The 57,671-nt window shown below is 69.4% G+C and carries 42 protein-coding genes (1 of these 42 cut by a window edge); 33 read left to right on the plus strand and 9 right to left on the minus strand.

Annotated elements, in window-relative coordinates; all coding sequences use genetic code 11:
• The 6 genes from BH719_RS10365 to BH719_RS07985 form a co-directional block, all read left to right on the plus strand.
• A partial coding sequence (locus BH719_RS10365) for a CysS/YqeB C-terminal domain-containing protein (RefSeq protein WP_009744316.1) occupies positions 1–130 on the plus strand: 130 nt, incomplete at its 5' end.
• Between the two features lie 41 nt (positions 131–171).
• Entirely contained in the window at positions 172–1,950 is a 1,779-nt protein-coding gene (locus BH719_RS07970; RefSeq protein WP_009744317.1) for a glycoside hydrolase family 13 protein, read from the plus strand.
• Positions 1,951–2,155: 205 nt separating this feature from the next.
• Positions 2,156–2,914, plus strand: coding sequence for a hypothetical protein (locus tag BH719_RS07975; RefSeq protein ID WP_157098217.1), 759 nt, complete (start codon positions 2,156–2,158; stop codon positions 2,912–2,914).
• A 24-nt stretch (positions 2,915–2,938) separates the two neighbouring features.
• Positions 2,939–3,250 carry a hypothetical protein gene (locus BH719_RS09420; protein ID WP_157098218.1) on the plus strand — a complete coding sequence of 104 codons (312 nt, stop codon included), beginning with the start codon at positions 2,939–2,941 and terminating at the stop codon, positions 3,248–3,250.
• Positions 3,251–3,469: 219 nt separating this feature from the next.
• Positions 3,470–4,522, plus strand: coding sequence for a hypothetical protein (locus BH719_RS07980; protein ID WP_157098219.1), 1,053 nt, complete (start codon positions 3,470–3,472; stop codon positions 4,520–4,522).
• Entirely contained in the window at positions 4,512–5,711 is a 1,200-nt protein-coding gene (locus BH719_RS07985) for a hypothetical protein (RefSeq protein WP_009744321.1), read from the plus strand. The genes BH719_RS07980 and BH719_RS07985 overlap by 11 nt, the downstream gene beginning before the upstream one ends.
• A gap of 272 nt (positions 5,712–5,983) precedes the next feature.
• On the opposite strand, the gene BH719_RS07990 is transcribed toward BH719_RS07985, so the two are convergent.
• Positions 5,984–6,526 carry a hypothetical protein gene (locus BH719_RS07990; protein ID WP_009744322.1) on the minus strand — a complete coding sequence of 181 codons (543 nt, stop codon included), beginning with the start codon at positions 6,524–6,526 and terminating at the stop codon, positions 5,984–5,986.
• A gap of 390 nt (positions 6,527–6,916) precedes the next feature.
• Here BH719_RS07990 and BH719_RS07995 point away from each other — a divergent pair, with 390 nt between their 5' ends.
• Entirely contained in the window at positions 6,917–7,459 is a 543-nt protein-coding gene (locus BH719_RS07995) for a DUF1697 domain-containing protein (RefSeq protein ID WP_009744323.1), read from the plus strand.
• Positions 7,460–7,531: 72 nt separating this feature from the next.
• On the opposite strand, the gene BH719_RS08000 is transcribed toward BH719_RS07995, so the two are convergent.
• Positions 7,532–8,095, minus strand: coding sequence for a hypothetical protein (locus tag BH719_RS08000; RefSeq protein ID WP_009744324.1), 564 nt, complete (start codon positions 8,093–8,095; stop codon positions 7,532–7,534).
• A gap of 207 nt (positions 8,096–8,302) precedes the next feature.
• Between BH719_RS08000 and rlmB the strand changes: the two genes are divergently transcribed.
• The gene (gene rlmB, locus BH719_RS08005) at positions 8,303–9,280 is read left to right on the plus strand and encodes a 23S rRNA (guanosine(2251)-2'-O)-methyltransferase RlmB (protein ID WP_009744325.1); all 978 of its coding nucleotides are present in this window, start codon (positions 8,303–8,305) and stop codon (positions 9,278–9,280) included.
• On the opposite strand, the gene BH719_RS08010 is transcribed toward rlmB, so the two are convergent.
• From BH719_RS08010 to BH719_RS08025, 4 genes are all read right to left on the minus strand, one after another.
• Positions 9,277–9,822, minus strand: coding sequence for a hypothetical protein (locus BH719_RS08010; protein WP_009744326.1), 546 nt, complete (start codon positions 9,820–9,822; stop codon positions 9,277–9,279). The genes rlmB and BH719_RS08010 overlap by 4 nt on opposite strands.
• Positions 9,823–9,953: 131 nt before the next feature.
• Positions 9,954–10,250 carry a WXG100 family type VII secretion target gene (locus tag BH719_RS08015; protein WP_009744327.1) on the minus strand — a complete coding sequence of 99 codons (297 nt, stop codon included), beginning with the start codon at positions 10,248–10,250 and terminating at the stop codon, positions 9,954–9,956.
• On the minus strand, positions 10,247–10,675 hold the full coding sequence (locus tag BH719_RS08020; protein ID WP_009744328.1) for a hypothetical protein: 429 nt from the start codon (positions 10,673–10,675) through the stop codon (positions 10,247–10,249). The genes BH719_RS08015 and BH719_RS08020 overlap by 4 nt, the downstream gene beginning before the upstream one ends.
• Entirely contained in the window at positions 10,672–11,994 is a 1,323-nt protein-coding gene (locus BH719_RS08025; protein WP_009744329.1) for a hypothetical protein, read from the minus strand. The genes BH719_RS08020 and BH719_RS08025 overlap by 4 nt, the downstream gene beginning before the upstream one ends.
• A gap of 278 nt (positions 11,995–12,272) precedes the next feature.
• Here BH719_RS08025 and BH719_RS08030 point away from each other — a divergent pair, with 278 nt between their 5' ends.
• From BH719_RS08030 to BH719_RS08055, 6 genes are all read left to right on the plus strand, one after another.
• Positions 12,273–13,556, plus strand: a complete 1,284-nt coding sequence (locus BH719_RS08030; RefSeq protein ID WP_009744330.1) for an adenylosuccinate synthase — start codon at positions 12,273–12,275, stop codon at positions 13,554–13,556.
• A gap of 183 nt (positions 13,557–13,739) precedes the next feature.
• Positions 13,740–14,717 carry a hypothetical protein gene (locus tag BH719_RS08035; protein WP_009744331.1) on the plus strand — a complete coding sequence of 326 codons (978 nt, stop codon included), beginning with the start codon at positions 13,740–13,742 and terminating at the stop codon, positions 14,715–14,717.
• A 543-nt stretch (positions 14,718–15,260) separates the two neighbouring features.
• Positions 15,261–15,935, plus strand: coding sequence for a heme-binding beta-barrel domain-containing protein (locus BH719_RS08040; RefSeq protein WP_009744332.1), 675 nt, complete (start codon positions 15,261–15,263; stop codon positions 15,933–15,935).
• Entirely contained in the window at positions 15,919–17,121 is a 1,203-nt protein-coding gene (gene ygfZ, locus BH719_RS08045; RefSeq protein ID WP_009744333.1) for a CAF17-like 4Fe-4S cluster assembly/insertion protein YgfZ, read from the plus strand. The genes BH719_RS08040 and ygfZ overlap by 17 nt, the downstream gene beginning before the upstream one ends.
• A complete protein-coding gene (gene dtd / locus BH719_RS08050) occupies positions 17,121–17,546 on the plus strand; it encodes a D-aminoacyl-tRNA deacylase (RefSeq protein WP_009744334.1) in 426 nt (141 codons plus the stop codon). The genes ygfZ and dtd overlap by 1 nt, the downstream gene beginning before the upstream one ends.
• A 1,502-nt stretch (positions 17,547–19,048) precedes the next feature.
• Positions 19,049–21,517, plus strand: coding sequence for an ATP-dependent Clp protease ATP-binding subunit (locus BH719_RS08055; protein WP_009744337.1), 2,469 nt, complete (start codon positions 19,049–19,051; stop codon positions 21,515–21,517).
• 165 nt (positions 21,518–21,682) lie between these two features.
• On the opposite strand, the gene BH719_RS08060 is transcribed toward BH719_RS08055, so the two are convergent.
• Complete coding sequence (locus BH719_RS08060; RefSeq protein WP_009744338.1) at positions 21,683–24,397, minus strand: type VII secretion protein EccB; 2,715 nt, start codon at positions 24,395–24,397, stop codon at positions 21,683–21,685.
• A gap of 3 nt (positions 24,398–24,400) precedes the next feature.
• On the minus strand, positions 24,401–25,771 hold the full coding sequence (locus BH719_RS08065; RefSeq protein ID WP_009744339.1) for an EsaB/YukD family protein: 1,371 nt from the start codon (positions 25,769–25,771) through the stop codon (positions 24,401–24,403).
• A 202-nt stretch (positions 25,772–25,973) separates the two neighbouring features.
• Between BH719_RS08065 and BH719_RS08070 the strand changes: the two genes are divergently transcribed.
• From BH719_RS08070 to BH719_RS08105, 8 genes are all read left to right on the plus strand, one after another.
• On the plus strand, positions 25,974–26,288 hold the full coding sequence (locus BH719_RS08070; RefSeq protein ID WP_173647191.1) for a WXG100 family type VII secretion target: 315 nt from the start codon (positions 25,974–25,976) through the stop codon (positions 26,286–26,288).
• A gap of 49 nt (positions 26,289–26,337) precedes the next feature.
• Positions 26,338–26,625: a WXG100 family type VII secretion target gene (locus BH719_RS08075; RefSeq protein ID WP_009744341.1), complete on the plus strand. Its 288-nt coding sequence runs from the start codon at positions 26,338–26,340 to the stop codon at positions 26,623–26,625.
• Between the two features lie 192 nt (positions 26,626–26,817).
• Complete coding sequence (locus BH719_RS08080; protein ID WP_034255388.1) at positions 26,818–27,573, plus strand: hypothetical protein; 756 nt, start codon at positions 26,818–26,820, stop codon at positions 27,571–27,573.
• Between the two features lie 21 nt (positions 27,574–27,594).
• Positions 27,595–27,900, plus strand: coding sequence for a hypothetical protein (locus BH719_RS08085; protein ID WP_009744342.1), 306 nt, complete (start codon positions 27,595–27,597; stop codon positions 27,898–27,900).
• 11 nt (positions 27,901–27,911) lie between these two features.
• Entirely contained in the window at positions 27,912–28,691 is a 780-nt protein-coding gene (locus tag BH719_RS08090) for a hypothetical protein (RefSeq protein ID WP_157098220.1), read from the plus strand.
• A 5-nt stretch (positions 28,692–28,696) separates the two neighbouring features.
• Complete coding sequence (locus BH719_RS08095) at positions 28,697–29,182, plus strand: hypothetical protein (protein ID WP_009744344.1); 486 nt, start codon at positions 28,697–28,699, stop codon at positions 29,180–29,182.
• A gap of 93 nt (positions 29,183–29,275) precedes the next feature.
• Positions 29,276–30,772, plus strand: a complete 1,497-nt coding sequence (locus BH719_RS09425; RefSeq protein WP_009744345.1) for a hypothetical protein — start codon at positions 29,276–29,278, stop codon at positions 30,770–30,772.
• 3 nt (positions 30,773–30,775) lie between these two features.
• On the plus strand, positions 30,776–31,945 hold the full coding sequence (locus BH719_RS08105) for a S8 family peptidase (protein WP_009744346.1): 1,170 nt from the start codon (positions 30,776–30,778) through the stop codon (positions 31,943–31,945).
• A gap of 76 nt (positions 31,946–32,021) precedes the next feature.
• Here BH719_RS08105 and BH719_RS08110 read toward each other — a convergent pair whose 3' ends face one another.
• Positions 32,022–33,437, minus strand: a complete 1,416-nt coding sequence (locus BH719_RS08110; RefSeq protein ID WP_009744347.1) for a ubiquitin family protein — start codon at positions 33,435–33,437, stop codon at positions 32,022–32,024.
• 167 nt (positions 33,438–33,604) lie between these two features.
• Here BH719_RS08110 and BH719_RS08115 point away from each other — a divergent pair, with 167 nt between their 5' ends.
• The 11 genes from BH719_RS08115 to BH719_RS08165 form a co-directional block, all read left to right on the plus strand.
• Entirely contained in the window at positions 33,605–37,879 is a 4,275-nt protein-coding gene (locus BH719_RS08115) for a type VII secretion protein EccC (protein ID WP_009744348.1), read from the plus strand.
• Between the two features lie 78 nt (positions 37,880–37,957).
• A complete protein-coding gene (locus tag BH719_RS08120; protein WP_034255391.1) occupies positions 37,958–38,485 on the plus strand; it encodes a hypothetical protein in 528 nt (175 codons plus the stop codon).
• A 428-nt stretch (positions 38,486–38,913) separates the two neighbouring features.
• Positions 38,914–44,940, plus strand: coding sequence for an Ig-like domain-containing protein (locus tag BH719_RS08125; protein ID WP_245683281.1), 6,027 nt, complete (start codon positions 38,914–38,916; stop codon positions 44,938–44,940).
• 54 nt (positions 44,941–44,994) lie between these two features.
• The gene (locus BH719_RS08130; RefSeq protein WP_009744351.1) at positions 44,995–45,960 is read left to right on the plus strand and encodes an AAA family ATPase; all 966 of its coding nucleotides are present in this window, start codon (positions 44,995–44,997) and stop codon (positions 45,958–45,960) included.
• Between the two features lie 6 nt (positions 45,961–45,966).
• Complete coding sequence (locus BH719_RS08135) at positions 45,967–47,142, plus strand: DUF58 domain-containing protein (RefSeq protein WP_009744352.1); 1,176 nt, start codon at positions 45,967–45,969, stop codon at positions 47,140–47,142.
• Positions 47,139–49,733, plus strand: coding sequence for a transglutaminase-like domain-containing protein (locus tag BH719_RS08140; RefSeq protein ID WP_009744353.1), 2,595 nt, complete (start codon positions 47,139–47,141; stop codon positions 49,731–49,733). Before BH719_RS08135 ends, BH719_RS08140 begins: the two co-directional genes overlap by 4 nt.
• Positions 49,730–51,259, plus strand: a complete 1,530-nt coding sequence (locus BH719_RS08145) for a serine/threonine-protein kinase (RefSeq protein ID WP_009744354.1) — start codon at positions 49,730–49,732, stop codon at positions 51,257–51,259. Before BH719_RS08140 ends, BH719_RS08145 begins: the two co-directional genes overlap by 4 nt.
• A gap of 25 nt (positions 51,260–51,284) precedes the next feature.
• The gene (locus tag BH719_RS08150; RefSeq protein ID WP_009744355.1) at positions 51,285–52,157 is read left to right on the plus strand and encodes a PP2C family protein-serine/threonine phosphatase; all 873 of its coding nucleotides are present in this window, start codon (positions 51,285–51,287) and stop codon (positions 52,155–52,157) included.
• Positions 52,157–53,584: an FHA domain-containing protein gene (locus tag BH719_RS08155; protein WP_009744356.1), complete on the plus strand. Its 1,428-nt coding sequence runs from the start codon at positions 52,157–52,159 to the stop codon at positions 53,582–53,584. Before BH719_RS08150 ends, BH719_RS08155 begins: the two co-directional genes overlap by 1 nt.
• 163 nt (positions 53,585–53,747) lie before the next feature.
• The gene (ppdK, locus tag BH719_RS08160; protein ID WP_034255392.1) at positions 53,748–56,459 is read left to right on the plus strand and encodes a pyruvate, phosphate dikinase; all 2,712 of its coding nucleotides are present in this window, start codon (positions 53,748–53,750) and stop codon (positions 56,457–56,459) included.
• Between the two features lie 376 nt (positions 56,460–56,835).
• Positions 56,836–57,671, plus strand: partial view of an FTR1 family iron permease gene (locus tag BH719_RS08165; protein WP_050790669.1) — the 5' portion only. Its footprint extends 781 nt past the window's final position; 836 of the gene's 1,617 nt are visible here — the first part of the coding sequence; it begins with the start codon at positions 56,836–56,838; the stop codon falls past the right edge of the window.

A 57,671-nucleotide genomic window follows, 5' to 3' on the forward strand; every position in this document is an offset into this window, starting at 1 on the left:
CATCGCCGAACGGGCCGAGGCGCGCGCCGCCAAGGACTGGTCCCGCGCGGACGCCCTGCGCGACCGCCTGGCCGGGGCCGGGGTCGTGGTGGCGGACGGGCGCGACGGCGCCACCTGGTCGCTGTCCTGAGGCCGACCCCCCACCCGAATCCCCGACTTGGCAGGTGCCCCGTGTTGTTCTCCGAAGAGCTCATCTCCTCCCGCGAAGCCGGCCTGGGCCACGACGACTGGTGGAAGGGCGCCGTCGTCTACCAGATCTACCCGCGCTCCTTCCAGGACTCCGACGGCGACGGGGTCGGCGACCTGCGGGGCGTGCGGAGCCGCCTCGACTACCTGGAGGCGCTGGGGGTCGACGTCCTGTGGCTGTCGCCCGTCTACCGCAGTCCGCAGGCGGACAACGGCTACGACATCTCCGACTACTGCAGCATCGACCCCCTATTCGGGACGATGGACGAGTTCGACGCGCTGCTGGGCGACGCGCACGCACGGGGCATGAAAATCGTGATGGACCTGGTGGTGAACCACTCCTCGGACGAGCACCCGTGGTTCGCCGCCTCGCGCTCCTCGAAGGACGACCCGAAGCGCGACTGGTACTACTGGCGGCCGCCCAGGCCCGGGCGCGCTCCCGGAGAGCCCGGCGCGGAGCCGAACAACTGGGGGTCCTTCTTCTCGGGGTCCGCGTGGACCCTAGACGAGGCGACCGGCGAGTACTACCTGCACCTCTTCCACCGCAAACAGCCCGACCTCAACTGGGAGAACCCCCGGGTGCGCGCCGCTGTGCACGCGATGATGAACTGGTGGCTGGACCGGGGCGTCGACGGCTTCCGCATGGACGTCATCAATCTGATCTCCAAGGCCCCCGGCCTGCCCGACGGCGAGGTCCTGCCCGGGCGGGCGTGGGGGGAGGGCTTCCCCCTGGTCAGCGAGGGGCCCCGCCTGCACGAGTTCCTCGCCGAGATGCGCCGGGAGGTCTTCGACGGGCGCGGCGGGGCGGGCGCGGACGCGCCGCTGGCGGTGGGGGAGGCCCCTGGGGTCCGCATCGACAAGGCGCGCCTCTACTCGGGGGCCGCGCGCCGGGAGTTGGACATGGTGTTCCAATTCGACCACGTGGACCTGGGGCTGGAGGCGGGGAAGTTCCGCCCGCGCCCGCTGCGGCCCGGCGAACTGGCCGACTGCTTGAGCGCCTGGCAGGAGGCGCTGGCCGACGACGGGTGGAACTCCCTGTACCTGGACAACCACGACCAGCCGCGCGCGGTCTCGCGTTTCGGCGACGAGGAGCACTGGTACGCCTCGGCGACCGCCCTGGCGACCGCCCTGCACCTGCTGCGGGGCACTCCTTTCATCTACCAGGGCGAGGAGCTGGGGATGACGAACGGGGTCTTCGGGTCCGTGGGGGACTTGCGCGACGTGGAGGCGCTGCGCTACTACGACGGGGCCGTCGCCGCCGGGGAGGACCCGGGCGCCGTCCTGGCGGGGCTGCGGGCGATGGGGCGGGACAACGCGCGCACCCCGGTGCAGTGGGACGGCGGCGAGAACGCGGGATTCACCTCGGGGGCCCCGTGGATCGGCGTCACCCCGAACTACCGGGAGGTCAATGCGGCCGCGCAGGTGGGCGATCCTGGCTCGGTCCACTCCTACTACCGGGCGCTGATCGCGATCCGCCACCGCCTGCGGGTCGTGGCGCTCGGCTCCTTCGAGCGCCTCGACGCCGGCGACCCCCGCGTGTTCGCCTACCGCAGGGCGCTGGGGGAGGACCGGCTGCTCGTCGTCGTCAACCTGTCCAGCGACTCGGTGCGGCCTGCCCTGGCGGACGGCGGGGGCCTGGTCCAACTGCTGGGGAACGCCGACGAGGCGAAGGCGCCTGGTGATGCCCTGGGCCCGTGGGAGGCGCGGGTGTACCTGGGTGGGCGAACGTCAATAGGTATTGCGAAAATATATTGCGAATCCTGATTTGAAGCGGGCCACCTTGCTGCCCAGGGTCTATGCAACCGGGTGCCATCGTGACTAAAATATGCCCATCGGTCTGACAGTGCTGCCGTCAAACGTCGTGAGGAAGGTGGGGAGCGGAACCAGGGGACGGCATTGGACTTGGGCGGATGGCGGTCTTTTGCGCAGTCCATGGGAAATATGACTTTAGGCGGGCAGAATGCAATTCATGCAAACAGCGGAGTTCGGGAGCCTCATAGGGCCACTGGCCAAACTCGGAGCAATCTCAGAGATCATGGCCGCAGCCGTCGCTGAGATCCCTGATTCTGTTGATGTGGTCGACCCCACGGGTAGGATCGGCCTCACCGTGCGCAGTGACGGTGGTATCGAGAACTTTCAAATCATCGGCGGATGGCGGGAAGCGATCGGCCCCGCGCGCCTGGGCGATGCGATCACCGCTCTGATCAACACCGGCCGCACGCGCCTGCTGGAGGCCATGAACTCCAGCATCGACCAGAACTGGGGCGAAGCCATCGACAATGGATGGCTGTCCGGCAGGGGGGTCGGTCCCGAGCAGGACGCGGCCATGAGGGACGCTGTGGAGGACTCCGCGGCCCAGATCATCCAGGCGGCGCACGCCCAGGGCCCGGTCATCCCCGATCAGGCCTTCGAGCGGGCGGCCGATCTGTTCGAACGCATGGATGAGAGCAGGAGGCTTCTCGACGAGGCCGAAGACGCGTCCAGATCGGTGGTCGATGAGGCGGATGTCGAGGACGTCGCGTGCGAATTCTCGAATGGCGCGGTCTCCCGCGTGCTCGTCAATCCCATGTGGGCGCGCAAGACCCCTATCGTGCGTATCCGCCAGAGGGTGATCGAGGAGATCAGCTCCCCCAATGGCGGGCAGGCGAGCATCGGCTTGGGGCAGTCCGAGTCCGCGCAGGTCGTGCTCGATATGATTCAAGTGCTCCACGCAATTTCCTCCAACTGATGAAGGTGGTCAACAGTGACTGATGTGAGTTCCATCGAAGTTGACGTCAGCGCCCTGCGCGATGACGCGAATGAATGGATGCACCAGGGCGACAGGCTCCGATCGCTCGCCGGTGTCCTCTCAGCTGTTCCTGATAGCGGCAGTAACGTGCCTCCGGATGAGAACCTAGTGATCGGCGCGGTCAATGCGGTGACTGCGTTGCTGGATTCCTTGGTCGCGCAGGCCGCTGACGAGTTCGACGAGATGGCGCGGGCCCTGCTGGTATCCGCGCAGTCCTATGAGACTACTGAGGAAGAACTGTCCGACGGGTTCAAGCGCTTCAATGATGCGTTCTGAGGAAGGGAATAGGGGATTATGGAAACCAGCACAGGACCTCGCGATTCGTACCACGATGATGGATTCACCCGCGAGGGGGGCGGCGTCGCGCGATCCGGGGTCGGCCAGTCGCGCTCTGGTGGACTCGGAGGGGACTATGGCGCAGAGAGAGGCATTCGCGCGCGGGACGGCTTGAGCCGCAGCGAGGGCGCGACGGCGGCCCGGGGCAGTGGCTACCCCGTGGAACGCGGTAGTCGCGGATCCGCTGATGACCGCCCCGGTTCGTCGACGGCTGTGTACGACCGCACGGCGGCGGAAGGGCGTTATCCCAACAGGGCCGACGCGGGAACGGCTGGCGGCGCCCCCGTGGAGCAGTCCGGCCAGTTCGACCTTTACACCTCTATTGTGACGGTGTTCCAGGAGATCAGTAAGAACCGGGAGGGGATACGCGCCGCGATCAGCCGCCTGGAGGCGACGTGGACCGCTGTGTCCCCCATGCTCGACGCGGCGGGCCTGACAGCCATGAAAGTGCTGGTGTCGATGTCGATCACGGCGCTGCGCCAGCTCAGTGAGGGGCTGATCGCCATGGCCGACGCGCTCCAGGTCTTCCTGGCCTCCCACCAGGGCGTCGTCGATGTCCTCAAGAGGCTCAGTGAGCAGTTCTCGCCCCAGCTGCAGGCCTTCGTCGAGGACGAGGTCGTCGGCAGCATGCGGACGCGGAAGGCAGGCCTGAAGGGCGCCACAGTCGATCAGTACAACAAGCAGGCCGACACCCAGGCCGACGCGATGGTCACGCTTTCGGAGGCCTCGACCCAGTTGACGCGGGGCCTTTCGAACCTCGCCAAAGCGCACTCTGCCCTGATGGTGGGATTCGGGGCCGCGACCGGGGGCGCTGCCCTTGGCATCGCGGGGGGCACCGCAGTGCTGACCCCCCCGGCGACTCCCGCTGCGCCCGCTGTGTACATGAGCGTCATCGCCGCGACCGTCTCGCAAATCGGGGCACTGGGATCCGCGTACGTTTCCGCTCGTGACGACATCCTCGGCGGAATACAGAAGATCTGCGATGTTCCCACGCTGGCCTCCGGGCAGTGGCCGAAGTCGACTGGCGACTCGGGTGCGGGGGCTTCCGCAACCGCGAGGCGCTCCTCGGGGTCGGTGGAGCGGGCTGCGGGGGCTTCCGCAACCGCGAGGCGCTCCTCGGGGTCGGTGGAGCGGGCTGCGGGGGCTTCCGCAACCGCGAGGCGCTCCTCGGGGTCGGTGAGGCAGACTGCGGGGGCGTCCAATGCTCGATAGTCAAGTGGTGCGCGCCTCCGAGCCGAGTTATTTCGACCGTCTGCGCGCGGTCGCGGATCTGCGGTATGACGACTCCGCAGAAGAGACGGCCTATAACACGGTTATGGAGCAGATCTCCGAGTGCGAGCGTCTGGTGTCCGAGTACGAGCAGACGAACGGGTACCACTCGCAGGAAGTACGGGACGCCGTGAGCGAGTGGGCGGAGGCGTTCCGTTCCGATCTCACGCGCACGCGGGATGAACTCGCGGAGGCGCAAGCGGTCGTCGGCCAAGCGCGGCAAATCATGCGCCAGGCGCGCGACCTCTTCTACCAGAACGTCTCCCCCGAGCTGCTCTCCGACGGTGAGCGCCTGTTCGAGCAGGTGATTTCCGCAGGGACTTCAGTGGCGACTCTGGTGGTCCCCATCGGCGGGTACCTGGCCCATGTCGCCGCCGATACCTTCTTCGACATGCTGAAAGAGCAGAGGGACGGCGAGCGGGAAGCGTACTGCAAGCAGATAGTCGATCAAATGAATGAAAAGCTCCTCACCGGGAGCGAGGCGATGCGGGATGCTATTGACAGGCAGTGCTGCGGGGGACTCGAGACGCCTATGGACGGGCGCGCCAGGAGGCAGGGCGTGTGCGCCGACGCGCCCGGCTCGAAGTGGGGAGCCGAGGGGTTCCAGCAGCCGGGCCTGGCCCAGGAGTCGCCCCAGCGCGTTCCTGTGAAGGACCTGGAGGGGGTCTGTCTACTGGAACGCCCGGTCAACCAGTCGGTGACCCCGAACGGCCTGGTCGGTGGTTACGCTCCGCCCTCGGCTACGGACTTCTCGGACTCGCGTTGGGACGCGTCGTACAGGATTCCCTCCAGCGTCAGCGATGTGTCACGAACTGCGTCAATGGGCGCCTTCGGCTTGGGGGGAGCGAAAGCCGCGCAGGCGCTCAGCGCCCACCAACTGCTGGGAGCAGGGGCGAACCCCTCGGCTGCGCAGGGCGCTCAGGGGATGCTCGGTCCCACTGGCGCGGGCGGCGGCGCAGCTGGTGAAAAGCAGGAGGGCAGGAAGGAGTACACGTTCTCCGGCTTTCAGGGGCTCTTCTTCGACCCTGATGCGGAATCCGATTCCACCCCATGGGATCCCGCCCATGGCCCCGGATCGGGCGACGACGGCACCGAGTTCGAACTCCGCTTGGAGGACTGGGAACTCCCCTAGGCGTTGTGGGGTGTGAGGTCGTCGTCGTGGGATAGCGGCCCCTGGCGGGATGCGGAGTGCCGAAGTCCGTGTCCTAGCCCAGGGGCCGCTGCACTATCCCGCGTCAATGCGCCGTTGACCGCCTGGGGGCGGACCCGGCAGCAGATGAATGGCTTCGGTTGGGTCGTGCGCCCGCCGGGCGGGGCCATGAGCGTTGCTTATACCCTCCGGGCAGAAGCGTTGGGACCCTTTCCGCGTCGTCCACCCCGCGCCACCAAGGGCGTTCACACGGCTCATCGCCACAACAACTTGAAGGCGTCGTAGTCCCGCAGGGGGTGGCCTTTGGGCAGGTCGCGCCTGGTGAGGCGCCGGGGCGCCTCCCGTAGGATCCCTTGGCGCGCGAGTTCCCGGCCGAGTTCGATCATCTGGTGCTCCGTGTGCTCCCGGGGGCTGAATACGCTCTCGCTGTCGTCCTCGTTGGCGTCGAAGCAGAAGAGCGTGGTCCCATTCGTCTCCGGGCCTTCCAGTGAAGCCACGATCCCGATCGTGAAAGGACGGGGGACGGCCCGTCGGGTCGCGGGGACGAGCAGGAGCGGCCATCCGACTACTGAGACGAGCAGGGACAGGTCCTTGAGGATCCCCAGGTCGCTGCCCCCCGACATCTCGGTGCCAGTGTATCCGGCTTTGCGGAGCCGACGGTCTATATCGTCCCCCCCGACCTTGCATTTTTTGCTGCGCCAGAAGTCGACGGCCCGGCGCACGGCCTCCTCGGGGCCGACACGGACCTTGTACTCGTAGTACGAGTTCCCGCCGAACACCGCGCGGAAGTATCCCATTCCTGCCTCCGTTCCTCCAGCGTCCAATGGTCCGACTATTGTACGGGTTCGGGGCCACCGGGCCCTTCCTGTACGGATCGCGCGGCCGAGGCGGTCGGCGGAGCGCCCGCCGACGAAAGCGCACTGGGGCCCGGCGACCTTCTGGACGTCTTCGTGGCCGCCATGGCGCAACCCCAACGCCGTGGTCGGATCCGCGGCGGGCGAGCACAAGGCCCGCCCTGGTGGGGCCGTGCTCTCCGAGCGCACCGAGGTCCGCGCTGCCATAGACTGGGCGCGCTGACGGGCTGTGCGATTGACCGGGCACCGTTGGCGCCTCCGTCGCCGATGGGTGCGGCGGGACGGTTTGGAGCGCCGGATAGACGGGCCGCCGCACAGGAGGAGAGGAACAGCATGGAGTACGTGGCGCTGCTGCGCGGCATCAACGTCGGAGGCAAGAACAAGGTCGTCATGAGCGAGCTGCGCAAGCAGATCGCCGCTGAGGGCTACGGGAACGCGCGCACCTACATCAACAGCGGGAACCTCGTTTTCGAGGCGGATTCCCCGCGTGACGAGGTCGCCCAGACCGTCGAATCCGTCCTGGAGGGGCACTACCCCTTCCCGATCCGCCTGGCGCTCCTGTCCGGGCGGGAGTACCTGGCGGAGCTGTCCGGCCTGCCCGAGTGGTGGCACGGGGATGCCGCGCGGCGCGACGCGCTGTTCTACACGCGGGGCCTTGACCGGGCCCACGTGCGCGAGCGCATCGAGGCGATGCCTCTGGGCGACGAGGCCGTCCACTTCGGCGAGAACGCCGTCTTCTGGGGCAAGTTCAACGAGGCGGAGTTCCTCAAGACCGCATACCACAAGCACCTGCTGCGCGAGGACTTCTACCGCCAGGTGACGATCCGCAGCGGCGCGACTGTTGAGCGGATCGCCTCGATGCTGTCGCGGGACTGACGCGCCTGAGCGCGGTTCCCGCCCCCGCGCCCGGCCTCGTGCGGAGCGGGTCGGCGCATACCCGAGCGGAGCCTAGCTCCCTTCGACTGCGGCGCGGCGGATCCTGTACCAGTTGAACACGCGGAGGGGATTGTCCCTGGGCAGGGTCCTCTGGGTGAAACGATGGGGATTCTCCAGCAGGACGCCTTGGCGCCCCAGTTCCTCTCCGAGTGCGATCATCTGGAGCTCGGTGTACTCCCTCGGACTGATAAACCCTTTTTCGTGGACGATCCAAGTGGCGTGGAAGCAGACGAGCGTGGTTCTATCCGGGTACGGGCCATCCAGTGGGGCGGCGATGCCGACCTGGAAGGGTCCGGGGTTGGAAAGCCGTATTTTGCGGGAGAACAGGAGCACGAGTCCGAGAGGGAGGAGCTCGAGGAGGTCGTTCTGGAACGTCGCTTCGGATCCGCCGCCCCCTAGTACTTCAGTGCCGGTGTATCCGAGTTCCCTGAGGCGGCTGTCCATGTTGTAGTCCGCGACCTCGCAATCCAGGGCGTGCCAGAACGCGGCGGCCCGGCGCACGGCCTCTTCGGGCCCGACGCCCACCTGGTACTCGTAATACCGCGTGCAGCCGAATTCTGCGCGTAAGAACCCCATGCCGTCCTCCTATTCGTCCAGTGCCCCTGCGGCGCTACGACTAGCGTACGGATCCGGGCCAGCCGGATTCGGGGTGGGCTGCTCCACGGGACGCGCCGACGACGCCCGTTCCCGCTGGCGCGCCCCGCCCGGGCTGCGCCGATGCGCTGGGCCCCCTGACGGTAGGCTGGTCCCAGTTCGTCATCGCGACTGGGAAGAGGGATCAGCATGGCCGGAGACAGCGGGCGCCCCGGCGCCATCCGCAAGAAGGGCACGAAGAAGGGCGCTCAGGTCGGCACCGGCGGCCATTCGCGGCGCCGCCTGGAGGGTAAGGGCCCCACCCCCAAGGCCGAGGACCGCCCGTACCATCCCGCCCACAAGCGCAAAGCGCGGCGCGAGGCCCGCCAGGCGCAAGAGGCCGCGATCGCCCGCGCCCGTGCGAAGAGCTCGATCAGGGTCCCCGCGGGCCACGAGCTCATCGCGGGGCGCAACCCGGTGGCCGAGGCTGCCCGCGCGGGCGTGCCCATCGAGCGGGTCTTCGTGCTCGACAACGTGAAGGACGACCGCGTCGAGGAGGTCATCCGCCTCGCCTCGTCAATGGGAGCGCCGGTCTTCGAGGTGACCAGGCGGGATCTGGACGTCGCCACCGATGGCGCCTCCCACCAGGGGGTCGCGATCGAAGTCCGCGGCTACGAGTACACGCCCGTGGACGATCTCATCGCCGGCTCCGTCCAGCAGGTGGGCCATCCGTTGCTGGTGGCCCTCGACCAGGTCACCGACCCCCACAACCTGGGTGCCGTTCTGCGCTCCGCCGGGGCTTTCGGCGGTGACGGCGTCATCATCCCCGAGCGCCGCAGCGCGGGCGTGACCACTGCCGCGTGGAAGGTGTCAGCGGGCGCGGCCGCCCGCGTGCCCGTGGCGCGCGCGACCAACCTGGTGCGGGCCCTGGAGGACTGCAAGCGGGCGGGCTTCTTCGTCGTCGGACTCGACGGGGGAGGGGACGCCCCGCTGCGCGGCCTCCCCTTGGCGGACGGGCCCCTGGTCCTGGTAGCGGGGGCTGAGGGCACGGGCCTGTCGCGCCTGGTGCGCCAGACCTGCGATCAGATCGTGTCCATCCCCATCTCCAGCGCCGTGGAATCCCTCAACGCGGCGGTCGCCACGGGGATCGCCCTGTACGAGGTGGCGTCCGTGCGCGCTGGGGGCTAGCCCTTCCTCAACCAGTTCGCGGGCGCCAACGGGTGCGAGTCCGGCAGGTCCTGCTCGGTGGTGAGCCAGGGGCCGCTCAGCAGGAGCCCGGAGGGGGCGATGCGGTCGCGGAAGAGCTGCATGCGCGCCTTGACGAATCCTTGTGGTCCGTAGAGGGCGCTGTCGTTCAGGCGGTCTGGGCCCGTGCGGAAGAAGACCAGGTCGGTCGCGCCCGCCTGCGAGGAGGAGGGCGATGCGGCGATGTTGATGATGTACGAAGTCCTCAGCAGGCGGGCCGCCAGTAGGAACAGCAGCGCAGCGGGCGGGAATGCCTCCATGCACCCTTCTCCTGCCGCCCCGAAACACCCTCCGGCCCTGGAGCCGCCCCGCATTTCCGCTCCCGTCCAGCCGAGGGGGAGCAGGCGGGCGTTGACATCGCGTTTCGTCGTGCGGCACCCCAGTGAGCGCCAGTAGTCGATCCCCCATTGCAGGGCCTCCTCCGGCGGGCAGGAGAGCGTGTACCAGCAGTAGGCGCAGCGGGTGATGGGGAGCCCTTTTGCCATGGTGTCCTCCCAGGGTGTGTTTCGTCCGCCGTGGACCACGGCCTTGCGGATCCGGTGTCGCGTCCCACTGTGGCAACAGGCACAGGGGCGGCACCACGGTGGTGCCGCCCCGCGGCCGGCAGTGGCGGCTGTTAGAGTGCCCAGAGCTCGCTGATGGTCTCCTCGGCTTTGTTGTAGCCCTCGAGCGCTGCTTCAAGGGCTGCGATGGTGTTCTGCAGAGTTTCGGTCTGCGAGTTCCCCTCGTCTTCCAGGCCGGAGAGCTTGGTGAGCGCGGCGTCGGAGGCCTCGCCCTTCCATGAGGTCCCCAGTTGGGAGTGCCCGTTCCGGATTTCGTCGAAACTATTCTGCATTTCGGTGAGGGACGACTTGAGGGACTCTATTGTTTCCTGGAGCCCCTGCCCGTTCACCTTGAGATCCTCTTCCATCATAGTCCTTTCAACTGCTGAGTGAGACGCTCAATGCGCTCTTGGAGGTCCTGGGCGGCGCCGGAGAGCTCGTCGCGGAGGGAGTCGAGATGCTCTTTCTCTTCGTCGTCTAAGTCGTCCTCGAACCTGGACAGGTTCTCCTCACTGGTCTGCCTGATGCGTATGGCCTCGGGGGATTGGTCCTCGCCCATGAGCACAGCGTCCATGGTCGTTTCCTCCCTATCGATCCGCCGCTGGATGATCCGCCAATCATCGCCGTAGTCGCCGTGGCGCGCCGAGACGGCCCATTCGTCGCGCCAGTCGGTGTCTTCCTCGGAGTCATCGAATTCCTCGTGGAGCGAATCGGTCATCGTCTTCAGCGATTCGATGAGCGAGTAGATCTCCTCCAGCGGGTCGTCCGCTCCTGGTCCAAAACGATCGGTTGTCATACTCGGGCCGCCACTCCCCGGACAGCGGCCTCGGCCAGGTTCGACATGGTGTTCTGGACCTCAAGCATCTGTGCCCTTCCGCGGACGAAACTCTCGATGACGTCAACTATCATATTGACTATCGTGTAGATCTTCCGTATCCGTTTTATGACCATGTCGGCTCTCGCGATAGCGGTCGCTCCCGCAGTGACCCATCCGGCAACCGGGATGGCGCTCTGCGCGACCATCAGCGCGACAGTGTTCGCGATGACTCTGATGGATTCTCCAACTTCCTTCGCCGACTCCTTCAACATGAGTTGGAAACCCGTGAGAAGGAGCGACATGACCCCTGTTGCGCTGCTGAGGCTTGTCGTTGCCTTCGACAGGGCGGCGATGAACAGGTTCGTGACCTCGGATCCCTTCCCGGTCCATTCTGCGAGCGCGGGCAGGACCTCTGAGTCGTTCTGCCCTACCGCGACCAGCGCGTCGCCGATCTCGCCCCAGGCGCTCTTCGCCATGTTGACGAGCCGCCAGTCGCCGACGAAGTACTTGAAGACAACGTCGTTGAGCAGTGATACGCCCGTGAGTTTCTCGATCGCCCAGTCGATGCTTCCGGCGATGGCGCCCGCCGACCAGCGCAGGTTCTCCATCTCGCTGGTCGGGGCCTCGGGGGGGACCAGGTAGGAACTGGCGTCCTGCGACTCGGCGACGGAGCGGTCGGACGAGCGCGCATCCGAGAGCCGCTGGGAGGCGCGGTCCTTGAGGGTGCTGAGGTACTCGCCCGCCTCCTGGGCGTCTTGGCTCAACTGCTGGTCCACTCGGGGGTCCGGCCCGCCGTAGTGGGGCCCGGCCTTCGTGCGCGCGTCGCCCAGCTGGGCCGGGCTGTCCCGCGGATCCTCGAAGGGGGTGGCGGAGCCGCCGAGCGATTGGAGGATGGCCATGAGCGCCTCGTGCGCCGCCTTGTCCGCATCGGCATAGGTGTCAATGGTCTGGTTGAGTTTGTCCGCGGCCCCTTGGTGGCATGTTATCAACAGGTCCATGGCGCCCTCGCCGATGGAGACAATGGCTTCGTTTATCGGGATGAAGAGCATGAAAAGAACGCCCTTGGCGACCGCTTTCCCCGACATGTTGATCACCTTGCCGACGGGGGATCCTCCGAGCTGGGTCCCCTTGAGCCTCTGCGACGCGGCAATCCTTGTTCCGATACCCGCCGCTTGCCCGGGCTCCATGCGGCACCATTCGCCCATGAACGACTGGATGTTGGTCAGGTGGGTGGTCGCTTGGCGTTCGAGCAGCTGCTGGGACAGCTGCAGGGTTTCGTACTTAACGGAAAGGTCCATGGCGCATCCTCGGGTGGGCGGTTGTTGCCCCAAGTCTAGAACTGTGCGGTATTTTTGTAAAGTGGTCAAAATTATGGTACCGGTCGGACTGTGGACAGTTGGGGGTAGAACCGCCGGGCGGATCGTACGGACCCCGGCACCGCCCTGCCGCCGGGCCCCGCTGTGGCGCGAAGGGGCGCGGGCCCCGCGCCCCGCCCGACCGGACGCTCCCCCCGCGCTGCTAGACTCGGGGGTGCTGCGGCCTCCGCCCAGCGCACTCGACCATACTTGGAGAACCTATGCCCGCCGTGATCGTGCTCGGCGCCCAGTGGGGCGACGAGGGCAAAGGCAAGGCGACCGACCAGATCGGTCAGCGCACTGACTACGTCGTCAAGTTCAACGGCGGCAACAACGCCGGCCACACCGTCGTAGTGGACGGCCAGAAGTACACCCTGCACCTGCTGCCCGCGGGCATCCTCTCCCAGGGGGTCACCCCCGTCATCGCCTCGGGGGTCGTCGTCGACCTCGACGTCCTCTTCGGCGAGGTCGAGGAGATGGAGGCGAGGGGCGTCGACTGCTCGCGCCTGCTGCTGTCCGCCAGCGCCCACATCATCCCCCCGTACAACCGCCTCATGGACCAGGCCAACGAGCGGGCGCGCGGCAACAACCTCATCGGCACCACCGGGCGGGGCATCGGCCCCACCTACGCGGACAAGATGAACCGCATCGGTCTGCGCGTCCAGGATCTCTTCCACCCGCAGGAGCTGCGGGCCAAAGTGGAGGCCGCCCTGGCCCCCAAGAACACTGTTCTCAAGGCGGTGGATCTGCCCGCGCTGGACCCCGCGGAGGTCTCCGACCACCTCCTGTCCTTCGCGGACCGCGTCCGCCCGATGGTGTGCGACGCCTCCCTGGTGGTCAACGACGCGCTCGACCGCGGTGGCACGGTGCTCTTCGAGGGCGGTCAGGCCACCATGCTCGACATCGACCACGGCACCTACCCCTACGTCACCTCGTCGAATCCGACGGCGGGCGGGGCGCTGACGGGCACGGGGGTCGGCCCGACGCGGATCGACCGGGTCGTCGGCGTCGCCAAGGCGTACACGACGCGCGTCGGCGAGGGCCCCTTCCCCACCGAGCTCACCGACCAGGTGGGCGAGGACCTGCGCGCCAGGGGCGGCGAGTTCGGCGCGACGACGGGCAGGCCCCGCCGCACGGGCTGGTTCGACGCAGTCGTCACCCGGTACGCGGCGCGCGTCAACGGTTTGACGGACATCTGCCTGACGAAGCTGGACGTGCTCTCCGGATACGACACGGTCCCCGTGTGCGTGGCCTACGAGGTCGACGGCGCCCGCACTGAGGAGATGCCCCTCGACCAGGCGTCCTTCGCGAGCGCGGTCCCGGTCTACGAGGAGCTGCCCGGGTGGAGCGAGGACATCAGCGGCTGCCGTTCCTTCGACGAGTTGCCGGAGGCGGCCAGGGCGTACGTCGACCGCCTCGAGGAGGTCTCGCGCTGCCGCATCCAGTCCATAGGCGTGGGGCCCGGCCGGGAGGCGACGATCGTGCGCTACCCGCTGCTGGGCTGACGGCGGCCCTGCCCGCCCCGGCGGACGCGGGTATGGAAAAGGCACCGGCCCGAATGCGCCTGTCGGCGCGAAGGCCGCTCGTGGCGGCGTGGTTTGGAGCCCGGGGCATACCGGACCGGTGCGCATCACAGCTTACGCGCGCGCGCCGGGGAGCGCATCCGAGGGGCGCGTTGCGTGTGTCTCGTGCGCGGGCGCTCCGATGCGGCGATCAGCGCCCGCGTGTGCCACCATGTCGGTGTGAGCTCTCAGACGCCCCTTTTCCCCCCCGCCCGGCCGCGCGCCCGCGCATCCCGCGAGCGCCAGAGCGACTCCATCGTGGATGTTCCCGTTCCGACGCGGGTCAGCGCCTACGTGGTCAGCGGCCTCGCCCTTGCGGCGCTGGTCGTGTGGACGCTGCCGATGTCGCGGTGGACCATCGGACCTGTGACAGCCGCCGCCTGCGTCCTCCTGGTGGCGGGCTGGCCCAGGCTCTCCCGCGTGGACACGTCCCCCGTGGTGCAGATCGTCGTGGCGGTGGCCGGGTCGACGATCCCCTCGGCGGTCGCGTACTGGCAGAACCTCGATATCGCGGTGGCCCTGATGGGGATCGCGCTGGCCGTGGCGGTGGCCGCAACGGTGCTGACCGCGCCCGCGCCCAGGGACCGGTCGGTGTCGCCCGGCGACTGGTCGGAGTCCGCGTCGGGGGCGGTCGCCAACACTGTGACGCTCCTGCTCTTCATCATGGGCGGCTCCATGTGGGTGTCGCTGACCGTGCTGGAACGGTGGTCGGTGACCGTGCCGGTGGTGGCCTTCGCCGCCCTCGTCGTCGTGTGGGGCAACCAGGTGGGCCGTTCGAAGAGGGTCCAGGCGTGCGCGACGGTCGCCCTGGGCCTCGTGGCGGGCCTGGTCGCAGCCTGGGGCGCGTGGTACCTCGGGCGCACCGCCGGCCTGCTGCCCGCGGTGTTCCCCACCCTGGCCGAGCGCTACAACGAGTTCGACGCCTTCTTGGTCTTCGGCGGCGTGACGGGGACTGGCGTGGGGGGCGCCATCGTCGTCGTCGATGGGCTGCTGGGGACGCGGACCCGCGACCAGGCCCTCATCGCCGTGGCCGCCCGGGGGGCTGCGAAGTTCTTGATCGCCGTCCTGCCCGTCTACGCGATGGTGCGCATCAGCGGCGTCTGAGCGGTGTCCGCCTCGTCGGGAATGGCCGGCGTCCGCCTCGTCGGGAATGGCCGGCGCCCGCCCTGCGATTGCGCTATTTTGCGCTCCGCTACACCACTTAGAGCGTCGCTGTGCCATTTAACGCGCTGCTGCGCCACTTAGCCCGTGGCTGCACCATTTAACGCGCTGCTGCGCCACTTGGGCCCGAGTGGGCCCTGGTTCTTCCGGCGTGTCGGAGGCCTAAGTGGTGCGAGCAATGTCCAAGTGGTGCATGTGCATGTGCAGGTGCTGATCGGCCCGAGGGCCCGGACCGTCATCGGGCGGTCCGTCGTTCCGCCCGGTGCCGGAAGCGCAGTCGACGACCCGCACCCGGCCCCGACGGCACTGGAAACACGGGCACGACCGGCCCCGCCGGGCGCCAGCCAGGCCGTGACGGGCCCGGGCGTCTGCACTCGGCACCCGGGGCATTCGAGGACAGTCACGCGCAGATCTCACACCGTCCGTGATGCCCCGAAGGCCCCACCCACGCCCACCAATAAGGCAACACGCCCTAGGCTTGGGGGCATGATGGTTATTCCTGCGGATCTGCCGCCCCTGGTCGCCCCTGTCGCGTGGATGCTCGGAACATGGCGGGGGTGGGGCACGCGCGCGGCCGACGGCGCCGACGCCCCGGTGGTGGAGGAAGTGCGCGGCGACGTGGTGGGCGACCAGATGCGCCTGGTGACACGGGTGTACGAGGGGACTGCCGACAGGGACGTGGATCCCACGTGGGACGCCGCCTCGGGCCTGTCAGCCATCGCGCGGGGCCCGCTCCTGGTGGAGGAGACCCTCTACGTGTCGGTAGCCCCCTCCGACGCCCCCTTGCCGCCTCCCGGCCAGCACAACCCGCGCGCGTTCACGGCCTCGGGCGCCACCACGGGCGGCCACGCCAGCGCCTGGGACGGGATGAGCATGGGGCCGCGCGTGCGAATGGTGTCGGAGGCCATCGCCCGCGTGGAGGGCTCGGAGCGGGTCGTCCACTACGGGCGCATGTTCGGACTGGTCGCGGGCGAGCTCATGTGGACCCAGGAGCGGACCCTCGAGGGCGCCGACGAGGCGGTGGTCGAGTTCTCGGGCCGCTTGATGCGCGCCGAGCAGGCGGCCGACACTGCGGAGGGGGCGGACTCCCCGGAGCAGCCCGACTTGGCGGAGAGGGCCGCCGCGCGCGGGGAGGAGGGCTCCGATGGCCTCGCCGACTGACCCTCGCACCGCCCCGCTGCCGCCCGCGCACCAGGGCGGGGGCGCACAGGACCCGGTGGACGGCGCCTGGGCCGCTGCGCCCCAGCACTACGGGGATCCTTCGGGTGAGCAGTGGGCACTGGAGGGCGGGCGCGCCCTCGTGGCCCGCCCGGACCTGGCGGTCGTGGACGTGTCCGGGGAGGACCGGCAGACGTGGCTCACCTCGTTGAGCACACAGGTCGTCACCGGCATGGCCCCGGGGGACTCGCGCGAACTACTGGTCCTGTCCCCCGAGGGCCGCATCGAGCACTGGGCGGGCGCGAGCGACGACGGCACGACCACCCACTTGATCGCCGAGGGGATGGACGCCGGGGCGCTGGCCGGGTTCTTGGACTCCATGCGCTTCGCGCTGCGGGTGCGGGTCTCGGTGCGCGACGACCTCGCGGTCTACGCCTCGGTGCGCGCTGGTGGGAACGACGCGGCCGCGGTGGGCTCCCTGCCCGGCGTCGAGTGGACGTGGGAGGACCCGTGGCCGGGCGTCGCGCCCGGCGGGGCGGCCTACTACCAGGGGGCCCGCCACCCCGGCTCCCGCACCCCGATGATGTTCCACGTTGTTCCACGCGCGATGGCCGGCGCTTTCGAGGGGGCGTGGCTGGAGGCCGACGGGCACCGCATGGCGGGGATGCTGGCCTGGGAGGCCATGAGGGTCGCCGCGTGGCGGCCGCGACTGGGGGCCGACACGGACGCGCGTTCGATCCCCCCGGAGGTCGATTGGCTCCGCACGGCGGTGCACACGGACAAGGGCTGCTACCGGGGGCAGGAGACCATCGCCCGGGTCGTCAACCTGGGCAGGCCCCCCAGGCGCCTGGCCTACCTGCAGTTGGACGGGTCGCGCTCGGAGTTGCCCGAGCCCGGAACGAGGATCGAGGTCGGGGGCCGCACGGTCGGCGTCGTCACGTCGGTCGCGCGGCACGCCGACGAGGGGCCGGTCGCCTTGGCGCTGCTGGCCCGTACAGTGGGCCCCGAGCAGGTCTTCGACATCGACGGCGTGGCCGCCGCGCAGGAGGTCATCGTCCCCGTGGACGGCAAGTGCTCGGCCTCTCCCGCGTCGAGGCCGGGCGCGGAGCTGGGCGGGCGCCAGATCCGGCGCTCCGACGGGGGCTCGGGCGCTCTGCGGGGCATGGGCTCGGCGCTGGGGTCCCGCTGATGCGGGCCGTCATCCAGCGCGTCACGCGCGCCTCGGTCTCGGTGGGCTCGGAGGTCGTGGGGGCCATTGACGGGCCGGGGCTCATGGTGCTGCTGGGGGTCGCCCGCGGCGACGGGCCCCAGCAGGCGGCCGTGGTGGCCCGCAAGATCGCCGAGCTGCGCATCCTGGACGGCGAGGCGTCGGCGCAGGACGCGGGCGCGCCCGTCCTGGTGGTCTCGCAGTTCACCCTCTACGGGGACACCCGCAAGGGGCGGCGCCCCTCGTGGGCGCACGCGGCCCCGGGCCCGGAGGCCGAGCCATTAGTGGAGGCGGTGGTCGCCGACCTGCGTGGACGCGGGTTGCGCGTCGAGACGGGGTGCTTCGGCGCGATGATGGAGGTGTCGTTGGTCAACGACGGCCCTTTCACGGTGCTCGTCGAGGCCTGAGGCGGTGGTGTCCCGCAGCGGGCGCGGGTTCTCTCCGTACCCCCTGCGGGTTTTCTCCTCATCTAATCCCATGCGGGGATGAGCGATGATAATCTGCTGCGCGCAGGGGTCAGAAGGCAGTCCCCCAAAGCCCCGAAAAGGGGTGCGCGTCTCGCGCTGGACAGCCGGATCGCCCTGCGGCGGAGGGTTTCCCCGTCCGTGTGGGCGGGGAAACCTCCACACGCCCTCCAGTCGGCGCGCGGGCCGGCTCATCCCCGCGCGGGCGGGGCGCTACCTGGCGCTCGGGTGCTTCTTCGGGGTGGTGCTGGCTCATCCCCGCGCGGGCGGGGCGCTACCTGGCGCTCGGGTGCTTCTTCGGGGTGGTGCTGGCTCATCCCGCGCGGGCGGGGCGCTACCTGGCGCTCGGGTGCTTCTTCGGGGTGGTGCTGGCTCATCCCGCGCGGGCGGGGCGCTACTGCGCGCGCACCGCGCCCTCCCGGGCGCCGCGAGTCGCATTGGGGTAGGTCAGTCGGCATTGGGGCAGGTTATTAGCCTGCCCCAATGATCTGTTTCCTGCTCCAATGAGGGCCCGCGTTCTCCTACCCCAATGCGCCGTTTCCTACCCCAGTGCTGGCCCGCGTTTGCCCAGGACCGTGGGGGGGCTGGTTGAGGCGCCCGACGGACCTTTGTCACGCAAAGAAGAATGGTTAGGGCCGGGGCTCGGGCTGTTTTGCAAGCGATGTCGTGTTCTCAAAGGGAAGTCTGGCTTGTTGGGGGTGGTTTGCAAGGAGTTTCCCTCGGAATCCCAACGTTTCTCTGGTCCGTTGGGCTGGGGCGGGGTGGTTTGTAAGTGAAGCGGAGTTTTTCAAAGGGATACCCCACTTTGCAAGCGTTATAACACTTGCAAAGTGGGGTATCCCTGTGAAAGTGTGGTATCGCTTTGAAAACAGAGCCGCTGTGCGGGACAGCCCGCGGAGTCGCCCACGCGGATCGCGGTACCGCTGTGAAAACGAGGCGCCGACGGGGCGTGTGTTGGACGCAGTCTGTAGGCGCCGCTGATTATCCCCGTCGATGATCTGGGCGCCGACGGCGCGTTCTTGGGCGCACTCCGTGGCTCGAGACCACGGCTGCAGTGCGCCCCCGAGTACGGTGAGCCGCATTGGGGCAGGAAAACAGGCATTGGAGTAGGCAATTTGCCTGCCCCAATGCGCCGTTGCCTGCCCCAATGCGCGGGGCGTGCCCCGGATCCCCGGGCCGTTTCCTGCCCCAGTGCACCGTTGCCTGCCCCAATGCGCGGGGCGTGCCCGGCCTCGTTGATGAGTCGGCTGACCTCGGCCCCTACCCGGCGCCCCCGCCGGTGGTGCTGGCTGATCGGAGGGCATCGCATTACGCGGCCCCTGCGCCCTCGGCGAACTCACGCGCGTGGGGCCCGTGCCCGCCGTAGGCTGGGTACCAGTCAATTGGGATGCCGTATCGGCGCGCCGCTGGCGCGTTCCGGCTCTGCCCGCACTGTGAGGAGAGATATGTTCGAACGGTTCACCGACCGCGCTCGCCGTGTCGTCGTTCTGGCTCAGGACGAGGCCCGTGGACTCAAGCACAACTACATCGGCACGGAGCACCTGCTGCTCGGCCTCATCACGGAGGGCGAGGGCGTGGCCGCGAAGGCCCTGGAGACCATGGGCATCAAGGGCGACGCCGTTCGCAAGAGCGTCATCGAGATCATCGGTGAGGGCGAGAAGCCCGTCGAGGGCCATATCCCCTTCACCCCGCGCGCCAAGCGCGTCTTCGAGCTGAGCCTGCGCGAGGCCCTGCAGCTGGGGCACAACTACATCGGCACGGAGCACCTGCTGCTCGGCCTCCTCAAGGAGGGCGAGGGCGTGGCCGCCCAGGTGCTCACCAAGCAGGGCGCGGATCTGGCCCAGGTGCGCCAGACGGTCATCCAGATGCTGAGCGGCTACCAGCGCGGCGACGACGAGGGGCGCGAGTCGGTGGGCGCGGGCGTCGGCGGCAGCGGCGGGCCGGAGCGGTCGAACTCGGCGATCCTGGAGCAGTTCGGGCGCAACCTCACCCAGGCGGCCCGCGAGAACAAGCTGGACCCGGTGATCGGGCGGCGCACCGAGATGGAGCGCGTCATGCAGGTCCTGTCGCGCCGCACGAAGAACAACCCTGTGCTGATCGGCGAGCCGGGCGTCGGCAAGACCGCCGTGGTCGAGGGCCTGGCGCAGGCCATTGTGCACGGCGACGTGCCCGAGACCATCAAGGACCGCCAGATCTACAGCCTCGACATGGGGTCGCTGGTGGCGGGCTCCCGCTACCGCGGCGATTTCGAGGAGCGCTTGAAGAAGGTCCTCAAGGAGATCCGCACGCGCGGGGACATCATCTTGTTCATCGACGAGATCCACACCCTGGTGGGCGCGGGGGCGGCCGAGGGGTCGATCGACGCCGCGCAGATGCTCAAGCCGATGCTGGCGCGCGGCGAGCTGCAGACCATCGGCGCCACTACCAACGACGAGTACCGCAAGTACATCGAGAAGGACGCGGCGCTGGAGCGCCGTTTCCAGCCGGTGAAGGTCGATGAGCCCTCCGTGGAGGACACGATCGAGATCCTCAAGGGCCTGCGCGACCGTTACGAGGCCCACCACCGCGTGATCATCACCGACGAGGCGATCAAGTCCGCGGCGGAGCTGGCCGACCGTTACGTCTCGGACCGTTTCCTGCCGGACAAGGCGATCGACTTGGTCGACGAGGCGGGCGCCCGTTTGCGCATCCGCCGGATGACCGCGCCCCCGGAGCTGCGGGAGTTGGACGAGAGGATCAGCGAGCTGCGCCGCAACAAGGAGTCGGCCATCGACGACCAGGACTTCGAGAAGGCGGCGGCCCTGCGCGACCAGGAGTCCAAGCTCGGCGAGGAGCGCAAGGCGAAGGAGGCCGCTTGGAAGGGTGGGGAGTCCGATGAGATCGCCGAGGTGACGGACCACGAGATCGCCGAGGTGCTGGCCATGTCGACGGGCATCCCCGTCGTGCGCCTCACGCAGACGGAGACCTCGAAGCTGCTGCGCATGGAGGACGAGCTGCACAAGCGCGTGATCGGCCAGGACGAGGCCGTCAAGGCGCTGGCGCAGTCGATCCGCCGCACGCGCAGCGGCTTGAAGGACCCGAACCGTCCCGGCGGCTCGTTCATCTTCGCGGGGCCCACGGGCGTGGGCAAGACCGAGTTGGCGAAGGCGCTCGCTGAGTTCCTCTTCGGCGACGAGGACGCCCTCGTCCAGCTGGACATGTCGGAGTTCTCCGAGAAGCACACGGCGTCTCGCCTCTTCGGGGCGCCCCCCGGCTACGTCGGTTACGACGAGGGCGGGCAGCTGACGGAGAAGGTGCGCCGCAAGCCGTTCTCGGTGGTGCTCTTCGACGAGGTGGAGAAGGCCCACCCGGACATCTTCAACTCTCTGCTGCAGATCCTGGAGGAGGGCCGGCTGACTGACTCCCAGGGCCGCAAGGTGGACTTCAAGAACACGGTCATCATCATGACGACCAACCTGGGCACGCGCGACATCAACAAGGGCGTGCTCACGGGCTTCCAGTCCTCGGAGCACCAGACGCACGACTACGCGCGGATGAAGTCGAAGGTGTCGGAGGAGCTCAAGCAGCACTTCCGCCCGGAGTTCCTCAACCGCGTGGACGACACGATCGTGTTCCCGCCGCTGCAGAAGGACGAGATCAAGCAGATCGTGGATCTGATGATCGCGAAACTGGCGAAGCGGATGGAGGCCCAGGACATGCACCTGCAGCTGTCCGACGGGGCGCGCGAGCTCTTGGCGGATCTGGGCTTCGACCCGGTGCTGGGGGCGCGCCCGCTGCGCCGCGCGATCCAGCGCGAGATCGAGGACTCCCTGTCGGAGCGGATCCTGTTCGGGGAGATCCAGCCCGGCCAGGTCGTCACAGTCGGTGTCGAGGGCGAGGGCAAGGAACGGAAGTTCACCTTCAACGGCCACTGACGAGCCGCCGCGCCCAGCGTGCGCCTGCTCGGCGATGCGGTGGCAGTGGCGGGCCACCAGAGCGCCCCGCGCAGGTTGGTCCTGCGCGGGGCGCTCTGGTGGCTGGGCGGTTCCCGTCCCGGAGTCGGCTTGCGGGCGCGGAACCCTGAGCCCCAGGCGCGTCCGTTATCGCGGCCGGGCGTTGGGCGCGCGGGGGGCGTTCCGTGGGCCGCTGCCCCTCTTACCCGGGCGCGCAGTGGTGGGCCGGGGCCGCGGGTGCCGCATCCAGCTGACGATGGTGAGGATCATGGCGGCGCTAGAGCCCGCCGCTGTGATGATCAGGGTGACGTTCTGGATGTGGGGCCCGTAGTTGACGGAGAAGTCCGGGGGGGTGGCGGGGGCGACGGCGGGGGCGATGGGGGTCTTGCCGTCTGGGCGCGGGGGGCCGGGGATCATCGTGTCGAGGTCCAGGGCGAGTGCCGCGCTGGGGGCGACGACGCCCCATCCGTCCAGTGGGGAGTGCTCGCTGGGATTGGGGCGCAGCGCGGTCGCGGTGAGCCGGTACTTCCATTGGGCGGGTGTTTCCTTGGGGTGGGCGGAGGCGACGAGCGCCGCGATCCCGCCAACGTAGGCCGCTGAGTAGGAGGTCGCGGGTGTTTCGGCTGAGAAGATGCAGTCGCCCCCGCCCGAGAAGGCGGAGAGCACATTGGAGCCGGGCGCGGTGATGTCGATGGTCTCGCCCTGGGCGTTGTTGCTCGCGTGGGAGCCATCGGGGTTGATGGCGCCGACGGAGAGCACTTCGGGGTAGGCGGCGGGGTACCGGGGAGCGGTGATCGTGTCCTCGGAGTTGGTGCCAGCGGATGCGACCACGAGCGCGCCCGCTTTGGTGGCATCGGCCACTGCTGCTTGGAGGGTGGGGGTGCCGTTCGGCGTGGACTGCGCGACGACGATGATGCGCGCCCCGGCTTTGGCCGCTGCGGTGATCCCCTGGGCCATTCGGTCGATGCGGGGACCGTTGCCGGCGTCCTGCGTTTCCTTCTCGGTGTCCCTGTAGACCCGGATGGGGAGGAGTTTCGCGGCGGGGGCGACGCCGGTGAGGCCGGAGCCCTGAATGGTGCGCGCGCCAATGAGTCCTGCGACGATGGTCCCGTGCCCGTAGGTGTCGGTGCGCCCGTCGGCTTCCCCGGTGAGGTCCATCCCTGTGAGCAGCGCCCCGCCGCTGAAGTGGGCGTTGGTCGCCTGGACGCCGGAGTCCACGATGCCGATTGTGACTCCGCCCCCTTCTGAGATCTTCCACGCGTTGCGGAGGCCGAGTTGGTTGATGATGCTCGTCTGGGTGGGGATGAGCTGGGGCTTATCCGCGCTGCACGCCTCGCCCTCGGCGTCGGGCGCGGTGAGGGAGGAGGGGGCGGTCGTCATCTGGGTGGTTCCGGCCACTGGTCCGTTGGGGGTGCTGGACGCAGTCGGTGCGGCGGCCCACACCTGGGCGTTGGACAGGGTGACGCCCGCTGGGATCAGGCGCTGCCACGCCGCGGGGAGCGTGACGATGTCGTCGGCGGTCCAGCCCAGGCGCGCGATCGTGTCGTCAGGGGCCTCCCCCAGGGGGTGCGCCGCCCCCACGTCGGAGACGAACACGGTGGCTCCCAGTGCGCCCCCGTCCGTGAAGCGGACGAGCGCCCCGGATCCGCCGGCGACGGTCACTTTGGGGCCCTTCGCCGCCGGGTCCGCTCCCGTGGAGCCGGATGTGACGTCGGTGTTGCCGACTCCGAGGTCGCCCGCGCCCGGGCCGGTCGCGGTGGGCTTGGGATCGGGGTCCGCGGAGGAGTCGGCGGCGGGCGCCAAGGAGGTCAGCGGCGCGGTGCTGAGCCTGGCCGTGGGGGCCGAGGCAGCCAGGTCCAGTGTGGCGCAGGGCGCGTGCTCGGGGTTGGGCGCGCTGATCGTGGACGGCCAGTCCGCGGGGCCGACGCCCTTCGTGTCGATGGACAGGGCGGCCAGCTCGGCCACTGGGACGGTGGTGGCTTGAGACAGGGCGGGCGATCCCAGGGAGTAGAGCGCGGAGGTGACCTCGGTGAGCGGGGCGATGGTTCCGGAGGCTGTGACGATGTACTTCCTGGAGTCCCCTTGCGTGGCGAGCACGGACCCGATGACCGGTGAGGCCACGGAGGCGGGGAGCCCTGTGACGGGCGTGCCGGCGCGGTCTATCGCGAGGGGCCCTATGGGGGTGCCGTCGGCGAACACCGCGATCCACGCGGGGTCCACTTCGACGGGCGCGTAGGATTCGAGGCCGAGGGCGATGAGGACGCCGGACAGGGCGGAGTCGTCGATGCGGTGCCTGGCGCTCCCGACGACCAGGTAGGTGGTCCCCTGGGACTGGACCAGGGCCGTTCCGTTCTCGACGAGGGCGCTGGGCGCTGTCGCGACCCAGGTGCGGGTCACTGTGCCTATCGCGCACGCCGTCCACTGGTCGGAGTGGAGGTTCTCCGAGGCGGGGACGTCGTCGGGCGCTCCGATGATGCCGATGGGGGTGCCGCGGGAGACGCCCTCGAGGGCGCTGGCGGACACCGACGACGTGGACATCTCGCCGGGGGCGCTGGCCAGTCGGGCGGTGGTGATGTTCCCGAGGGGGAGCAGCACCCCTTTGGACGTGTAGTAGCGCTCGCCGGTGTCTTTGACCGTGATGAGCATGCCGTTGTCCCAGTTGTCGGGCAGCGCGGGCGCGAATTTGCCCATGAGGGCGGCTACGACGACCATCACGATCGAGAGGGCGCTTCCCACGACGATGGGGCCGATCATGGAGGTGGGCTCGGCTTCGCTGCCGCCGGGCAGGCCCATGCTGAAAACGGTGGTCAGGCGCCGGCGCTGGTAGCGCTGGGCGTTGAGCAGATCTTTGTTGGAGGCCATGGTTCAGAAAAGCTCCCAGCACATGATGACGAGGGGGAACGCGCCGACGAGGCCGATGAGTTGGAGTGCTCCGGCCAGGCGCGAGAGGGTGGGTCTGGCACGCGGGGAGACGACGGCGAAGGAGAGCAGGAGGAAGCTGGCGACGAGGCCCGCGGCAGCGGCGACGGGGACTGCTCCGGGCAGGGTGGCCGCCGCCCCGAAGCAGGCGAAGGCGATGAGCCCGGCTCCTGTGGCGGTGTGGATGAGCACTTCTGAGCGGGAGCGCTGGTTCCTGGCGGTGAGTGTGAGGACGAGGCCGACTGTCGCGACCAGGGCGACTCCCCACGGGTCTGCTTGGAGTTCCATGGGGGCCCGCGCGGCTCCGCTCGGGGCGGGGCCGTGCTGCAGGGAGAGGCCGAAGACGGTGAGCGCCGATGTGAGGGGGAGGGCGGCGGCGGCCCCCGCGGCGACGCTGAGCGCGGCGACGCGGGCGGCCTTGAACCTGGGGGCGACTGTCGCGGCGCGCAGGCCGCCGCCTTGTGTGGCGCTCGTCGCAGCGACGTCGAGTGTCTGCGGGCGCGAGACGACCAGAGCGGGCGCCAGGAGCAGGATGACCGCGAGGACCAGGGTGATGAGCGCTGCGGGGCCGGAGGGGGTGGTGGGGAAGGCCAGGGTCGAGAATCCGATGAGTGTGAGGGCGATTCCGGCGACGGCCGGGGCGATGGCGCTGATGCGCAGGGGGCCCGGGAGGGCGAAGGCCGCGATGGAGGCGATGGCGATGACGATCCCGCCGGTGATCCAGGCGCCGCCGGGGGATGTGGCGTCGGCGAAGGATACGGCCGCGGCTCCTCCCAGCAGGGGCGCGGTGTGGGCGAGGGCGAGGCCGCCGACGGCGTTGTCGCGCGCGACCACGGAGGCGAGCCCTGTCGCTATCAGCGCCGCGAAGCCGGCGACCAGGGCCGCGGCGATGCTCTGGCCGGAAGTGGCGACCAGGAGGGCTGTGAGGACGAGGAGCGCGGTGGACACGCCTGTGGCGAGGTTGACGGAGGAGGCGCTCGTCCATGGGGTGACGGTTGACTCCACTTGGTCGCCGATGGCTTCGACGGGGTCGTCGTATATGCGGGCGGGGGCGGGGTCCTGCTCCTGGGCGAGTGTGAGCGTCGCGCCGGGGCGGATCCGCTGGGCGGCCAGGCTCTGCCCGTATGCGAGTTCCTGTTGCCCTGTTGTGATGGTGATCGGGTGCTCGAGGCTCGGAGCGGCCTCTCCGAACGCCTTGGCCAGGGTGGGGGCGAGTTCGGCGAGGATCATCTGGGAGGGGACGCTGACGTCGACTGTGCGGCGGCCGTAGGCGACGGTTATGGGGATCAGGAGCGGGGCCTGGGTGGCTGTGTCCATGGTGCGTCCTCCTTCTGCGGGGTCCGGGAGGGGTGTGCGGCCCGGAGTTTCGTACCGGATGGTAAAATAGTTGGAATCATTCTAGGGGCTATGCAAGGCGGGGAACCTGTGTATATGCTATACCCATCGGCAGGCCGTCGCAGCATGCGGTTACCGAGAAAATTGACCGACTTGCAACGAGAAGGAGAATCTCATGGCAGGCATGGAAGTAGGCGCTGGCGCGTTCGACTTCGCCATCAGCACCGTCAACGGCTCCAGCGACAACCTCACGCGCAATCTGAATGCGATCAGAGGGGTTATCGAGGGCGCCAGGGGGATCTGGAAGGGCGCGGCCGCGGCGACGTTCCAGCAGCTGATGACTGAGTGGGACCAGGACGTCAATAACACGATCAAAGCGCTGACTGAGTATGTGGACAAGCTGAATGACATGAAGAGGGGGTACGCGAGCACTGAGGAGGAGGCGGCCTCTCGTCTCAAGCGCACCACATCCGCCGGTGACTACTCGGGCTCGTTCTGAGTGGAAGCGGACAAGAGTAAGAGAACTTGAGAATAGGAGCATGTGAACCATGAACGAAGACATCAGTGCAGATTTCCCCCGCATGCAGGATACCAGTGAGAGCATCACGAAGGGATCGCAGGACATCCAGCAGATCCTTGATAGCATGCAGTCAGAACTGCAGAAGGTGCAGTGGACGGGCGAGTCCGCCAATGCGTACCAAGTCTCACAGAGGAAGTGGAGTGAGGGCATGCGCGGCCTGCAGAGCGTGCTCGCTGCCGTTGGCCATGAGGTGCAGAACGCCATGCTTGACTACCAGGCGAACGAGAGCAGGGGTGCGGGGATCTTCAACGGCTGAGTAGGGCTGGAGGAGCCCTGCGGACCGTCCGTCCGGCGTTGCGGCGTTCTCTATGGACGCTGTTGGTTCAGTCGTCTTCCGCTCGCGGCTGCGCGTGAGCGGGACGGCCGGTCGGCGGGCGAGGGTGTGGGGCGATGCGCGTCGCCCCACACCCCGCTCCTTTCCCAGCGCGCACCATGATAGGTGAATTGTATGTCATTCCCACAGACCAGTGAACTCGACGGACTCGTCGAGTCATTCTCGCGTATGAACGCGCTCGCCGATCTCATGCGCGAGGCGAGCGACCATGTCCCCGACCGCATCACGGTTGAGGATCCCACCGAATCGTTGCGCCTCACAATGGACAGGGGCGGCGCGATCGAGGACTTGCAGATCGACGGCGGGTGGCGGGACGAGATCGAACCCCATGAGCTGGGCGGCGCTCTCACCGCGCTGATCGGCGAGGCCAGGACCCGGCTCTACGAGGACGCCGACGCGTACATCGCGGAGCGCGCCGACGAGTTCGAGGAGCGCGCCGACGGCGGCGCCCAGTCGAGTGCCGCGAGCGCGGAGATCCAGGCCAGAGCCGACGAGCTCTCGCGAAGGAGCGCTGATCAGGGGCAGGTACTGGCCGATCAGGTCTTCGCGGACCTTTCCGACCTCTCCGGCCGCGCTGATCGGATGCTCGACGACTTCGACGGGGCCGGGGCTCCTGGCGCCTCCGAGGAGGAGGACGAGTTCGCCGACGGAGAGGCCTTCATCTGCGAGGAGTCGGGGGGCCTTATCCTCCGGGTCTCGATCAATCCGACATGGGCTCGGGTGACTCCGACAGTGACGATCCGAAACGAACTCGTCGAAGTCCTCACCTCCTGCGAGGGCGACGCCCTCGACGGCGACTCGGATTCCTTCCTCGGCGACGCCGAGCAGTCGGTCGTGGATCTGCTCGGCATTCTCAACTCCCTTTCATGAAATCGAGGATTGGTACCAGTCATGGCCGACAAGATTAAAATCAATGTCGACGCGCTTCGCGGCGACGCCAACGAGTGGGAGCACCAGGCCTCACAAATCGAGCCCGTCAGTGGGCACATCCCGGTCATAGGACCGCTTCGCTCCGCCGCCTTCGATCCGGTTGTTGGCGCTTGCAAGGCGGCGACAGAGATCGTGGAGGTGCTCAACAGCCTTTCCCTGGCCGCGGTCGCCGAGTTCAGGCAGATCGCCGATGACTTGCGGCTCGTGGCGGACGCCTACGAGGCCCAGGAAGTGGAAATCGGCCAACACGTCAAAGACGCCTACTAGGAGATTCCATTATGTCATTCCCCTCTCCCTCCTCTTCACCGGGGTCCAGTGCTTCTTCCACTCCTTTGGAGGAGGTACTTCAGAAGCTCATGGAATGCGGTGAGAAACTGACGGACCTGGTCGAGGTTTCCGCAAAGGTCATCGCTAGTGCAGCCAAACTTCTCGCCAAATTGGAGCTTACGGCGTTGCAATGGGCGCTCGACAAGGTCCATCAGATAGTAACCGAATTTTGTTCGAAGGCAAAGGACTTCCTCGAGAAAACCAAATACACGATGAGTGCTTTCTCCATCGCGAGTGGTCTTCGTGACTTCCTCGATGAGAAGTTCACGCCTGCCTTCAAGACTTTGGACCAAGACGTCATCGATGGGATGCCAACGAAGAGGCATGATCTGAAGGGGGATGCGTACTCGTCCTACAGCGGCTTGGTGGGCAAACAGGTCAAGGCCGCCAGTGACATGGTGAACGCCTCCACGAAACTGTCGAGCCAGCTGAATAGTGCGATTATAGCCGGATATGTGTTTGCGAGCGGGTTATTGGTCGCGGCCGCTGCTGCCATATTCGGCTTCGCGAAGGCCTTTTTTGCTGCAGGGGCCGTGCCTGCCGGCACCGTTGCTGCGCCCTTCATAGCGTCGGAAGCTGGAGCGTTTTTCATCGCAACGGTCAGTGCTTTCGTCTCAATTGCGACGAGCGCATGGTCATCCTCGGCGAATGGCATGAGAGCGATCAAGGAAATCGAGCTCGTGGGATCGAACAAATGGCCGAACAGTAATCTGGATTACCAGGAAGGATGAGAGCAATGGGAGAAGAGTCGAACACCCTGGTCGGAGTGGATCCCGAACAGGAATCGGGCGCCCTCAACCAGACGGAAGGGGGGGTCGGCGCCCTGGAGTCCGCGCAGTCGGACGGCGTGAGCGCCATGGAGCGCGAGCAGACCTCCCTCAAATGGGGCTACGAGGAGGGGCCGGTGGCGGTGAGCGAGAAGTACAAATCCGTCTTGCAGTCCACGCACACCAACCTCGGCACCCGCATCACCGAGCTGCGCGAGATGATGAAGGGCTCGCAGCACTCGGTCACCCACTACCAGGAGGACGACGCGGAGATCGCTGAGCGCTTCAGGCGGGCCGCCAGGTCCGACACCGTCTCCGGCGGCACCAGCGGGTTGCCCGGCGCCGGGAATCCGGCGGGCAGCCCCGCTGCGCCCCAGCCGACGACGCCCGGCTACCAGCCGCCCGCGGCAGCGGACGGCCAGACCGGAACCGGTTTCAACGGCAGCGGGAGCTAGGGCCGGCACGGAACCGGCGATGGCGGGCGCCGGTCACTCGCAGGCGGCGTCCGCGTTTCATTGGCGAACGACTGAAAGGAAACGGGTATAGCCATGGGTAACGAAGACCACCAGTGCAGGCCGGGGGACGACCCCGCTGCCCTCATGCAAGGGCCCACAGCGTTCGAGCGCCTCCGCGAGGTGTCCGAACTGCACTACGACGACCAGGCCGACCAGGACGCCTACCAGAAGGTCCTCGACCAGATCGCCGAGTGCGGGCGCCTGGTCACGCAGTACGAGCAGACGAACGGGTACCACTCCCAGGAGATCCGGTCGGCGATCACGGAATGGGCGCAGAAGTACCGCAGCGACCTGAAACGGACCGAGGACCAACTGACCAGAGGGCACCAGTACGCGACGCAGGCGCGCGACGTGATGCGCAACGCCCGCGACACGTTCCTCGAGAAGGTCTCGCCCGAGCTCTTGTCCCCCGCCGAGGAGAAGATGAAAGCGGGCATCAACGTCGGCACGACCGTTATGAAGTACACGATCCCGATCAGCGGGTACCTGGTCGATGTGGCCGCGGACAAGTACTGGGAGTGGCTCGAGGGCGAACGCAAGGACAAGCGGGAGCAGTTCTGCGACGAGATCCTCAAGAAGATGAACCACAGCCTGAACGAGACCGCCGGGAAGATGGAGTCCTCCATCGACCAGGGCAAGACCACCGGCGACGAGTACAACGACGGCGATCAGCCCGCTATCGGCGGTTCCATGCCCGGGCTGGGGGGCGCGGACGGCGGCCTGCCGGGCGGGGGCCTGCCGGGCGGCGGTCTGCCGGGCGGCGGACCCGGTGCCGGGGATTACGATCCCGGCGCACTGGGCGGCGGACCCGGCGCCGATGGCCTGGGGGCCGACGGGCTCGGAGCCTCGGGGGCCCTGGACGGCAGCGGGGCGGACGATCCCTACGCGGCCCGCGGCGCCGACTGGATGTCCGAGGGCTTCAACAAGCCGGGTGTCGAGCAGGCCGCGCCCCCCCGCGCGGAGATCGACGACCTGGACGGCGTCGGACTGATCGACCGGCCGATCAACCAGACGGTGACGCCCAACGGGCTGGTCGGCGGTTACGCGCCGCCGTCCTCGACCGACTTCTCCGATCCCAAGTGGGACCCCTCCTACAAGATCCCCTCCAGTGTCACGGACGCCGGCAAGGCCGCGTCGGCCGGGGCCCTCGGGGCTGTCGGGGGCATGGGGGCCGCTGGTGCTTTGAAGGGCCTGGGCGGCGCCGCCGCCGGTATGAGCGCGAAGAGCCTCATGGCCGGTGGCGCCGGTGCGGTCGGCGCGGGGCTCAAGGGCGCCGGTGCGGCCGGCGCCGGGCTCAAGGGCGCTGGCACCGGGGCCGGAGCCGCTGGCGGTGGCATGATGGGCATGGGCGGCGCGGGGGCTGGTGCCGCCGGGGCCGGTGATGATAAGAAGAAGAAACGACGGGGGCTCGCGGGCCTGTTCTCGGACCAGTCCGAACAAGGCGGGCCCGTGTGGGACCCCGCTCACGGCCCGGGCTCGGCGGACGACGGGGTCGTCCTCGAAGTCGATCTGGACGAGTGGGGGTTGTGAGAAGTGAAGCATGAGTACGGGGCCCGTGCCCGTGGCGTCCGCGCCGCGGGCACGGGCCCCGCCCGTGCCCTGGTAGCGGTCTGCGTGGCCTTGGGCCTGTGCGTCGCGGGCGCCCCCGGGGCGCGCGCGCTCGACGAGATCACCACCCAGGAGTACGTGGGGCCCCTGGGCGTGGACAACGAGGTGGCCTCGGGGTACACGGGCAAGGGCATCAAGGTCGCGGTCATCGACGGCCCCGCCGACACGACGGCGCCCGAACTGACGGGGGCGAACGTGACGGTGAAGCCCATGTGCTCTTTCACCGCTTCGGACGCGCACCGTTCGCACGCCACGGCGATGGTGTCCATCCTGGCCGCCCGGGGCTACGGGGTGGCGCGCGGGGCCGAGATCATCAACTACTCGACTCCGACCGCCGAGGACAACGACCCCACGGCGTGCGCGACCACCAGCATCGACGACGCCATCAACGCGGCTGTGGCCGACGGCGTCAGAGTGATCTCCGCGTCGGTCGGCAAGGGGGACCTGGCGGAGCTGGCGCGCCCGGCGATCACCGCGGCGGTCGCCCGGGGGGTCGTCGTGGTGGTCGCCACTGGCAACGACGGCCTCCAGGATCCCGCCGACTCCCTCTCCTCGATCAACGGCACCGTGGGAGTCGGGGCGTCCGACTCGAACGGGAACTACCAGAGCTTCTCGAACTACGGCCGCGGAATGACCGTGATGGCCCCCGGGAACAACACGTGGGTCCACGACTTCGCCGAATCCGGCAGGATCCGCGGCGCGCGCGGAACCTCCTACGCCGCCCCGATCGTCGCGGGATTCGTCGCGGTGACCATGCAGCGGTGGCCCCAAGCCACCGGCAACCAGGTCGTGCAGTCGCTGGTGCACTCCGCCACCGCCGGGCCGACCGGGCAGCCCCTGATCAATCCCAAAGGACTGGACACCACGGATCCCGCCCAGTTCCCCGACGAGAACCCCCTGATGGAGAAGTTCCCCGGGACCGAGCCCAGCGCCCGGACCGTGTCCGACTACCGCGACGGAGTCCTGGCGGACCAGTCGGTCTTCGAGAGCGACCCCTCCTACGTCTACCGGGGCGTGGACGCCGAGGTCGCCCGCTCCCACGCCGACCGCTCCGCCCTGGGCACCTCCCCCAGGTACCACAGGAAAGAGGACTAGCGCGTCCGCGCTCACCGGCAGGGGAGCAGAGCAGGGGAAGCGGAGGGGCCGCGCTGGCCGCGTTCGGCCGGCGTGCCTACATCGACTGCCGGATCGCGTCGAACAGGCCGGACGCGTAAACGGAGGCCGGCAGGACCACGATCAGGATCAGTGCCTGGAGCACATCGAGGATCCTCCCGACCAGTGGGGAGGGCGCCATCCGCTTCCGGCGCCCTCCCCCCGCCCCTCGGAGCGGGAAGAGGACGGCGATCAGGAAAGCTGCCCCGGCGAGGAGGACTGCCGAACCCCCCGGAACGTGCGCCGACACCTCGGGGGAGGCGGCGACGAGGGCGGCGAGCAGCACCGACGCCCCAGTCATGAGCAGGCGCCCGCCGCTGCGCTGGTGGCGCGCCGCGAACGCCAGGGATAGTGCGGCTCCCAGGACCGTCGCCAGCGCTGCCCGTCCGCGCCACTCCCCGGCGCCCGCATGGGATCCGCTCATCAAACCGCCGAGCACGCACATCGCGCACCCCAGCGCGATCACGACGTGCGATCGGACGCGCGCGGAGGAGTAGGCCGCCCGCGAGGTCCGCGCGTTCATGGCCTTGGGGCGCGGGGGATCCTGCTGCCTGCCGGGGAGGGCGCTGGTCAGCACCTCTTTGATGTCGATGAGGACGAACGAGGAGGACCGCATGGTGAGCTGGGGGGAGAGCCACACCAGGACAGTGCCAGCCGCGACTGCGAGGAAGGCCGGCCTCGCCACCAGGCTCCCGCCCAGGACCATCAGGGTCGTGCAGGCCGTCGCGACCATCCACGCGGCCCGGGGGACGGCCACCGCGTCCTCGACGTCCTCGACGCGGCGCATGCGGTACGCCAAGCAGAACAGCAGTCCTCCCCATGCCATGACGACGGGGGCGACGGCGGCGCCGACCGGGTTGTCCGCGGGCACTATCTGGAGGCAGGAGAGGGCGAAAACAGCGCTGGCGGTGGCAACGCACTGCGTTCTCGCCCAGGCGGGCGCGACGTAGGCGAGGACCAGCGCGTAGAGCACGCCGAGCGCCCCCGTCACCAGGCGGGAGAGCAGGCCCGGCCGCCAGTCCCACAGGAACGGCCCCGCCAGGACGAACAACTCGACGAGCACGATCACCAGTGCCGACCCCACCAGGGTCCCCCCGGGCACCGCCCTGTTGCGCGCGGCGGCGTCCCCTTCCCCGCCGGATCCCCCGTTGGGGGCGCGGGAGGCCCACCGTCCCTGGGTGAGCATCGCCGACGGATCGGCCACGAACATGATGACCTCGCCGGCCGCGACCTCGAAACCGATGCGGTCGGCGGGTTTGACGAGGCCCCCGGAGATCCGGCACAACTGGAACCAGGCGGGATCCACCCCCACCGAGTCGAGCGCCTCGGAAAGCGGGGTCCCCTGCGAAGCGGCGCAGTCGCGCAAGGAGGCGTCGGGCAGGCGGAGTGTGAAAGGCACCAGTAGCTCTGACACTTCTTCACCCCTGTCTTTCATGACATTCGGTTAGGATTCGCGGCTGCGTGTATTCTTTCACGTGTGCGGCTGTATGTGCCAGCGCGGCCGATGGGTCCGATCGCACTGTCCCCGCTCAGCAACCGCCCCGGGCGGGCCCAGGCCCGGAAGCGGCGATCAACCGGTAAGCGATCCCGAGCGGAGGAGACATGGCAAGGCTGACGAAGAAGACTCGGCAGGCCGAGGCCGTTGACGAGAGCGTCCCCACCCGGCCCCAGGGCGAGCTCGTGCTGGAGCCGCCCCCGGACCGCGAGGAGGCGCCGAACGCTTCGAATATGCTCACCTCCGTCGTCCCCATGCTGGGCTCGGTCGGCATGATGGCCTTCATGGCCCTCTCCCAGTCGAACAACCCCAGGATGCTGTTCATGGCCGGGGCGATGGTGTTCGCGATGATCTCCATGGTCGGAACGCAGATGTACAGGCAGGTCAGCGCCTTCCGGACGAAGGTCGCCGACATGCGCGGCGAGTACCTGGCCTATCTGGCCGAGACGCGCCGGGCCGTGCGCGACATGGCCAAGCAGCACTACCAGTACCTGCAGCACACCCTCCCGGCCCCCGATTCCCTGGTCCTGCTGGCCGAGTCCGGCGCGCGCGTGTGGGAGCGGCGCACGAAGACCGCCGGACTGCTCAACGTCCGTCTGGGGGAGTCCCAGCAGAAGCTGTCCAAGAGGCTCGTGGCGCCGGATCCCGGAGTCCTGGCGAATCCCGATGTCGTCTGCCAATCCGCCCTGGCGCGTTTCGTCGACGTCCAGTCGAACCTGGGCCTGGCGCCTTACGGGATCTACCTCGACCAGTTCCTCACGGTGGAGCTGTGCGGGCTGCGCAGGCACACCGAGCCCCAGCTGCGGGCGATGATCGCGCACCTGGCCGTCATGGTGCCCCCCTCCGATCTGCGGATCGCGGTCCTGGCCAGCGAGGAGAACATCGACCAGTGGGACTGGGTGAAGTGGCTCCCCCACGTCCGTTCCGAGGAGTCCGAGGACGCGCTGGGCCCCGCCAGGATGGTCGCCACCACTGCCGAGGAGCTCGACGAGCTCATGGGCCCCGATGTGGAGACCCGCGGCGAGTTCCGCCAGGAGTCCGCGGGGCAGGGGTCCCGGCCCCATTTCCTGTTGGTCGTCGACGGGGCCGAGTACCCGTCGAACTGGATCCCCATGTCCGAGAAAGGCGTGGAGGGCCTCACCCGCGTCGTCATCAGGACGGTGTGGGAGGACCTGGAGGACTCCTCCACGCTGAGGCTGATCCTGAGGGTCGGCAAGGGCGACAAGGTCGTCAACGGCAGGCGCACGGTCGAGCCGATGCCGCTGGGGCAGGTCGTCCAGCAGGACATCACGCCCGCCCTGTACCGCCCCGATCAGATGAGCATCGAGGAGGCCACGGCGGTCGCGCGCCGCCTCACCCGCTTCACCGAGGGCATGGCCCAGGCGGTGACGAACAAATCGGAGAAGAAGGCGTCCTCGGACCTGATGGACCTGCTGGGACTGGGGGACGTGCGCCTCTTCGACCCGGACAAGCGCTGGCGCCACCGCAAGGGCCGCGACTACCTGCGCGTGCCCTTCGGCCTCACCGAATCGGGAGCCCCCGTCATCATCGACATCAAGGAATCCGCGAAGAACGGCATGGGCCCCCACGGCATGCTCATCGGCGCCACCGGATCGGGCAAGTCCGAGGTGCTGCGGACCATGGTGCTGGCCATGGCCCTCACCCACGACCCGGTCCAGTTGAACTTCGTCCTCGTCGACTTCAAGGGCGGCGCCACCTTCGCGGGCATGGACACGATGCCCCACGTCTCCGCCATGATCTCGAACCTGGAGGAGGAGTCCTTCCTGGTGGCGCGCATGGAGGAGGCCCTCCAGGGCGAGATGAGCCGGCGCCAGGAGCTGCTGCGCGCCGCGGGCAACTTCGCCAAGGTCGAGGAGTACGAGAACGCCCGGAGGGCGGGCAAGCACGACGGGCCCCCGCTGCCGGCCCTGTTCGTCATCATCGACGAGTTCTCGGAGCTGCTGGTCGCCCACCCGAACTTCATCAAGGTCTTCGAGGCCATCGGGCGTCTGGGCAGGTCCTTGTCCGTCCACCTGCTCTTCGCCTCGCAGCGCATCGACACGAAGGCCGGCGACCTCATGTCGCACATCTCCTACCGTATCGGCCTGAAGACCTTCTCCGCTGGCGAGTCCCGTTCCATCATCGGCTCCGACGTCGCCTTCAAACTGCCGCCGCTGCCCGGTTCGGGCTACTTGCTGGCCGGCGGCGAGGACCTGGTCCGCTTCCGCGCCTCCTACGTGGCCGCCCCTCCCCCCGAGAGCGCGAAAGCCGTTGACGCGGACTCGGACGAGGAGGAGGCCATCCGGCACATCCTGCCGTTCTCGGCGGACCGCGTCGAGCCCGACGAGGCCATCGTGATCGAGGAAGGGCTGCTCCCCGTCCCCCACCACGGCGCCCAGGCGCTGCGGAGGGGAGGGGAGGTGCCGCCCCCGCCGCCGGGAGCCGTCGGTGCGCCGACGGGCGCGGAGCCGGTCGGGGCTGAAGAGGAGGAGCCCGATTTCTCCCAGTACGCGGACATGAGCCAGCTCGACATCGCTGTGAAGCGGATGGAGGGGCACGGCCTGGCCGCGCACAAGATCTGGCTGGAGCCCCTGGACACCCCGCCGACGCTGGACATGCTCTTCGGGGACCTGGCGGTCGATCCGCGCTTCGGGCTGGTCTCCGCGTCGTGGCGCGAGAAGGGGCCCCTGCGCGTTCCCATGGGCATGGTGGACCTGCCGCGCCAGCAGAAGCAGGAGACCCTCGAGTACGACTTCTCGGGCGCGAAGGGCCACGGCATCGTCGTGGGGAGCCCCATGACGGGGAAATCCACCGCCCTGCGCAGCCTGGTCATGTCCCTCGCCCTGACCGCCTCGCCCCTGGAGATCCAGTTCTACGTCATGGACTTCGGCGGCACCTTCTCGTCGATGCGGAACCTGCCCCACATCGCCGGAATCGCCTCGCGCGGGGACACCGAGCGCGCGACCCGCATGCTGGCCGAGATCGAGGCCATCCTGTTCGACCGCGAGATCTACTTCCGCAAGAACGGCATCGACACGATGGCCGACTACCGGCGCATGCGGGCGGCGGGGAAAGCCGATGACGGCTACGGCGACGTGTTCGTCATCCTGGACGGCTGGGTCACTTTGAAGGAGGAGTTCGACGGCGAGGACAGGCGCCTGGGGCGGATGATGGAGAGGGCGCTCAACTACGGCGTCCACCTCATCGTCGGCACGGGGCGCTGGCTCGATCTGCGCATGGACATCCAGCCGCTCTTCGGCACCAAGATCGAGTTGCGCGTCGATGACGAGTCGGCTTCCATCATCGACCGCCAGGCGAAGAAGAACGTCCCCTTGGACCGGCCCGGGCGGGGCCTGGACATGGACGCCCACCAGATGCTGCTCACCCTGCCGCGCATCGACGGGGAGCGGGATCCTGAGACGCTCAGCGAGGGGGTCCGCAAGGCGATCGCCGACATCCACGCCGCGGCGCGTGGCATGCACGCCCCGCGCTTGCGCCTCCTGCCCGAGAGGATCACCGTGCCCGAGCTGCTCTCCGCCATCCCGGAACTGGGGCGGCCCATGCGCGAGCTCGAGGCCGAGTACACCAAGGCGCTGGAGGCGGAGGCCGCGGCCGCCCGGGCGAACGCGCCGGAGGGCGCCGAGGTGCCCGAGGCCCCGATCGAGAAGCCCCCAGTGCCGCTGCACGACAAATGCCTGGTCCTGGGAGTCGAGGAGCGGAGGCTCGGCCCCCTGGTCTTCGATCCGCTCAAAGAGCAGAACCTCTTCCTGGTGGGCGACGGTGAGTCCGGCAGGAGCTCCTTCATCCGGCTGGTGGCCCATGAGATCATGCGGACCAACACGCCCAAGGAGGCGAAGCTCATCGTCGTCGATCCAAGGCGCTCCCTCCTGGGCGAGATCCCCGAGGAGTACCTGGTCGCGTACCTGACGATGAACGACGACATCGAGAACGAGCTCAGGGCGATCGCGTCGGCCATCGTCGAGAAGCGCGCGCCGGGCAAGGACGTCACGGTGGCGCAGCTGCGCGAGCGCTCGTGGTGGTCGGGCCCGGAGCTGTGGCTGCTCGCCGATGACGAGGACATGCTGATGGGCGGCATGAACAACAAGCTCCAACCGATCGACGGGCTGCTCTCCCAGGCGCGCGACGTGGGGCTGCACGTGGTGGCGGCCCGGCGTACGGGCGGCGGGATGATGAGCGACCGCTTCATCTCCAAGGTGCGCGAAATGGGCGCCACGGGCCTCATCCTGTCGGGCAGCCCCGACGACGGGCCGGTCATCGGCCGTGTCAAGGCGGTCCCGTCCCGCCCGGGGCGCGCCCAGGTGGTCACCCGCAACGCGGGCGTGTACCGCGCCCAGCTGGCGTGGCAGCCTACCTCGGAGTAGGCCGGCGGGTGTCCTCTCCCGTTAGAATCAGTACAGGAACGACCGACCAGTGAAAGGGGCGGCACGATGGGGACACATGTGAACCGACTGGGGGGTGCCCTCGTCGCGGCAGTGCTGGCGTGCGCGTTGGCCGCGTGCGGGCAGCTCGGCGGGGGCGCTTCCTCCAACAAGCCCCTCGACCAGCTCCAGAACCTCGGGGCCGGGACGAAGGCGGACTACCAGAGCCGCATGGACCAGGCCTCGGAGGCGGACAAGCAGAAGATCCTCACCGAGGCGAACCAGGTCGATGCCGTGGTCGGCGCCGAGCTGGTCCTCGACGACCCCTCGGCGAAAGGGGCCAAGTTCCAGCTCAAGGACGACAACACGGTCGTCATGGACCAGAGCATCGCCCCCCTGATGTCCAACGCCACCAACTGGCGGGTCGGGGACCGGTCCATCGACCTGTGCACGGACGCCGACTGCGAGTACTACTCGTCGTGGACGGTCGCACCGAAGACCGGGTCCGGGGGCGGCGGCCTCAGCGGCTACACGCTGACGCTGCTCATCGAGAACGAGGCGGAGGCCGCCAACGTCAATGTGACCAGGGAGTTCACACTGGGCAAGTGAGGCCCGCGCGCGGGCGGCGCGGGCCGTCCCGTGCCCTGCCCGAAGGCCTCCTCGTCCCCCGGGCCGAGCCCCTGTGCGGCCGGGCCCGGCCGCTGGTGCCGTCGAGGGCGGGCGCAACAGGCCCCCGCCCTCGGATCCCACCTGGTGAGACAATTCATTATTTGATTACTTTCACTTCCGTTGTGGCTGGTGATCGGGGCGAAAGTCCGCCTCGGGGGCGCGCCCGCTCCGGCATGATGGGCAGTGGTCGGATTTGTCGAATGGCAGTGGGACCCCGCGTTAATTAGTGTGTACCCCGGCCCGAAACGCTTACCTGGCAACTCTCTATGGAGTAACGACTCGTGCGACACTAGGGAGACGGGCCTGAAATCCGACCAGCGGCACGTGATGAAAGGTGGGGATGCGCTGTGAGAGGCATGAAGCGCCGGATGCCTGCGCTGTTCGTCATCACTGTGGTGCTGTTCGTGTCGGTCCTTGGTCTTTTGTACAGGGGCATGGAGGTCACCCACGTCGATGTGGACGACGGCGGCATCTGGGTCATCGACAAATCCAAACAGATGGTCGGCCATCTCAACTACGACGCCCGCGTCCTCGACGGCGCCCTGAGGGCGGAGTCCGCGAACTTCGACATCGGGCAGGCCGGCGAGACGGTCACTATGACGGACCGGGCGACCTCGACGATCGCCCCCATCAACGTCACCGCCGTGGCGCTCGGCTCGGCGACCCCGCTCCCCTCGGGGGCGGTCGCCACACAGGGCGGGGACACCCTCGGCGTCTACAATCCCGCCGAGGGGACCTTCTGGGTGACCAGCGCGAAGGGCCCGGTCGCCGCGGACCTGGGGGACGGGGCCGCGCTCGACAGCGGCGAGGGCGCGGGGGCCTCGACGGTGGCCGTCGACGGCACCGCGTTCTCCCTCAGCGCCTCGGACGGCACTCTGGTCACAGTCGCACCAAAAGGAACCGTCCAGTCGGTCAATAAGTCCCGGATCAAGGGGATCGACCCCGCCGCGACCCTCGCGATGACGGCGGTTGGCAATCATCCGGTCGCATTCGATACCACGGGCAATATTCTGTACTTGCCGAACGGTCAGGCGTACAGCCTCACCGACTACGGCATCGCGCCCGGCGCCGTGCTCCAACAGCCCGGCGCCGACGCGGACTCCGTCTACCTGGCCACCCCCACGAGCCTCGTCGGAGTGCCCCTCAAAGGCGGGGAGCCCTCCGTCGTCGACACGGGCGCCAGCGGGAGCCCCGCCGCCCCCGTGTGGCACATGGGCTGCGCCTACGGCGCCTGGTCCGGCAGCGGCGCCTACCTGCGTTCGTGCGCCGATCCCAGCAAGGACACCAACGACGTCGTCGACACCCTCAAATCCGCTCGCGAAGTCGTCTTCCGCACCAACCGCTCCGCCATCGTCCTCAACGACGTGGCCCTCGGATCCGTGTGGCTGCCCGACGAGAACATGACCATCGTCGACAACTGGGACGAAGTCGAGCAGCAGCTCGCCGAGTCCGAGGAGGAGGAGCAGACCACCGACCTCATCGACGAAGTCGAAGACCCCGAGCGCAAGGAGCAGAACACACCGCCCGACGCCGAGGACGACGAGTTCGGCGTCCGGCCCGGGCGCTCCACCCTGCTGACCGTCCTGGACAACGACTCCGACTCCGACGGCGACGTCCTCACCGCCCGCGCGACCTCCAGCCCCGGCTTCGGGACGGTCGTCTCCACGCGGGGAGGGCGCGCCCTCCAGATCGCCGATGTCGCCGACTCGCAGACGGGGTCCACCAGTTTCACCTACGAGGCCTCGGACGGGCAGGACACCGACTCCGCCACCGTCCGCGTCTCCGTCCACCCGTGGAGCGAGAACGCCGCGCCCGAGCAGAGGACCGTCCCCACCGTCAAGATCGGGCAGGGCGCGCAGATCCAGTACAACGTCCTGGGCGACTGGCGCGACCCCGACGGCGACCAGGTCTTCCTCCAGGACGCCCAGGCCCCCGAGGGCCTCTCCGTCCAATTCGCCGAGGACGGCACCCTGCAGATCCGCGAGCTCGGCGCGGGGGCCGGTCCCAAGACCGTGGACCTCACCGTCTCCGACGGGCGCGCGCAGGGCAAGGGAACGCTCAAGGTCGACGTGCAGGAGCCCGGCAACCAGGCCCCGTCGGCCAACGCCGACTTCTACGTGGCGCGCGAGGGCGAGACCATCACCCTGGACCCGCTGGCCAACGACACCGACCCCAACGGCGATCCCCTGCGGCTCGTCGGGATCTCGGCCCCCGCCTCGGTCACCGCCCTGCCCGACCTGGAGGCCGGGACCATCGACTTCACGGCGACCGCCCAGGGGACCTACCAGTTCAGCTACACGGTCACCGACGGCGCCGATCAGAAGATCGGCATCATCCGCGTCGACGTCATCCCCGCGGACGAGGCCTCCGGGCCCATCGCCGAGGACGACCTGGCGGTCCTGCCCGTGGGCGGCTCCGTTCTGGTGGCGCCGCTGGGCAACGACACCGACCCCTCCGGCGGCGTCCTGGTGGTCCAGTCCGTCGACGTCCCCGCTGACTCCGGGCTCGAAGTGGCCCTGCTGGACCGCCACCTGCTGCGCGTCAGCTCGCCAGCGGGGATCGGGGAGTCCGTGTCCTTCACCTACACGGTCTCCAACGGCTACGGCTCGGCCACGGCCCGGGTGCTCGTCGTCCCCGGCTCGGAGACGAACTCCTCCCTGCCGCCCGTCCTGCAGCCCGACACCGTCAAGGTGCGCGTTGGCGACGTCGGCACCGCCTCCGTCCTCGACAACGACCGCTCGCCCGGGGGGCTCAGCCTCTCGGTGGAACCCACCCTGAACTACGAGGCGAACCCCTCGGTCGGCACCCCCTTCGTCACCGGGAACGAGGTCCGCATCGAAGCGGGCGGCACCCCGGGCACGCTTTCCGTCGTCTACTCGGTCATCGACTCCTCCGGGAACACCGCCGCCTCGACGGTCACCTTCGAAGTGGTCCCCGACTCCGAGGCCAACAACCCGCCCAGGCCCAAGGCCCTCACCGCGTGGGCGGCCAGCAACCAGACGACGCGCATCCCCGTGCCATTGGCCGGGGTCGACCCCGACGGGGACTCCGTGTGGCTGGTCGGCACCGACCAGCAGCCCACCAAGGGCACGGCGGTGGTGCGCGACTCCTGGCTGGAGTACACGCCCGCCGAGGGCGCCTCGGGCACTGACGTCTTCACCTACGTGGTCGAGGACCGCCGGGGCGCGCGCGGCACCGCGCGGGTCCGCGTCGGCATCGCGCCCCCCGCTTCCCTCAACCAGAACCCCGCTGCCGTGCCCGACACCGTCCTGGTGCGCCCCGGCCGCCAGGTGTCCGTCAACGTCCTGGCCAACGACGTGGATCCCGATGGGGACCCCCTCGCCCTGGACGCGGACGGCCTCACGGCCTCCGACCCCAGGCTGGCGCCCACCGCCTCCGGTGACTTCGTGACGATCACGACGCCCGAGGCCGAGGGGACCTACCTGGTGTCCTACGGCGTCTCCGACGGGCGCGGCGGCAGCTCCCGCGGGCAGTTGACCGCCTACGTCTCCGCGAACGCCCCCCTGAAGGCGCCCATCGCCCGTGACGACTCCCTCTCCTTCGACAGACTGCCCTCCGACGGCTCCGCCGCGCGCGTGCGGGTCACTGAGAACGACGAGGACCCCGACGGCAGCGTCTCCGACCTGGTGGTCACCACCTCCGACCCGGGCGTCGTCGTCGACGGCCAGGACCTGCTCATCACCCCCCAGGCGAGCAGGCGCCTGGTCGTCTACACGGTCACGGACTCCGACTCCCTGTCCAACTCCGCGGTCGTCTCCGTGCCCGGACTGGACTCCACGCCGCCAACGGTCAGATCCGAGGGCATGCCCATCGAGATGAAAGCGGGCGAGAGCCGCACCCTGGCCCTGGCGGACTACACCACCGTGCGCCCCGGGCGCTCGGCGCGCCTGTCGGAGGGCGGATCCATCGTCTCCTCCAACGGTATCGACCAGGCCGCGGCCAACGGGGAGGGCTCCGTGGACGTCCACGCGCGCGAGGGCTTCTCGGGCAGCGCCACGGTCTCCCTCGACGTCTCCGACGGATCCTCCAACGACTCGGGGGCGCTGAGCGCCAGGCTGTCCCTGACCTTCATCGTCCGGCCCGCGTCGAACCAGCCGCCCACGCTCACGCCCACGCCCATCCGGGTCGGCGCGGGGGAGGACCCCGTCACGCAGAACCTGGCGCTCGCGGTCACCGACCCCGACGGCGCCAACCCCCGGGACTTCGCATACGCGCTGGTGTCCAAGCCCGACAGCGTCTCCGCCTCCGTTTCCGGGACTGCGCTGACGGTGTCCGCCCCTGCGGGGACGGCAACCGGTGCGGCGGGCTCGATCGCGGTGAGCGTCGACGACGGCTCCGGCCCCGTCCAGGCCTCCGTCCCCGTCGAGGTCGTCTCCACGACGAAGCCGAAGATGCAGGTCAGCCCCATCCAACTCGAGGTTGAGCGCGACGCGTCGGTCACCGTGGACGTGGCGTCCAGGAACGTCATCGGCGCCATCGGCCCCGTCCAGGTGGTGGACTCCGGCCCTGGAGTCGCCGCTGGGAGCGCGAGCACCGTGACCTGGAGTGGGACTTCCGTCACCATCACACCCGATCCGGCGAAGGCCGAATTCACCTACCAGTACAGCATCACGGACGCGCCCGGGGACAGCAGCCGCACGGTCTCCAACACCATCACCGTCAAGGTCAGGCAGACCAAGCCCGCTGCGCCCGTCAGCGTCCGCGCGGTGAGCCGGGGCGGCGCCCAGGGGGTCGGAGCCGCCGAGCTCTTGATCACGGATGCGAATCTGGGCGCCGACTTCGTCGTCAAGGGCTACCGGGTGACCGACGTGAACACGGGGACTGGCTACGACTGCGAGCCGCAGATGCGCTGCCTCGTCTCCCCGCTCGGTCCGGGGCCCCACTCCTTCACAGCCGTCGTGAGGACCAACAAGGGCGACTCGGCTCCTTCAGCCCCGTCGAACACCCTCGACTTCTCGCCCGATCCGTCCGGCGTGCGGCGCCTCCAGGTGACTCCGGGCAACGGGAGCCTCACCGCGAACTGGAGCGCCCCCGATCAGCAGGGCAGCGGCATCATGAACTACGAGGTGGCCGTGACGGGCAGCGGCGGCGGCACCGAGCAGGTCCCCGCCTCCTCGACCTGGTACACCAGGAGCGGACTGACCCCTGGTGAGTCGTACACGGTCTCGGTCGTCGCGATCGACACGAACAGCAGGCGCTCGGCGGCGGTCTCCACGCGGGTCACCCTCCCCAGCGCCCCGGAACCCCCCCGTGACCTGAAGGCGATGGTAGTGGGGGGGACCGGCGACGGCACCACCAGCTTCAACGTGACGTGGAAGTTGGGGTCCCACCACTCCTCCGGCTGGGCGAACGGCACGGTGTCCGTCGACTCCCGGCCGTACCCGGTCAGCCCGGGGGCGACGCAGAAGGAGGTGTCGGTGCCCTCTGGCGGCTCCGCCACCATCACGGTCACCGTGTTCAACGCGGACGGGTACTCGAACGCGGCGTCGATCAGCGTGTCCACCCTGGTCAAGAACCCGCTGCCCCCGACGGCGCCCGTCCTCAAACCCACCGGCAACACCGGTGAGCTGCAGGTCGTGGGCCTGGCCAAGGTGCCCGGCAACGGGTACGAGGCGAGGCAGTTGACCCTGCGCTACGCGCGTTCCGAAGCCGCGTGCGCGGCTGGCGACGAGGTGGAGGACGGGGAGGTCATCGGGGGATTGGGCGCCTCCAGCACGCCGGTCACCCTGTTCTTCTGCCAGACCGCCACCGCAGTCGACGCGACCAAGGTCGTCTCGTCCGCCACATCGGCCTCGGGGACCCCCAAGGCCGGCAACGTGCCCAAGTTCAAGGTCAAGGCCAAGGCCGATGGGACGAGCATCAAAGCGACGTGGAACATCCCGGCGGACGCCGACATCGTCAGGGCGCACGCTTCGATCAAGGAGGGGGGCGTTGCGCCCCAGTTCGGCTCGCCGCCCCCCTCGTCGGCTGTCTTCTCCGGCCTCGCCCCGCTCAACAGGTACACGGTCGTGGTCACGCTGACGAACGCCTCGGGCGCCGAGCGCACCGTCGAGAAGGAGGTGTGGACCGAGGAGGATCCCCAGTACATCGAGGAGACATGGGAAAGGCCGGCCAGTTGCTGGGGCACGCCGTGCGGGGCGTTCAGGATCTCGGCGACCAGGGCGGACCAGTTCGCCCCGGACGCGACGCTCACGTGCTACGTGTACACCTATAGGGACGAGGAACACGAGCGGGAGCGCCGCAAGTTGACCCTCGACGCCAAGGGCAACTGGACGGTGACGGGCCTGCCCACCCAGGCGACCTCAGCGGGAGCTTTCGCGGGCATGAAACAGCATGTGACCAGTTGCTGGGTGGAGGACGATGATGACGACTGAGTGCTCTGTAGCACCTATACTTTGTTGGGAATTATTCCTTGAGGAAGGACATGAATGACGCTCTCGACCGAACAGGCGGGTGAATTCGCGCAGGTCTTCAAAAGCCTCGTCGACGCCATCTCCAGCGCAGTCCTGGACAAGCAGCAGGTCGTGCGCCTGGCGCTCACCTCCCTGTTCTCGGGCGGACACCTGCTGCTCGAGGACGCGCCCGGAACCGGGAAGACCGCCCTGGCCAGGGCGCTGTCCGCCGTCATTGACGGCTCCCACTCCCGCATCCAGTTCACACCCGACCTGCTGCCCTCCGACATCACGGGCGTCAACATCTACGACCAGTCGAACGGCCGGTGGGTCTTCCGGGCCGGCCCCATCTTCGCCTCCATCGTCCTGGCGGACGAGATCAACCGCGCCTCGCCGAAAACCCAGTCCGCCCTCCTGGAGGTCATGGAAGAGGGCCAGGTCACCGTCGACGGCGTCTCCCGCCCCGCTCCTACCCCCTTCATGGTGATTGCCACCCAGAACCCCGTGGAGCAGGCCGGCACCTACCCGCTGCCCGAGGCCCAGCTCGACCGCTTCCTCATGAAGGCATCCGTCGGATACCCCTCCCGCGCCGCGATGGTCGAAGTCCTCGCAGGATCGGCCGCCCCCGACCGCTCCCGCCTGCTGCGCCCCGTCGTGGGCGGCGACGACATCGACCACTGGTCGCGCGTCGTCGCCGACAACTTCGCCGACACCGCCGTCCTCGACTACGTCGCGGCGCTGGCCGAGGCCACCCGCGAGGACGAGTCGGCGCTGCTGGGCGTGTCCACCCGCGGCGCCATCGGCATGGTACGCTGCGCCCGCGTGTGGGCCGCCGCCCAAGGGCGCACCTTCGTGCTGCCCGACGACATCAAGGCCCTCGCCGTGCCCGTCTGGGGCCACCGCATCGTCGTCGACCCCGACGCCGCGTTCTCCGGGGCGACCTCCCAGGGGATCATCACGCGCGCGCTCACCGGCGTCTCCGCGCCCTCGCTCGGGAGCTGAGGGCCGGTGAGGGGGGTCGTCCGCGCGCTCGGCCGGGGGCTGTCCATCGTGACGCCCACCGGATGGGCACTGCTCACCCTGGTCGCCTTGTCCGTCCTGGTCGGCCTCACCCTCCAATGGTCCGAGGCGGCCACCATCACAGCCGCCAGCCTGGTCGTCATCGTCATCGCCGCAGTGCGCGTCGCGTGGCGCCCCCCGCACATCGTCGCCATCGACATCACCAACGAGCACATCGTCGCCGGCCAGAGCACCGTCGGCCAGCTCACCGTCACCAACGGGAGCGCCCGCTCCGCGCGCACCGGCATCATCGAGGTCCCCATCGGGGCGGGCCTCGGGGAGTTCGTGGTCCCCCCGCTGCGCGCCCGGGGCAAATGGGAGGACATCTTCCTGGTCGGCTCCAAACGGCGGGGCGTCATCGAGGTCGGCCCCGCGCGCTCCGTGCGCACCGACCCCCTCGGCCTCGTGCGCCGCGTCCGGGAGTGGGGGGAGCCGGTCGTCCTGCACGTCCACCCCCGGACCGTGCGCGTCCCCTTCGACGCCACAGGCTTCCAAGTCGATATCGAAGGGGTCGTCACCGCGAAACTGTCCAGTTCCGACGTGTCCTTCCACGCGCTGCGGGACTACGAGCCCGGCGACGACCAGCGTTCCGTCCACTGGGCGTCCAGCGCGCGCCTGGGCAAGCTCATCGTCCGCCAGTACGAGGAGACCCACCGCTCCCACCACCTCGTCATCCTCGACAACACGGAGGGCTCCTGGGATCAGGACCCCTTCGAGACCGCGGTCTCCGCCGTCGCCTCCCTGGGGCTGGCCAACCTGCGCGAATCCCGGACGGTGTCCCTGGCGACCGCCTCCGAGTGGATCCCCACCACCTCGGCCATGCGGATGCTCGACGCCCTCGCAGAGCTGGGGACCGCGCCCAGAGGGGACTTCCTCCGCCGGGTGCGCGAAGTCATCGACGACCGCCCCGGCGCCTCCGCGGTCACCATCGTCGTGCCCGCCTCCACCACCGACGAACAGGCCGCCCACCTGTCCCGCCTGACGCCCGTGGACGTCCCCGTCTCGATCGTGCGCATCGACCCCTCCGCCGACCGGGGCAGGAGCGCCGTGGGCGGCGGCGTCCTGCTCGACTGCCCCACCCTCAAGGACCTGCCCAGGCTGATCATCGCCGGAGGCCTGACGTGAGCGAATCCATCGAGATCACACGGAAACGCGTGCACAGCGCCGCCGCCGAGGAGGTCCCCCCGCCCCCCGCCCCCGGCGAGAACGTCGCCTGGGCGGCCACCGCGGTGCCCTCGGGGCGCTACGGCAGCGCCAGGACCACGCGCGCGCGCCTGCGCAGCCTCACCGAAAGACTGCGGCGGCCCAGTCCCGCCCTGCCGGGGTGGTCGGTCCTCGTGCTGGCGGTGCTGGCCGCCGGCCCCGCCCTGGCCTTCGAGCCCGTCTTCGGCAACGGCCAGGGGCTCCTCGCCGCGGGCGCGGGGGCCGTCGCGGGCCTGGCGATCGGCACAGCCGCCAGCCGCTGGCACTGGGACCTGCTCAGCGTTCTCGCCGCAGTGGCGGCGGTCTACCTGCTGCTGGGCGGCTACGCCGCGCTGCCCCAGACGCTGGCCAACGGGTTCGTGCCCACCGGCCAGACCCTCCAAGTCCTGGTCCTGGGCGTGTGGCGCAGCTGGAAGGACCTGCTCACCCTGACGCCCCCGATCTCCGCCTACTCCGGTCCCGCGGTGGTGCCGTGGATCACAGGGCTGCTCGCGGGCACCCTCTCCTCCCTCATCACCATCCGCCTCGGGCGGCCGGTCGCCGGGACCCTGCCCATGGGGATCATGGGCTTCGTCGCCATCTTCTTCGGCCCCAGCGGCCAGGAACAGCCCGCATGGGCGGTCGCCGCGTGGTGGGTGGTCCTCGTGGGCTGGTGGGCGTGGGCCGCCCAGCGCCAGCGCCTCCGCCTCGGACAGGACGTCCTGGCGGGCCGCGCCGACTCGGCGCCCGCCCCCGCGGGAGGGGCAGCGGGCGGACGGATGCGCTCCACCGTCTACGCCGGGCGGCGCGTCGCCGGAGCGCTCACCATAGTCGCCGCGGGCGTCGCCGTCGCCGTGCCGGTCACGATCGCGCTGTCGCCCCTGCCCGGCCGCGTCGTCGGGCGCGACCTGGTCGACCCGCCCCTCGACGTGCGCACCTACCCGTCGCCGCTGTCCGCATTCCGCCACTACTCCACCGACCTCAAGGACGACGCCCTCATCACCGTCTCCGAACTGCCCGACGGGCAGCGCGTGCGGATCGCGGCGATGGACGTCTACGACGGGACCACCTTCGGCATGTCCGTCGCCGGCGAGTCCGCCTCCGAGGGCTACATCCCCGTCGGCACCGCCATCCCCGGGCGGGCGGGAACCGCCACCGCGTCCATCAGCGTCACCACCGACAAGCTCCGCGGCCCCTGGGTCCCCGTCCTCGGACGGCCCGAGAACATCGTCTTCACGGACGGCGCCGCGGGCGCGCAGCGCGAGGGCCTCCACTTCGACCAATGGGCGAACACGGCGCTCACCACCAGCCCCTCGCCGCAGATGGCCTACACCGTCGAAACGTCCTTCGCCGACGCGGCGACGGACGACGAGCTGGAGGGCCTGCCCGCCGCGTCCTTCACCAACTCGGACAAGAACCTCCCCCAGGGCCTCGAGAGCCTGGCCCTGGAGGCCACCCAGAACGCGGACGGGCCCCTGGCCACCGCGCGCGCCATCGAGCACTACCTGTCCGGCAACGGCTTCTACCTCCAGGAGAACACCGTCCAATCCAGGCCGGGCGTGCGCACCGACCGCCTCGAGCGCATGCTCAAAGCCGCCGACCTCATCGGGGACGACGAGCAGTACGCCGCGCTCATGGCCCTCATCCTCCACTCCAAGGGCATCAACGCCCGCGTCGTCATGGGCGCCTACCCGGCCGAGGGGGCGGACGGCCACAACCGGCGGGGCACCGTGAAACTGTTCGGCGCCGACCTGCACGTGTGGGTGGAGGTCGAGTTCAAGGACGGCATGTGGGGGGTCTTCGACCCGACGCCCCCGCGCGACAAGACCCCGCAGACCCAGGTCCCCAAGCCCAAGACGGTCCCGCGCCCGCAAGTGCTCCAGCCGCCCGACCCCCCCAAGCCCCCCGTCGAACTGCCCCCCAACGTCCGCGACCAGAACGCGGACACCGACAAACCCGACAGCGCCTCGCTGCCGTGGGGCCTCATCCTGGGCGGCACGGGCCTGTTCCTACTGCTCTTCGGCCCCGTGATCGGCGTGGTCGTGTACAAGGCCCTGCGCAGGCGCAGGCGCAGACGGGCCGAGCCCGCCGCCGCCCTGCTGGGCTCCTGGGACGAGGTCGTGGACCTGGCCGCCGACGCCGGGATCTGGGTCGAGGCCGGGCAGACGCGCCAGGAGGCGGCGTGGTCGCTGTCGCGGCAGTGGTCGGGCGACCAGGACATCGTCGAGCCCAATGCCTTCGACCTGGTGGCCGCCCCCTCCGGCGCCAACGCGGCCGTCATCGCCGGGTGGACGCCCTTCGAGCAGGAGGTGCCCACCGCTGTCGCCATCGCCCGCCGCGCGGACATCGCGAACTTCGCGCACAACGGCGCGACCCGCGAGCACGTCAACGCCGCCTGGAAGGACTTCGCCTCCCTGCGCGCTCAAGTGCGCCGCACGACTGGCCCGATCCAGCGCGCGCGCCGCGCCCTCTCACTGCGCTCGGTGCGCCGCAACGCCGCCCAGGCCCGGCGGCGCAGGAAGGAACAGGGATGAGCACCGCGGGCATGGTGGTACCGGGCCCCGCCATCCCCGGGTTCCGCTTCGTGCGGCCCCTGGGCATGGGCGGCTTCGCCGATGTCTACCTGTACCACCAGGCGCTGCCCTCGCGCGATGTCGCCATCAAGATCGTGCGCGCCCAGGGAGACGCGCGGGGGACCGAGGAGCTCCACCGCGAGGCCGACGCGATGACCCTGCTGGCGGGGCACCCCGCCGTCGTCGAGCTGCACGGGGTCGGCACCACCTCGGACGGGCGGGCCTACCTGGTCATGGAGTACTGCCCCGTCGCCGACGTCCTGTCCCAGGTGCGCGCCAAGCCCATGGCACTGGACCGCGCCCTCGACTTCATGATCCAGATCTGCGGCGGCGTCGAGGTCTTCCACCGCCAGGGCTACGTCCACCGCGACATCAAGCCCTCCAACATCATGCTCGACGCCTACGGCCAGCCCGTCCTGGCCGACTTCGGCGTCGCCTCGCCCAAAGGGGAGCTGGAAGTGGGCGCGTTCGACGGCTTCTCCGTCCTGTGGGCGCCCCCCGAGCAGCAGGACGCCTCCAACCCCGCCACCCCCCAGCAGGACGTGTGGGCGCTGGCCTCCACCACGTGGACGCTCGTCACAGGGCGCAGCCCCTTCGAGGACCCCATCGGCGACAACTCCGCCGCCAGCATCGCCATGCGCGTCCAACGCGGGCGCATCCGCTCCCTCGGGCGGGCCGACGCGCCGCCGGAGCTCGAGGAGGTCCTGCGCGCCGCGCTGGACATCGACCCGGACAAGCGCACGCCCACCGCCCAGGCCTTCGGCGAGGGCCTCCAGAGCGTGCAGCGGGCCATGGGCCTGCCCGTGACCAAGATGGAGGTCAAGGAGTCGAAGACGAACGCGGTCTTCGGCCTGACCAGCGACGCCATCGACGCCAAGACCCGCCTGCGCGGCGCGGTGCGCATCGACCCCGAGGGCACCCGGATGCGGGCGCTGAAGTACGACTTCGGCGACCAGGTCCCCGCCGCGCCCGTCGCCGACTCCTGGGAGGTCGAGCGCGTCGACGGGGCCGAGGCCGCCCCCGAGTCGGCCAAGAAGCAGGAGGAGCCCGAGCGCTCCAAGCGCACGCCCTTCGCGACGATCCTCGTCCTCTTCCTGGTCGGCGCGCTGGTGACGGCGGGCCTGATCACCGCGATCCTCACCCAGCAGGGGACCGTCAACCGCGTCCCCGGCACCGAGACGCCCAGCACGGGCAGCGAGACCGCCGACCCCGTCGGCCAGCCGCCCCCCGTCGTCACCGGCCTGGCCGGCGACTACGCCGACGGGACGATCACATGGACGTGGAGCGCGCCGGAGAACACCTCGCCGGAGACCGTCGAGTACTCCTACGCGGCCACCGGTCCGGACGGCGACAAGAACGGCACCACGGAGGGCACGACCGTCACCCTTCCCGCTGCGAGTGGCAGGAACTGCGTGGATATCGCTACCGTAGCAGTCGTCACCAGACGCGCGTCCGATCCCATACGCGCATGCGTCGACGTGCCATGAGCAGTGCGAGAGAAAGAAGTCCGTTATGACGGCGGGGGAGCATAACCGCGGATTAGTCCTGCAATGGGGGGCGGCCACCGATATCGGCCCGGTGCGCAGCGAGAACGAGGACTCGTGGCTCGCCGCTCCCCCCTTCTTCGCGGTGGCCGACGGCATGGGCGGCCACCTCGGCGGGGCCCGCGCCTCGAGGACCGCCGTTCAGACCCTGTGCGAGTACCTCAGTGAGGAGCGCCTCGGGGACCGCGCCGCGGACCTCGTGGACCTTTCCGAGGCCGTCGAGGAAGCGGGGGAGCGCGTCAACGCCCTCGCCGGGGCCGACGACGCGCAGAACGCCCCGGGCACCACGCTCACCGGCGTCCTCGCCCTGGACACGGACGAAGGCCCCTACTGGCTCTCCCTCAATATCGGCGACTCCCGCGTCTACGTGGTCGGCAACGGTCGGATCAGCCCGATCACCCACGACCACTCGGCCGTGCAGGAGGCGCGGGACATGGCGGAAGAACTGGGGACCCCCCAGATCATCCCGCCGTCCAACGTTGTCACCAAGGCCCTGGGCGGCGGGCTCACCGGTTCCGTCAGCGCCGACTACACCCTCATGCCCCTGTGCGAAGGCGACTACGCCGTCGTATGCTCTGATGGTATCCACGGAGTGCTCACGGACGTGCAGATGTGCTCGATCGTGACCGCGGGGCGCGGGCCCCAGGGCGTCGCGGACCACCTCGTGAGCGCCGCGCTGTCCGCTGGGACTCGTGATAACGCGACCGCCGTGGTAGTTTACGCAGCAAGTGCGTCCCGACTAACATCGGATCCGCACGCAATGACCCGAGTCATCCAACCAGTCCGCCCCGCGTCGACCCGCACGACGCGCCGGACTCCACTGAGAAAAGGCAGTAACTGATGCTTCAGATTGGTCGCTTCTTGTGCCGGGGCCAGGGCGCGATACTCGTGATGGGGCCGCTCGGCGCGGCCCTCGTGCCACTGTCTTTGGCCGATGGCGCCGCAGACGTCGTCTGGGGCCGCGCGGACACGCAGACGTGGCTCGCCCAGGTCCAGGCCGACGGCGATAGCGCGCTGCTGCTCGACTGCGCCGGCGAGCAGCCCTACCTCACGGTCCTCGGCGCCATCCAACTGCGCATGCGCAGCGCCGGGCAGATCGCCGAGCAGGTGTGGACCGACCCCATCTGGGCCTGGCCCTTCAACCCCGGGGAGTGGCAGACCTTCGAAGCGGCCATCGTCGACGGCGATGAGGTCACCTGGATGGTGCCCGCCGCCGACCGAGTCGAAGCGGGGGAGATCCGCATCGGCCGGTCCCTGGACGAGTTGGAGGCCCTCGCCTCGCTGCCCGTCGACACCATGGGCTTCCTCATCCACTCCACGGAGACGCCCACCCAGCGCCCGGTCGCCGTGGTCCCCGAGTCGCCCAAGGACGACGAGGCGTACGACGTGGCCGCGGCCGAGGCGAAGTTCCTCGCGACCCTCAACAAGGACGAGCGCGCCTCCGCGCCCGCCGCCGAATCGCTGGCGGTCGTCGCCGAGCAGGTCGTCGCGACCATGCCCTCCGACGACTCGTCCGCGACCAGGATCTCCAGGGAGCGCCCCAGGCACGCGGCCGACTCCGCCGAGGACGGCGCCGCCCCCGGACAGGGGCAGGAGGCCCCGTCCGAGCAGGGCACCGGGTCCGAGAAGGGCGCCGGGACCGGGCAGGGCACAGGGACCGACTCCGCCCCCCCGGCCGATAGCGCCCCCCAGGGGCCCGCGCCCGCCGGGGCCGACGAGGAGGACTCCATGGCCCGGACCCTCGTCGACCAGCCGCCTGTCGCCCTGCCCCCGGCAACGCGGCCCCCGGCGGCACGGCCCCCCGTCGCCACAGCGCCCCCGCCCGCGGAGGACTCCTACGAGGAGATCGCCCCCGACGTGCTGGCGGGGATGAACGCGGAGGCCACCCAGGCGCGCCGGGCCCCCCACAACGTCGGCCCCTCCGCCCCCGTCGCCTTCCTCATCCACGGCGGCACCGTGCCCGTGGAGGTCAGCCGCGATGTCATCATCGGCCGGGACCCCGACGCCCGTGCCCTCACCGGGCGCCCCGTGGCGACCGTCCTGCGCGTCCCCAGCCCCGCGACCGAGATCTCCCGCTCCCACTGCGCCGTTATGATGACGGCCCCGGGGGCGTGGTCCCTCATGGACCTGGGATCCGCGAACGGCACGATCCTGCGCCACGCCGACGGGAGCTTCCAGGACGTCACGCCGATGGTCACCATCGCCCTGAACGACGGCGACCTGATCGACGTCGGCGAGGGCACCACCATCGAGTTCAGAGTCCGCTGAGCCCCTCGAGTGCGGGGGCGGGCCCTCCGGGGCCCGCCCCCGCGCCGTCCAACGACGCGGCGCCCCGCCGGAAGTGACCTTGGTCCCTGATCCCATGTACACTTATCGGCGGCAGCGGCCCAGTGCTGGGCCGGTCGATGACGAACGGAAGCTGAGGACCACGATGGTCAAGTACGTGTACGACTTCTCCGAGGGCGACAAGTCCATGAAGGACCTGCTCGGGGGGAAGGGGGCGAACCTCGCCGAGATGACGAAGCTCGGCCTGCCGGTCCCCCCCGGGTTCACCATCACCACGGAGGCGTGCCGCGCCTACCTGCAGGGATCCGTCGTCCCCGAGTCCTTGTCCACCGAGGTCACCACCGCCCTGCGCGGCGTGGAGGACCAGATGGAGCGCCATCTCGGCGACCCCTACAACCCCCTGCTGGTCTCCGTGCGCTCCGGCGCGAAGTTCTCCATGCCGGGCATGATGGAGACCGTCCTCAACATCGGCCTCAACGACCAGTCCGTGATCGGCCTGGCCAAGGTGTCGGGCAACGAGCGTTTCGCGTGGGACTCCTACCGCCGCCTCATCCAGATGTTCGGCAAGACGGTGCTCGACATCGACGGCGACCTCTTCTCCGACGCCCTCGACTCCCTCAAGGCCGAGCGCGGCGTCAAAGGGGACACCGAACTGACCGCCGACGACCTGCGCGGCCTCGTCGAGACCTTCAAGGGGATCGTGCGCGACCAGACCGGCCAGGACTTCCCCCAGGACCCGCGCACCCAGATGGACATGGCCATCGAGGCCGTGTTCCGCTCCTGGAACACCGAGCGCGCCCGCATCTACCGCCGGCGCGAGCGCATCCCCCACGACCTGGGCACCGCCGTCAACATCTGCACCATGGTGTTCGGCAATATGGGCGAGAACTCCGGCACGGGCGTGTGCTTCACCCGCGACCCCTCCTCGGGCCACTCCGGCGTCTACGGCGACTACCTGGAGAACGCGCAGGGCGAGGACGTCGTCGCAGGAATCCGCAACACTCTGGCCCTGGCCGACCTGGAGCGCATCAACAAGCCCGTGTACGACGAGCTGCGCTCCATCATGCGCAAACTCGAGACCCACTACCGCGACATGTGCGACATCGAGTTCACCATCGAGCGCGGCAAACTGTGGATGCTGCAGACCCGCGTCGGCAAGCGCACGGCTGCGGCCGCCTTCCGCATCGCCGTGCAGCTGCGCGAGGAGAAGCTCATCACCCGCGACGAGGCCCTTGGCCGCGTCACCGGCGACCAGCTCACCCAGCTGATGTTCCCGCAGTTCGACGCCAAGGCCGACAAGGAACTGGTCGCCACCGGCATGGCCGCGTCGCCGGGCGCCGCAGTCGGACGCATCGTCTTCGACAACGCGCAGGCCGAGGCCGCCGCCGAAGCGGGCGTCAAGTGCGTCCTCGTGCGCCGCGAGACCAACCCCGACGACCTGCCCGGCATGGTCGCCGCCGAGGGCGTGCTCACCGCGCGCGGCGGCAAGACCTCGCACGCCGCCGTCGTGGCCAGGGGCATGGGCAAGACCTGCGTGTGCGGCGCGGAGGCCCTCGAGATCGACTCCGAGGCCGGCACCGTGACGATCGGCGACCTGGTCCTGACGGGCGAGGACGTCATCGCCATCGACGGGCAGACCGGCGAGATCTTCCGCGGCGAGGTGCCCGTCACCGACTCGCCCGTCACCACCTACCTCGCCCAGGGCCTCGACGCGGGGCTGGCGGCCGCCGGGGACGACGAGGGCACCCGCGAGCTCGTCGGGGCCGTGGACTTCATCCTCTCCCACGCCGACGAGGTCCGCCGCCTGCGCGTGCGCGCCAACGCCGACACCCCCCTCGACTCCAAGCGCGCCATCGAGTTCGGCGCTGAGGGCATCGGCCTGTGCCGCACCGAGCACATGTTCCTCGGCGAGCGCCGCCCCCTGGTCGAGCGCGCCATCCTCTCCGCCCCCGGCTCCGCCGAGCGCCAGGCGGCCTTCGACGAGCTGGAGAGGCTCCAGAAGCAGGACTTCCTGGAGATGCTGGAGGTCATGGACGGCAAGGCCATGACCGTGCGCCTCATCGACCCGCCGCTGCACGAGTTCATGCCCGCGCTGGTCGACCTGGAGACCAGGGTCGCGGTCGGCAAGGCCACCGGGAACCTGGATCCCGCCGACGAGGCGATGCTGGCCGAGGTGCGCCGCATGCACGAGCAGAACCCCATGCTGGGCCTGCGCGGCGTCCGCCTGGGCATCTACCTGCCCGGCCTGTTCGCCCTGCAGATGCGCGCCCTGTGCGAGGCCGCGGCCGAGCTGGTCGCGCGCGGCCTGCGCCCCGAGCCGGAGATCATGGTGCCGCTGGTCGGCTCCGTGCGCGAACTCCAGCTGGTGCGCGAGGAGGGCGAGGCGATCATCGCCCAGGTCGCCGCCCAGCGCGGCGCCGACCTGTCCGGCATCACCATCGGCGCCATGATCGAGCTGCCGCGCGCCGCCATGACCGCCGAGGACCTGGCCGAGGAGGCCGACTTCTTCTCCTTCGGCACCAACGACCTCACCCAGACCGTGTGGGGGTTCTCGCGCGACGACGTGGAGAGCGTGTTCTTCCCGCGCTACATCGAGGCGGGGATCTTCGGCGTCTCCCCCTTCGAGTCCATCGACGTCCACGGCGTGGGCACCCTGGTGGCCGAGGGCGTGCGCCGCGCCCGCTCCACCAAGCCCGGCATCAAGCTGGGCGTGTGCGGCGAGCACGGCGGCGACCCCTCGTCCATCCACTTCTTCCACCGGGTGGGCCTGGACTACGTGTCCTGCTCGCCGTTCCGCGTCCCGGTGGCCCGCCTGGAGGCGGGGCGCGCGGCGGTCGCGGAACGCGTCGAGGAGTGAGCCCGGCGTCCGCGTGAGGCGACGCGGCGGGGCCGTGGCCGGAGGCGCCGGCCACGGCCCCGTTCGTTGCCCAATGGATCACACGGGCCTATGGCGGCTCGGACGCTCGGACGCGTGGCGGGGCTGCGGCGCCGGGCGGACGGGTGGTCGTGGGTCTGATCCGCAACTGTGGGACTAAGGTCCGTTAAACGGGTGCGGAGTCGGGGCTAGGCGTCCGTCGGCATTGGTAACAATTCAGGTTGTGCTTACTTTAATATTTACGCCCTCATGGCAACGTGGCTACGCTGGGACGCGGAAATCCCAACAGGGCCGATCGGCCCGCCGACCAGGAGGCAAGACCGTGGGCGCGCTCGTCACCACGACTACCAAGGCCGCGATGCGGCAGAGCACGAAAGGGCTCGTCGTCATTGTGATGGCCGCGCTCGCCGCAGTGCTCTGGGCCGCCCCCGCCCGCGCCGCCAACCCGCAGACGTGGCAGGAGGTCTCCGCCACCATCGCCTCCCTCATCGACCAGGCGGTGGCCGACTACAAGGCCGGTGACGCCGCCAAGGGCAAGGAGGGCGTCAACGACGCCTACTACAAGAACTATGAGACGACGGGTATGGAGAAGCAGGTCATGGCCCGCATCTCCGGCTCCCGGGTCAGCGCCGTCGAGATGGAGTTCTCCCTGCTCAAGCAGGCCATGGGCTCCGGCGACAGCGCCGGCGTCGACTCCCACGCCGCCACCCTCAAGCAATGCATCGCCGAGGACGCGGCGAAACTCGACGGAGTCGCCCCGGCCTCGGGGTCGTCGGGCGCGGGCTCCGCCGACTACAGCCCCGGCGCCTGGGGGCAGACCGCCAAGCAGATCAACGGGATCATCGACCAGGCGGTGGCCGACTACAAGGCCGGTGACGCCGCCAAGGGCAAGGAGGGCGTCAACGACGCCTACTACAAGAACTATGAGACGACGGGCATGGAGAAGCAGGTCATGGCCCGCATCTCCGGTTCCCGGGTCAGCGCCGTCGAAATGGAGTTCTCGCTGCTCAAGAAGGCGATGGCCGAGGGCGACGGCGCCGGCGTCGACTCCCACGCCGCCACCCTCACCAACGCGATCCGCGAGGACGCCAACACCCTGGACGGGTACACCGGGCAGGCCGCCTCCGACGCCGCCTCGCAGACCACGCCGTGGCTCAGCGCCTTCGTGCCCGCCCTGCTCGTCATCCTCCGCGA

The organism is Pauljensenia hongkongensis, assembly GCF_001746855.1.
Taxonomy (GTDB): domain Bacteria; phylum Actinomycetota; class Actinomycetes; order Actinomycetales; family Actinomycetaceae; genus Pauljensenia; species Pauljensenia hongkongensis.

Excerpts from the sequence above, each read along its gene's own strand:
- BH719_RS08095 (WP_009744344.1), top strand. The coding sequence starts at position 28,697 with ATGGGAGAAGAGTCGAACACCCTGGTCGGAGTGGATCCCGAACAGGAA.
- BH719_RS08155 (WP_009744356.1), top strand. The coding sequence starts at position 52,157 with ATGCTTCAGATTGGTCGCTTCTTGTGCCGGGGCCAGGGCGCGATACTC.
- BH719_RS08070 (WP_173647191.1), top strand. The coding sequence starts at position 25,974 with ATGGAAGTAGGCGCTGGCGCGTTCGACTTCGCCATCAGCACCGTCAAC.
- BH719_RS08080 (WP_034255388.1), top strand. The coding sequence starts at position 26,818 with ATGTCATTCCCACAGACCAGTGAACTCGACGGACTCGTCGAGTCATTC.
- BH719_RS08130 (WP_009744351.1), top strand. The coding sequence starts at position 44,995 with ATGACGCTCTCGACCGAACAGGCGGGTGAATTCGCGCAGGTCTTCAAA.
- BH719_RS08060 (WP_009744338.1), bottom strand. The coding sequence starts at position 24,397 with ATGGCCTCCAACAAAGATCTGCTCAACGCCCAGCGCTACCAGCGCCGG.
- BH719_RS08055 (WP_009744337.1), top strand. The coding sequence starts at position 19,049 with ATGTTCGAACGGTTCACCGACCGCGCTCGCCGTGTCGTCGTTCTGGCT.
- BH719_RS08090 (WP_157098220.1), top strand. The coding sequence starts at position 27,912 with ATGTCATTCCCCTCTCCCTCCTCTTCACCGGGGTCCAGTGCTTCTTCC.
- BH719_RS08115 (WP_009744348.1), top strand. The coding sequence starts at position 33,605 with ATGGCAAGGCTGACGAAGAAGACTCGGCAGGCCGAGGCCGTTGACGAG.
- ygfZ (WP_009744333.1), top strand. The coding sequence starts at position 15,919 with ATGGCCTCGCCGACTGACCCTCGCACCGCCCCGCTGCCGCCCGCGCAC.
- BH719_RS08085 (WP_009744342.1), top strand. The coding sequence starts at position 27,595 with ATGGCCGACAAGATTAAAATCAATGTCGACGCGCTTCGCGGCGACGCC.
- BH719_RS07990 (WP_009744322.1), bottom strand. The coding sequence starts at position 6,526 with ATGGGATACTTCCGCGCGGTGTTCGGCGGGAACTCGTACTACGAGTAC.
- BH719_RS08025 (WP_009744329.1), bottom strand. The coding sequence starts at position 11,994 with ATGGACCTTTCCGTTAAGTACGAAACCCTGCAGCTGTCCCAGCAGCTG.
- BH719_RS07985 (WP_009744321.1), top strand. The coding sequence starts at position 4,512 with ATGCTCGATAGTCAAGTGGTGCGCGCCTCCGAGCCGAGTTATTTCGAC.
- BH719_RS08015 (WP_009744327.1), bottom strand. The coding sequence starts at position 10,250 with ATGATGGAAGAGGATCTCAAGGTGAACGGGCAGGGGCTCCAGGAAACA.
- BH719_RS08010 (WP_009744326.1), bottom strand. The coding sequence starts at position 9,822 with ATGGCAAAAGGGCTCCCCATCACCCGCTGCGCCTACTGCTGGTACACG.
- BH719_RS08145 (WP_009744354.1), top strand. The coding sequence starts at position 49,730 with ATGAGCACCGCGGGCATGGTGGTACCGGGCCCCGCCATCCCCGGGTTC.
- BH719_RS07995 (WP_009744323.1), top strand. The coding sequence starts at position 6,917 with ATGGAGTACGTGGCGCTGCTGCGCGGCATCAACGTCGGAGGCAAGAAC.
- BH719_RS08065 (WP_009744339.1), bottom strand. The coding sequence starts at position 25,771 with ATGGACACAGCCACCCAGGCCCCGCTCCTGATCCCCATAACCGTCGCC.
- BH719_RS08040 (WP_009744332.1), top strand. The coding sequence starts at position 15,261 with ATGATGGTTATTCCTGCGGATCTGCCGCCCCTGGTCGCCCCTGTCGCG.
- BH719_RS08150 (WP_009744355.1), top strand. The coding sequence starts at position 51,285 with ATGACGGCGGGGGAGCATAACCGCGGATTAGTCCTGCAATGGGGGGCG.
- BH719_RS08020 (WP_009744328.1), bottom strand. The coding sequence starts at position 10,675 with ATGACAACCGATCGTTTTGGACCAGGAGCGGACGACCCGCTGGAGGAG.
- BH719_RS07975 (WP_157098217.1), top strand. The coding sequence starts at position 2,156 with ATGCAAACAGCGGAGTTCGGGAGCCTCATAGGGCCACTGGCCAAACTC.
- BH719_RS09425 (WP_009744345.1), top strand. The coding sequence starts at position 29,276 with ATGGGTAACGAAGACCACCAGTGCAGGCCGGGGGACGACCCCGCTGCC.
- rlmB (WP_009744325.1), top strand. The coding sequence starts at position 8,303 with ATGGCCGGAGACAGCGGGCGCCCCGGCGCCATCCGCAAGAAGGGCACG.
- BH719_RS08000 (WP_009744324.1), bottom strand. The coding sequence starts at position 8,095 with ATGGGGTTCTTACGCGCAGAATTCGGCTGCACGCGGTATTACGAGTAC.
- BH719_RS08125 (WP_245683281.1), top strand. The coding sequence starts at position 38,914 with ATGCCTGCGCTGTTCGTCATCACTGTGGTGCTGTTCGTGTCGGTCCTT.
- BH719_RS08030 (WP_009744330.1), top strand. The coding sequence starts at position 12,273 with ATGCCCGCCGTGATCGTGCTCGGCGCCCAGTGGGGCGACGAGGGCAAA.
- BH719_RS08110 (WP_009744347.1), bottom strand. The coding sequence starts at position 33,437 with ATGAAAGACAGGGGTGAAGAAGTGTCAGAGCTACTGGTGCCTTTCACA.
- BH719_RS08075 (WP_009744341.1), top strand. The coding sequence starts at position 26,338 with ATGAACGAAGACATCAGTGCAGATTTCCCCCGCATGCAGGATACCAGT.
- ppdK (WP_034255392.1), top strand. The coding sequence starts at position 53,748 with ATGGTCAAGTACGTGTACGACTTCTCCGAGGGCGACAAGTCCATGAAG.
- dtd (WP_009744334.1), top strand. The coding sequence starts at position 17,121 with ATGCGGGCCGTCATCCAGCGCGTCACGCGCGCCTCGGTCTCGGTGGGC.